Genomic DNA, 55,836 nt, shown 5'->3' with positions numbered 1-55,836 from the left:
GCAGGCACCAAACTGGACAAAGCCGAACAGCTCGGAATTCCGGTCCTGGACGAGGACGGCTTCCGGGAGCTCCTTGCGAACGGCCCGGCCCCCGCTGCCGAAGCCACGCCCATACCAACGCCCACAGAATCAGAAGAGGCAGCCGAATGAGCCATCCGGATCTCAACACCGAACTGCTTGCGGTGGCCCGGCAAGCAGCCGCCGCCGGCGCCGCCGTGCTGGCTTCCCGCAATGGCGAGACGCTTGACGTCAGCAACAAGGGCGACGCCGGCGACTGGGTTACGGCCTTTGATGTCGCCGCGGAGAATGCCGTCCGGGATGCCATCACGGCCGCCCGTCCACAGGACACCATCACGGGGGAGGAGCATGGGACCACCCGGCCCGCTGCCCCCACCGGCTACCGCTGGTCCATCGACCCGCTGGACGGTACCACCAACTTCATCCGGAACATCGTCTACTACGCCACCTCCGTGGCAGTGGCGGATGCCGACGGCGTCTGGCTGGCCGGCGTCGTCAACGCCCCGGCGCTGGGCCGCGTCTACTACGCTGCCCGCGGCCAGGGTGCGTGGCTGGAAGAAGGCGGCCGGGTGACCCAGCTCCAGGGCCCGGCGCCGGACCGCGCCGGGCAGATCCTCGCCACCGGCTTCAGTTACGACCCCGCCATCCGCGCCGAGCAGGCTGCGCTGCTGGGCAGCCTGATGGATGGATTTGCCGACGTCCGGCGGCTGGGCTCTGCAGCGCTGGATCTCTGCATGGTGGCTGACGGGACCCACGACGCCTACGGCGAACGCGGGCTCAACGAACATGACTTCTCCGCCGGTGCGTTGATTGCCGAGGAAGCCGGTTGCTGGGTCCGGCGTCCCCGGCTGGCCAGTCCGCTGGACGGCGGACCCGCCGACGAGGACAGGCTGGCCGCCTGGACCTGCGCCGGGACCTTGGCCCTGTCCGGCAAGTTTCCGCTGTGACGGTGCTGCCCCACTAACATTGTCAGGTGCAATCGCAAATAACCATCCGACCGGCCGTTGAGGCAGACTTCCAGGCCATCGCCACGATCACCGTGGACTCGTACCTGGCAGCAGGGTATTTCGACAGCGCGGACCATCCCTATATGCAGCAGATCCAGGATGTTGCCGCACGTGCGGCGAAGGCCACGATCTGGGTTGCCGAGCGGGACCGGCAGGTGGTGGGTTCCGTGACGCTGGCACTGGCAGGTGAACCGTTCGCCGACATCGCCCTGCCGGATGAGCTGGAGTTCCGGATGCTGGTGGTGGATCCGGCGGTGCAGCGCAGCGGCGCAGGCAAGGCCATGGTGGAAGCCATCATTGAGCATGCGAAATCGCTGGAGGGCATCACGGGCGTGGCCCTCACCACCGGCGGGACCTGGGAGAGCGCCCATGGCCTCTACCGGAAGACAGGCTTCAAACGAGTCCCCGAGCGTGACTGGCTGATTCCGGGCACCGACATAAAGCTGCTGGTTTACCGGCTTGACGTCCAGCCAACCTAAAGTGGTGCCGACTCGTTTTCGGCACTGAAAGGCCCACCATGCGCAAAATATTCGGCACCGGCTCCGTCTGGGAGCAGACCCTCGGCTACTCCCGTGCCGTCCAGGTGGACAACACGCTCTATATTTCCGCCACGGCCGCCAGCGGCGAGGACGGCATTGTGGGCGAGGACTTCTACACGCAGACCCAATACATCCTGCAGAAGCTCGGCGCGGTCCTGGCCGATGCCGGCTTCAGCTTCGAAGACGTGGTCCAGTCCAAGCTGTACCTGACGGACATCAGCAAATGGGAAGAAGCTGGCCGCGCCCACGGCGAAGTCTTCGGCGAGATCCGCCCCACGCTGGCCCTCGTGCACGTCCTGCCGTTCCTTGACCCGAAGATGCTCGTCGAAATCGAGCTCGTGGCCCAGAAGAGCGCCAGCTAGCGCATCCGCCCGCACCCCCGCGCGCGAACGGACACTTGGGGCCCTGGATTCCGGGCCCCGAGTGTCCGTTCGCGCTCAAGGGGTGGGGCCTCAGGCCGGCGGGAGGCTGTAGCGGTGTTCCGGGCGTCCGGTGGTTCCGTAGCGCAGTTGGATGTCGACGGCGCCGTCGTCGGCCAGCGAGGACAGGTACCTTTGCGCCGTGGCCCGGGAAACCCCCACGCGGGTGGCCACTTCCACCGCCGAATACTGTTCGCCGGCAACCAGCGATTCCAACACCGCGGCCTCGGTGGCGGAGCGGGGTTTGGCCGCCGGCGTCACGTCCCCCGGGATCAGCGCCCGTTTGGCCCGCTCCACGGACCCCTGGTCCAGGGCCCCGGGCTGGCCCAGCAGCCTGCGGTACCGGGCATACGAACGTAGCTGCTGCGAGAGCGACTCGGCCGTAAAGGGCTTCAACAGGTACCCGAGGGCGCCGCGGCGGAACGCTTTCCGCAGCGACTCGGCGTCCGATGCGGCACTGAGGATCATGGTGTCCACGTCCAGCTGCTGCAGCAGGTCGAGGCCTGAGGCATCCGGCAGGTAGACATCCAGCAGCACCAGGTCCGGGCGGAGGCTGTGGATCGCCTGCAGCGCCAGGGACGCCGACCCCACCGGCGCCAGCGCCAGGAATCCCGCCACCGAATCCACATACGTTGCGTGCAGCTTGGCCACGTGGAAATCGTCGTCCACAATCAGCACCCTGAAATCCTCAGGCATCATTGTCCTTTCCAGCTGAATCCTGGGTCCCCGCAGGTGTCCCGGCGGTGGTCCCGGCCGTTGTGCGTGGCAGGGAAGCCATAAACACGGCACCGGGTCCGCCCGGTGTCCCCGGCTCCAGCAGGCGGACGTCCCCGCCGCGGCGCCGGGCCAGCTTCCGGGCCAGGGCCAGGCCCAGCCCCTGCCCGCCACTCCGCCCGCCACTCCTTCCACCGGCAGCCGCCGGAGCCGGCACTACTGGGCCAGCCGCCGTCGTAAATCCCTCGGCGAAGACCGCTTCCGCGTCCGTCCCGGCGGCCAGCCCGTCGCCGGAATCGGCGACGACGATGTGCAGCGTCCCGCCGTCGTCGTGCGGTTCATCCAGCACCTCCAGCTCCACCCAGCGGTCCGGGGAGGAGCCGGCGACGGCGGCGTTCACCGCGTTGTCGATCAGGTTGCCCAGTACGGTGGTCACGTCCTGCGGCTCGGTGACCTGGCCGCGGACCAGGGTTTCGGGGCCGATCCGCAGCGTCACGTCGCGCTCGTCGGCCTCCACACCTTTGGCACCCACAAAGGCCTGCAGGTAGGGGTCCTGCAACAGTTCCGCCTGGTCCACCGGGAACTTCAGCGGCCCCGTGGCGGCCAGCCCGGCCAGGTACTCGCGGGCCTGTTGGTGTTGCCCGATGCTCATGAGGCCGGTGATGGTGTGCAGCTGGTTGGCGAATTCGTGGCGCTGGGCGCGCAGGGCCGTGGACATGGTGCCCACGGCGTCGAGTTGCCGGGTGAGCTGCTGGAGTTCGGTGCGGTCCCGGAGCATCACCACCCAGCCCAGGTCCTCGCTTCGATGCAGGGCCTTGCGCGCGCTGGCCACCAGGACACTGCCGCCGGCTACCAGTTCGATGGCGTCCGCCTCCGCAGCGTCCGGCCGGGTCAACGCCCTGAGCTGCTCGGGCACAGGAGCTTTGGCCCACGGCGTCCCGGAAAGGTCCGGCTGCTCCAAAAGGCGCTGCGCGGCTGCGTTGAACACGCTGATCCTGCCGTCGGCCGAAACGCCGATGACGCCGTCGTCCACGCCCTGCAGCACAGCCACCTGGTCGTGGACCAGCGTGCTGATTTCCTCGGGCTCCAGCCCCAGCGTTAGACGCTGGAGCCGGCGCCGCAGCAGGAACGAGGCCAGCACGCCAGCCAACAGCGCACCTGCGGCGGTCAGCCCCACCGGGCCGATGTCGCGCGCAACGCTTTGGCCCACGCTCTCCATGGAGTACCCAACGCTGACCTCGCCCACGACGGTGCCCGTGCCAGTGCCGGGTGCGTAAACAGGAACCTTGGCGCCGGCAGACGGGCCCAGTGTCCCGGTGTTCCTGGTGGTGACCTCCTGGCCGGCGAGGGCCTCGGACGGGTCGGTGCTGACTTTCTCGCCCAGCCGGTCCGGATCCGGGTGCGCCAGGCGCAGGCCGGTTTCGTCGGTGATCACCACAAACAGTGCCCCGGTCCGGGTCCGGATCGCCTCGGCGGCTGCCATCAGCGGGCCGCCGCGGAGCACGGCAGGCGGGGGAGTGCCCGCGCCCGCGCTGATGGCCAGCACGTCAGCCTGCACGGAGGGATCCGCGGCGACGGCGCGGGCCAGCGTCAGGGCCTGGTTTTCCGCCTCGCGGCCCACCCGGTCGTAGGTCAGCCAGGCGTGGACGGCGGCGCTGAGCAGCACCACCAGCAGGACCACGCCCAGCTGAAGGAGGAGGGTCTGCGTGGAGAACCGCAAAGGCGGTGTGCGTGCAGAACGTGGCATGGTCCTCCCTTCCTCGGGCCCGGGTGTGAGCACAATGCGCAAAATGCTCGGAATAAGCAGTATGCCAATCAATTGAGCCAAAGGCACGGCCGTGACGCCCGCCACCCTAATGTCTGTAGCACGCGTCACACTGCGGTGGCGTTGTTCACAAGAAGGAGCCGGCCGTGCTGGTATTACTTGGATTCGCAATGATCGCGGTATTCATGGTGCTGATCATGACGAAGAAGTTGACGCCAGTACTGGCGCTGATCATCGTCCCCACCGTTTTTGGCCTCTTCGCAGGCGCCGGACTGGGCATTGGGGACATGGTCCTGGAGTCAATGAAGTCCATGACGTCCACGGCGGCACTCCTGATGTTCGCCATCATCTACTTCGGCCTGATGATCGACGTCGGGCTGTTCGACCCGCTGGTGAAGTTCATCCTCCGCAAGCTCGGCAATGACCCCGCCAAGGTGGTGCTCGGCACCGCGATCCTGGCGGCCGCAGTCTCCCTGGACGGCGACGGCTCCACGACCTTCATCCTCACCACCGCCGCCATGCTGCCGGTCTACCTGCGCCTGAAGATGAGCCCTGTTGTCCTCACGTGCGTGGCCGGCCTGGCCAACGGCACCATGAACATCCTGCCGTGGGGCGGTCCTACTGCCCGCGCCGCCACCGCGCTCCACCTGGACGTCAACGACGTTTTTGTCCCGATGATCCCGTCCCTCATCGCCGGCCTGGTAGTGGTCTTCGGCTTCGCCTGGCTCCTGGGCCTGCAGGAACGCAACCGCCTCCGCGCCACTGAACCGGAAATCTGGGGAACGCCGGACACGGCAGAGCCGTTCACTGCCGAAAAGTTCGACGGCGGCGCTTCCGACGGCGGCACCGCCGCTGCCTCCGCCGGTACCGGCCGCAGTGGGTCACGTACCCCCGGAACCGGAAGTCCCGCCGTCGGCGGCTACTCTCCGGAAGGTTCGTCAGTGGCTGTCCTGGAACGCACCGAAACGCTGGTGGACGAACAGGACGGCGGGCTGGCCGACACCGCCCTGGACCCCAACCGCTCCACGCTCCGCCCGAAACTGTTCTGGTTCAACCTTGGCCTGACGGTCGCCGTGATGGTGATGCTCGTGGCCGATCTCGTCCCGCTGCCGTTCGTCTTTATGGTCGGGTCGGCCATCGCGCTGGTCGTGAACTTCCCCAACGTCAAGGAACAGGGCGCGCAGCTCGTGGCCCACTCCTCGTCCATCGTGGCCGTGGTGAGCATGGTGATGGCGGCCGCAGTCCTGACTGGTGTCCTGACCGGCACCGGAATGGTGGAGGCCATGTCCGCGTGGCTGGTCCAGATCATCCCGACCGAAATGGGACCGTTCCTGGCCGTCATCACCGGCGTCCTCAGCATCCCCATGACGTTCTTCATGAGCAACGACGCCTTCTACTTCGGCGTCCTGCCCGTGCTCAGCGAGACCGCCGCACACTACGGGATCAGCGCCGCGGAGATGGCGCGTGCCTCCATCACCGGCCAGCCCTTCCACCTGCAGAGCCCGCTGGTTCCGGCCATCCTGCTGCTGGTTTCGCTGGCCAAGGTGGACCTCGGCGACCACCACAAAAAGGTCCTGTGGCGCACCGCAGTGGTTTCCCTCGTCATGTTGGGTGCGGGAATGCTGACGGGAGCCATCGGGATCGGTTAGTCTGTAGCTGCCTGTGGCCGGTCCCCGTGACCGGGACCACGGCACCGAGGTGCCCGTCTGACGCCCGCTGGGGGTCGTCAGACGGGCACTGACGTTTCCCCACTAGACTGGTTCGGAAAACAATCCGAACTTGCAGGGGAGATCCATGGCTGCGATCAACCGTGACGATGTTGCGCACCTCGCGCAGCTCGCTCACATCGAGATGAGTGCTGAAGAGCTGGACAGGATGGCCGGCGAACTCGCCGTCATCGTTGATTCAGTGAAGTCCGTGAGTGAAGCCGCCGGTGATGACGTCCCGGCAACCTCCCACCCGATCCCGCTGACCAACGTGTTCCGCGAGGACGTTGTGGGCCACACTTTCACCGCGGAGCAGGCACTCTCGGGGGCTCCGGATTCCGATGAGAACCGCTTCAAGGTCCCGGCAATCCTGGATGAGGCATAACCATGACTGACACCAACGAACTCATCCGCCTGTCCGCCGCGCAGCTGGCCGGCATGCTGGCCGCGGGCGAGGTCACCTCCGTCGAGGTCACGCAGGCGTACCTGGACCGGATCGCAGCTGTCGACGGCGGCGAACGCGGCGTGAACGCGTTCCTGCACGTCAACACGGAGGAAGCGCTCGCCGTCGCCGCCGAGGTGGACGCCATCCGCGCCGCCGGCGGTGCCGCGGCCGAGGAACTCCACGTACTCGCCGGCGTGCCGATCGCGGTCAAGGACCTCATCGTCACCATCGGCCAGCCCACCACGGCAGGCTCCAAGATCCTCGAGGGCTGGCACAGCCCCTATGACGCCACGGTGGTCAAGCGCCTCCGTGCCGCCAAAATGCCCATCCTGGGCAAGACCAACCTGGACGAATTCGCCATGGGGTCCTCCACCGAGCACTCCGCCTACGGCCCCACCCGCAACCCATGGGACCTGGACCGGATCCCCGGGGGCTCCGGCGGCGGTTCGGCCGCGGCCGTTGCTGCTTTTGAGGCCCCGCTGGCGCTCGGCACGGACACCGGCGGGTCCATCCGCCAGCCCGGCGCCGTCACCGGCACCGTGGGAGTCAAGCCCACCTACGGCGGCGTTTCCCGCTACGGTGCCATCGCGATGGCTTCCTCGCTGGACCAGATCGGCCCGGTTTCCCGCACCGTCCTGGACTCGGCGCTGCTGCACCAGGTCATCGGCGGGCATGATCCCTTTGACTCCACGTCCCTGCCCGACCCCCTGGCAGACCTCGTCGCCGCTGCCCGCGTGGGCAACGTCGAAGGCATGCGGATCGGCATCATCAAGGAACTCCACGGCGAGGGCTACCAGGCCGGCGTCGAGAACCGCTTCAACGAATCCCTGGAACTGCTGAAGCAGGCCGGCGCGGAAATTGTTGAGGTGTCCTGCCCCAACTTCCAGTACGCCCTCGGCGCCTACTACCTGATCATGCCGTCCGAAGCCTCCTCCAACCTGGCAAAGTTCGACGGTGTCCGGTACGGCCTGCGCGTCCTGCCCAAGGACGGGCCCATGACCATCGAACGCGTTATGGGAGCCACGCGCGCCGCCGGCTTCGGCGACGAAGTCAAGCGCCGCATCATCCTGGGTACCTACGCGCTGAGCGCCGGCTACTACGACGCGTACTACGGGTCTGCCCAGAAGGTCCGCACCTTGGTGCAGCGTGACTTCGAGGCCGCGTTCGCGCAGGCCGACGTCCTGATCTCCCCCACGGCGCCCACCACGGCGTTCAAGCTTGGGGAGAAACTGAATGATCCGCTGGCGATGTACCTCAATGACGTCGCCACCATCCCCGCCAACCTGGCAGGCGTGCCCGGGCTGACCCTGCCCGGCGGCCTGGCAGACGAGGACGGCCTTCCCGTCGGCATCCAGCTGCTGGCTCCGGCCCGCGAGGATGCCCGGCTCTACCGGGTAGGCGCGGTCCTGGAATCCCTGCTTGAGGCACAGTGGGGCGGCCCGCTCCTGGATAAGGCCCCTGCGTTGGTCGAGACCCTTGTAGCAGCCAAGGAGGCAAAATAATGAGCACTGACGCAACCCTGAGCTTCGAAGAGGCCATGGAGAAGTACGATCCCGTCCTGGGTTTTGAGGTCCACGTGGAACTCAACACCAAGTCCAAGATGTTCTCCTCCGCGCCCAACGTCTTCGGCGATGAGCCGAACACCAACGTCAACGAGGTGGACCTGGGCATGCCCGGCGTGCTGCCGGTAGTGAACAGGGTCGCGATCGAGTCCTCGATCAAGATCGGCCTTGCCCTGAACTGCAAGATCGCTGAATCCTGCACGTTCGCCCGGAAGCAGTACTTCTATCCGGACACTCCCAAAAACTTCCAGACGTCACAGTACGAGGACCCCATCGCGTACGACGGCTACCTGGACATCGAACTCTCGGACGGGACCATCTTCCGTGTGGAGATCGAGCGCGCCCACATGGAAGAGGACGCCGGCAAGCTGACGCACATGGGCGGGGCCGCCGGCCGCATCCAGGGTGCCGACTTCTCGCTGGTGGACTACAACCGCTCCGGCGTTCCGCTGGTGGAGATTGTCACCAAGCCCATCGAGGGTGCGGGTTCCCGAGCCCCGGAGCTGGCCAAGGCCTACGTGGCCGCGGTCCGGGAGATCGTCAAGAACCTAGGTGTGTCGGACGCGAAGATGGAACGCGGCAACGTACGCTGCGACGCGAACGTTTCGCTGCGCCCGCACGGCCGCGAACGCTTCGGCATCCGCTCCGAAACGAAGAACGTCAACTCGCTGCGCGCCGTCGAACACGCCGTCCGCTACGAGATCCAGCGGCACGCAGCCGTTCTGGATGCCGGCAACCCGATCATCCAGGAAACCCGCCACTGGCACGAGGACACGCGCACCACCACCTCGGGCCGGCCCAAGTCGGACGCCGATGACTACCGCTACTTCCCGGAGCCCGACCTGGTTCCGATCGTCGCCTCCCGCGAATGGGTGGAGGAACTCCGCGCCACGCTGCCCGAGCCGCCGGCGGCCCGCCGCAAGCGGCTGCAGTCGGACTGGGGCTACTCGGACCTGGAATTCCGCGACGTCGTCAACGCCGGCGTTATGGATGAGATCGAGGAAACCATCGCTGCCGGCGCCACAGCCACCGTCGCCCGTAAGTGGTGGATGGGCGAGATCGTTGGCCGCGCCAAGAACGCCGACGTCGATCCCGGCCAGCTGGGCGTCCAGCCCGCCACTATCGTGGAGCTGAACCGGATGGTCGAGGACGGCAAGATCAACAACAAGATGGCCACCGAAGTACTGGACGGCGTGCTCGCCGGTGAAGGCACCCCGGCGGAGATCGTGGAGAAGCGCGGCCTCGCCGTAGTTTCCGACGACGGCCCCCTCCTGGAAGCCATCGATGCAGCCCTCGCCGCGCAGCCTGACGTCGCGGACAAGATTCGCGCCGGCAAACTCCAGGCGATCGGCGCGATCGTCGGCGGCGTTATGAAGGCCACCCGAGGCCAGGCCGACGCCGGCCGCGTCAAGGAGCTGATCCTCTCGAAGCTCGGCGTCGAGGGCTAAGCCACCTGATTTAACCCATCTGGGTCGCAGTAGATGTCGTTATGAGCGCTCATAACGACATCTACTGCGACCCAGTTTGGCGTTTAAGTACTCGCATCCGCGCGAAAAAGTACCCGTGTTCAGCGGGGCTTGCCGGTTCTACACTGAAGATCCAGGGCGCCGGAGCCCTGCCCGTGCTGTGGGAGGAATGGCCATGTCGGTCCAAGAATCTTTGAGAATCCGCAAGGCGCTGCTGGCCGGCGTGGTGGCGTTGGCGCTGACAGGCACAGGAGTCGCCATCGCCTGGTCCGCTACAGACACGCCGTCGCCGTCAGCCTCCGAACCGGGGAAATCGGACAAGGCTAAAGGCCAGGAGAAGCCGGCCAAGGCCCAGCGCCCGCAGCACCTGCACAGTGAAAGTGTGGTGAAGAAGGCGGACGGGACGTTCGAAACCGTGCTGACCCAGCAGGGCACCGTGGAGGCCGTCAGCGAAACCTCGCTCACCGTCAAGAGCGAGGACGGCTTCACCCAGACCTACGCCGTCAACGCAGAGACCAGGATCATCAAGTTCCCTGCCCCGGCCGCGGACGGTTCCCCGGCAACGGGCGACGACGGCAAACGGCTGAAGCGGTCAGAGGTCACCATCGCGGAAATCGCCACGGGTGAGGCCGTCAGGGTCTCCGGCGTGAAGAACGGTGACAACGCCACCGCCCGGCAGATCGTGGAGGGCGCCGGCACCGGTCCGGGCCTGGGCATCGGAAAAGGAATGGGCAAGGGGCACGGCCACGGGCTGGGCAAGGGCCTCGGCCACGCCAAGCGGCTTGCCACCAAGTAAGTAGCGCCAACTGTCGTTCTGAGCCCTGAAAACGACAGTTAGTGCTACTCAGTTGGGTTAGCCCTGCTCCACCAGCCCGGTCATGATCGCCTGCAGCGCCTCGCACACAATCATCACAGAGCGGCGTTTCAGGTTCTCCGGCCGGGCCAGGATGTCGATCCGCCGCCGGGTGCTGATGCCCTCCAGCGGCCGCAGCACAATGCCGGGGTTGAGCACGGGCCGCGCCGTATGCCGCGGCAGCAGGCCCACCACACCCCCCGCCGCCACCAGCGCGGCCACGGTGGAGTAGTCGTTGATCCGGTGGACGATGTTCAGTTCCTTGCTGGAGACGGCCGCGACGGCGGACAGGACGTCGGCGGGGGAGTATCCGGTGTGGCTGGTCACCCAAGGTTCGCCCACGACGTCGGCCGCGGTGAGAGTGCCCTGGCGGGCCAAGCGATGGTCAGCCGGCAACGCAACATCCAGCGGTTCGTGCGCCAGCGGAATCACCGCAACACGCTCCTCCGGCCAGCGCGGGCTGTGGTCCATCCGGTGCGCCAGCACCAGGTCGTACCGCGCCGTCAGCGCCGGGAAGTCCTGCTGCGCCACGTCCTCGTCGGAAAGCTGGATCCGCGGCTGGCCGGGCGCGTCCAGCATGCGCGCGAGCGGCGCGAACAGCGCCTGCCCCGCGCTGTGGAAACCGCTGATGGTCACGGTGCCCACCGGCGAGCCGTGATAGGCGCCGATGGCTGTCCGGGCGTCCGCCATGGCACTGACGACGGCGGCACCGGCGTCGGCGAGCACCTGCCCGGCCTCGGTCAGCACCAGGTTGCGGCCCTCCTTCCGGGTCAGCGGAACCTCAACATTGCGCTGCAGGAGTGCCAGTTGCTGGGACACCGCGGAGGGCGTGACCATCAGCGTCTCCGCCACCGCCTTCACGCTGCCCAGGGCTCCGAGTTCGCGGAGGATTTCCAGCTGATGAATTTCCATCCGCCCAGTCTATGCATTAGAGAACACTTCATCGTCGATTGAGAGAATTCTGCTTGTGCTAATGCTTCGAAATGGCTCTAATGAAGGGAGACCACACCCGCTGGCCGCGGGCGCTGCCAACAGTCAGGAAGCCAATGAAGGCACTCTACAAGTCCGGTGCACACGCCGGGTTCGAGCTGGTTGACCGGCCCGAGCCCGAGGCCGGCCCCAACGACGTCAAGATCCGGGTCATAACCACCGGGATCTGCGGCACCGACCTGCACATCCAGTCCTGGGACGCCTGGGCCCAGAGCATGATCGAGGCACCCCTCATCGCCGGCCATGAGTTCTACGGTGAAGTGGTGGAAATCGGCGACGGCGTCCGCGACGTCAAAGTGGGGGACCGCGTATCCGGCGAAGGCCACGTGGTCTGCGGGATCTGCCGGAACTGCCGCGCAGGCCGCCGCCACATGTGCATCCACACCGTCAGCGTCGGTGTGCAGAGGGACGGCGCCTTCGCCGAGTACGTGGTCATCCCCGAGACCAACGTCTGGGTTCACCATGACCCCTCCATCACACCGGAACTCGGCGCGATTTTCGATCCGTTCGGCAACGCCGTGCACACCGCCCTCAGCTTCCCGCTGGTGGGCGAGGACGTGCTCATCACCGGGGCAGGACCCATCGGCCTGATGGCCATCGCCGTGGCCCGCCACGCCGGGGCGCGCAAGATCGCCATCACCGATGTCTCCCAGCCACGGCTCGAGCTTGCACGCCAGCTCGGCGTGGACCTCACCATCGACGTCTCCACCACGCGCGTCAAGGATGCCCAGCGTGAACTCGGCATGCGCGAGGGCTTCGACATCGGCATGGAAATGTCCGGCCACCCCACCGCGCTGCCTGAGATGATCAACAACATGAACCACGGCGGCCGCATTGCCATGCTCGGCCTGCCCAGCCAGGACATCACCATCGACTGGGGCAAAGTAGTCACGCACATGCTGACGCTGAAGGGCATCTACGGCCGCGAAATGTATGAGACGTGGTACGCCATGAGCGCCATGCTCTCCTCCAACCCCGTGCTGCACGCCGGCATCTCAGCGGTAGTGACGGACAAGCTGCCCGCCGCAGAATGGGAAAAAGGCTTCGCCACCGCCCGCGCCGGCGTCGGCGGAAAAGTTGTCCTCGACTGGACCGAACTCTAAGGAGCACCATGTACACCTCCATCAAGGACCAGCTGCAGGCTGAGCTGGACGACATCCGCACCGCCGGACTCTTCAAAACCGAACGCAGCATCAACTCCCCGCAGTCCAGCCACATCACGGCAGGGCAGATCGGCCAGCCCGGCGCCACCGTCCTGAACTTCTGCGCCAACAACTACCTGGGCCTTGCGGACCACCCGGACATCATCGCCGCGGCAAAACAGGCCATGGACTCGCGGGGCTTCGGCATGGCCAGCGTCCGCTTCATCTGCGGCACCCAGGACCTGCACCTGGAGCTGGAAGCCAGGGTTTCCAGGTTCCTCGGCACGGAGGACACCATCCTGTTCTCCAGCTGCTTTGATGCCAACGGCGGCGTCTTCGAATCCCTCTTCGGCCCTGAGGACGCCATCATCTCCGACGCCCTCAACCACGCCTCCATCATCGACGGCATCCGGCTCTGCAAGGCCCAGCGGTTCCGCTACGCGAACCAGGACATGGCGGAGCTCGAGGCCAGGCTCGTTGAGGCGAAGGATGCCCGGCGCAAGATCATTGTCACCGACGGTGTGTTCTCCATGGACGGCTACCTGGCACCGCTGGAAGCCATCTGCGACCTCGCCGAGATGCACGACGCCCTGGTGATGGTGGACGATTCCCACGCCGTCGGCTTTATGGGTGCCACCGGTGCAGGAACCCCGGAGCACGCAGGCGTGTCCCGGCGCGTGGACATCTACACCGGAACGTTCGGCAAGGCCCTGGGCGGCGCGTCCGGCGGCTACGTGTCCGGCCGCAGCGAAGTGGTGGCCATGCTCCGCCAGAAAGCGCGACCGTACCTGTTCTCCAACTCCCTGGCCCCCGCGATCGTCGCCGCGACCATCAAGGCGCTTGACCTGGTGGAGAACTCCGGTGACCTGCGGACCCGGCTGTTCGAGAATGCCCGGCTGTTCCGCCGCCGGATGACGGAGGAGGGCTTCGAACTCCTGGACGGCGAACACGCGATTGTTCCCGTGATGTTCGGGGATGCCGTGATGGCCGCCAAGGTGGCGGACCAGATGCTCCAGCACGGCGTCTTCGTCACCGCGTTCAGTTTCCCGGTGGTCCCGCGCGGCGCCGCCCGGATCCGCGTGCAGCTTTCAGCGTCGCACTCAGCGGACGACGTCGAAGCATGCGTGGCTGCCTTTGTCGCCAGCCGTGCGGCGGTAGCAGGCTAACCCAGCCGGGTTAACCCAGCCGGGCTAAACCCCTGGCGGGTGCCCGGCGCGGCCGCAGGGCAACTCTGCAAGGATGGAGCCATGGCAGCACACTACGACGTTCTGATTGTGGGCGGCGGCATCGCCGGCCTGTCCCTGGCGTCCGCGCTCGCGGGCAGTTGCGGCGTGGCGCTGGTGGAAGCGGAGCAGGAGTTGGCGTACCACACGTCCTCCCGCTCCGCCCGCCAACTGATCCCGAGTTACGGCCCTGAGGTGGTCCAGGAGCTCACAGTGGGACCCTGGAGCTGATGGCGGCCCGGGACGCGCAACTGCCGGAACCTGTCCTGACGCTGCGGAGTTTTATGCTCATCGGCACCGAGGAATCCGTCCGCGCCGAGGCCAGCGGCCACATGAATGCCATCACGCATGAACGGGCAATGGAGCTGTGCCCTGCGCTGGTCGCCGGGTCCTTCTCCGCCGCAGGCCTGGACACCGGTTCCTTCGGCTGTAACGCCCCGCTGCTGCTGGCCGACCACCGGCATCGGGCTGAGGCCGCCGGCGCCGACATCGTCACTGGGGCCCGCGTACATTCCGCCCAGCGGCTGGGCTTGGGCTGGGAGATCGGCGCCGGGCAGGAAGCTTTCGAAGCCGGGGTGCTGGTCAACGCGGCGGGCGCCTGGGCTGATGAAATCGCGGTGATCAGCGGGGTGGAGAAACTTGGGCTGCAGCCGTACCGGCGCACTGCGGCAGTTGTCGACGTCAAACGTCCCTTGCCCGAGCACAGCCCCATGGTGGCGGCAGCGGACAACTCGTTCTACTTCCGCCGCGAGGGGGAGCACGTGCTGATCTCGCCGTCGGAAACGGTGCCCAGCGGACCGGAGGACGCCCGGCCGCGGCCCGGCGATATCGAGCGGCTGATCGTGAGGCTCAACCAGCTGACCACGTTGGGAATCCGCGGAGTACGGAGCGCGTGGACGGGGCTCCGGACCGAGGCAGCCGACGGCGTCCCGGTAGCCGGTTTCGACGCCGAAGCCCCAGGGTTCTACTGGCTTGCCGGTCAGGGCGGTTACGGTTTCCAGACCTCATCGGCCATGGCGGAGCTCGCCGCCGCGCAAATCCTGGCAGGACAGGGCGCCGGGCACAGCGCCGGGCACAGTTCCGGCGCGGCCCACCATCCGGCATCCCGGACAGCGGAGGCGCTGGCCGCCGCGCGCTGGTCCATCCGGCGCTGAACAATGGAACCTATGAGCACCCTGATCACCAATATCGCCGAGCTGATGACCCAGGACCTGGAACACCGCGTCCTTAGGAATGCCGCCGTGGTGATCGAGGGCGAACGGATCGCCTGGCTCGGTTCCGCCGCGGATGCGCCGGCGGCCGATGACGCCGTGGACGCCGGCGGCCGGGCCGTGCTGCCGGGCTGGGTGGATTCGCACACGCACCTGGTCTTCGCCGGCGACCGCACTGCGGAGTTCGAGGCGCGGATGGCAGGGGAGTCGTATTCGGCCGGCGGCATCGCCGTAACCATGGACGCCACCCGGCGGGCCTCCGATTTCGACCTCACCCGGCTGGCGATGGCGCGCGTGTCCGAGGCCGTATCGCAGGGCACCACCTACGTCGAAACCAAGACCGGGTACGGGCTGGACATTGAGCACGAGGCCCGGAGCGCCCGGATCGCCTCCACCGTCGCAGACGAAGTCACCTACCTGGGCGCCCACCTGGTCCCCGCGGGCACCGATGCGGAGGCCTACACCGACCTCGTCTGCGGGCCCATGCTTGACGCCGTCCGGCCCTACGTCCGGTGGGCGGACGTGTTCTGCGAGGAAGGAGCCTTCAACGTCGAGCAGTCCCGCCGTGTGCTGGAGGCGTGCCGGGCCGCCGGGCTGGGGATCCGCGTCCACGGCAACCAGCTCGGCGAGGGTCCCGGCGTGCAGCTCGCGGTGGAACTCGGGGCAGCCAGCGTGGACCACGTGAACTACCTGTCGGCCCGTGATGTGGCGGCGCTGGCGGAAAGCTGGTCCGCCTGGAATCCGGACACCGGCACGGGGGACCGCGGCACCGTCGCAACCTGCCTCCCCGCGTGCGATCTTTCCACCCGGCAGCCGCTGGCCCCGGGGCGCGAACTGTTGGACGCCGGGGTGCAGGTGGCGCTGGCCTCCAACTGCAACCCGGGTACCTCATACACCAGTTCCATGGCTTTTAACGTGGCGACTGCCGTGCTGCAGATGCGCCTGAGCGTCCATGAAGCGGTGCGTGCCGGAACCTATGGAGGCGCGCTGGCGCTGCACCGGGAGGCAGGGCACGACGCCGACGGCGTACGGGCTGTGGGTTCGCTCGCCGTCGGGCACCGGGCGGACCTGCACATGCTCAACGCCCCCTCCGCCACGCACCTCGCCTACCGCCCGGGCATGCCGCTGACGTACGGTGTGTGGCGGGCCGGTGCGCGGGCACGCTAAGTACAGTCTCACTTAGTGATTGCGCGGTGATCATTTGTGCCTGTTATGATCAGATAACGTCATATATTGGTGACTGTTTGATCGCTGAGAGGCCCCCATGACCCGCACTGACCGCTTGACGGCCATCCTCGATATCCTCGCCAAAACCGGCCAGGTGGAGGTGGAAGAAATCGTGGGCACGCTGGGTGTATCGCCGGCCACGGCACGGCGTGATCTGGACAGCCTGGCCAAGCGACGGCTGCTGACCCGCACCCGGGGCGGAGCCACCACCGGCGCCCTGGCGTACGACCTCCCCGGCCGGTACAACCGTGACGACCACGCCGAAGCCAAGGAACAGATTGCCCAGGCGGCTTCGGCGCTCATTTCACCCGGCGCGGTGATCGGGCTTTGCGGCGGCACCACCAGCACGGCCCTCGCGCAGATCCTGGCAACGCGGGAGGACCTCAACGCTCCCGCCAACCAGCCCACCCTGACGGTGGTTACCAACGCCATCAATATCGCTGCGCAGTTGGCTGTCCGCCCCAACATCAAAGTCATGGTGACCGGCGGCATCCTGAACCCCCGCTCCTACGAACTGGTGGGCCCGTACACCGACATCATCATGCAAAAGGTGGTCATGGACATCGCCTTCATCGGCGTCAATGGCATCGACCCCGAGGTAGGCCCCACCAACACGGGGGAGGGTGAAGCGTCAGTGAATGCCCTGCTGGCCAGCCGGGCCCGGGTTTCCTATGTCCTGGCCGACTCCTCCAAAGTTGGCGTCAGAGCCTTCGCCACCATGGACGGCTACGCGTTCAACCGCCTGATCACCGACTCCGGTATCTCCGCGGAGGACAAGGCAGCGTTCGAAGCCAACGGCACCGAAGTGATCGTGGCTCCGCACTAAGTGACCAGCAACAACCCCTAAAAGATCATCGGCGGCGCATCCAGGACGGTCTCGTCCACCCGGCGGTCCACCCACTGGCTGAACGGAATATCGAGTTCGTACTTGCCCAGGTCGGTGCGCAGAAGGGTCCGCACCGCGGCATTGTCCGGGTTGTTGAGTGATTCGAAATACTCCACCGACCAGTGGAACCAGCGCATGCAGAACAGCCGCATGGTGAGCCCGTGGGTCACCAGCAAGGTGTTGGGGGCGTAGTCCGGCTTAGACCAGTGGCGATACAGCGTCTCCATGAACGACGAGATCCGGTCGTAGACGTCGGAGCCGGATTCGCCTTCCCGGAACCGGTAGAAGAAATGGCCGTAGGCGTTGCGGAGTTCCTTCTGGTCCTCGATATCGCCGGTGATCTGAAAATTGGCCCAGTCCTGCTCACGGAGGCGTGGCTCTTCGATCACCCGTTCCGTGAGGCTGCCAAGGTTGAGTGCCTCCAGGGTCTGGTGCGCCCGCAGGTACGGCGATACATAAACGCAGACCTGGCGGCCGTCCAGCTCGCGGCGGATCCGTTCGCCGGCCGCCGTGGCCTGCGCCAGGCCCAGGGGAGTCAACGGAATCCGGTAGTCCGGGACCCTGTTGTAGATGGACGTATCGACATTGGCCGCGGACTGGCCGTGCCGGATCATGAAGATTTTCCCTGGCGCGCTCATAAGCCCCAAGCATAGGTGCCGCCCCGAGGATGCTCTCTCACTTTTGGTGCGTTTTCGGCGGACGCTCTCTCACTTTGGTCAGCCCCGGCGAGCTGGCCACCCCCGAATCAGCGAAGAACCAGAAACTACAGGCAAGATGGAACCATGTTGGTTCCCTCCCGCCGTCGGCTGCGGATTGAAGTCTGGATTGTGCTGGGTCTGTCCCTGGGGCAGTCCGCCGTCTACTCGGTGGTGCAGCTGCTGGACAAGATGACGCATGCACCGCTGGCCGAAGGCACGTCCACGCTGAACCGGTCACAGAGCCCCCGCGAATACTTCGATCTCACCTACCAGCTGCTGGACATCATTTTCGCCCTCGTGCCCGTGCTGCTGGTCATCTACTTCCTTACGGACCAGCGGCAATCCGGCGCCGGAGTGAGCCCCCAAGGCTGGTCCGCCTTCCGGAAGCTGGGGTTCAACTTCGCCCGGCCGGGCCGTGACCTGCTGCAGGGCTTTGGCCTCGCGGCGCTGATCGGGATCCCGTCGCTGGGCCTCTACGCAGCGGGACGTGCCCTGGGGATCACCACCGCCATCATCCCCAGCGCGCTCGACTCATACTGGTGGACGGTTCCCGTCCTGATCCTGTCCGCGCTGCGGCACGCCATCGTGGAAGAAGTCATTGTGGTGGGCTACCTCCTGGACCGCTTCGGCAAGTTCGGCTGGAGCATGCCCCTGGCCATCTTCACTAGCTCGATGCTCCGCGGCAGCTACCACCTTTATCAGGGCTTCGGGCCGTTCATCGGCAACGCAGTGATGGGTGTGGTCTTCGCCTGGCTCTACACAAAGACCAAACGGGTGATGCCGCTGGTTATCGCACACGCGCTGCTGGACATCGTTGCCTTCGTTGGCTTCAGCCTCTTTGGCAGGGCTGTGGGCCTGGGCTAAGGGGGTTTGTCCGGCTCAGGTCCAGCTTAAAAGGGATTCGGCCGCCATCGGTGGGTGGCATCATTGGCACCCGCTGATGGCGGCCGAAGCTATTGAACGTGCAATCAGATGGTGACTGCTCCGGTAGCGGTTTCGAAGGTTACTGACAGGATGCCCGGGGTTCCATGCGGAGCCACCCAGTCAACGGCCACATCCTCCAGCGGCTTCTCGACGGGCTCGCCCAGCCATTCCGTCACGCGTTCGGCGGAACCGGCTATGGTCAGGCAGCTCATCTTGACGTTGCTCTCATAGGCGTTGGACGGGTGCAAGGCGGGGTCACCCTCCCACTTGAGCATGTACGGGACCTGAGGGTCCGCGATCAGGCCCAGGATGCCGATCTGCTTCCAGACCAGCTCGCGGCCGTCCGGGAACTTGCGGTTGCCGTTGACGGCGGCACGGCCCAGGCGGTCTTCGAACGGAGCGAGGTCGTCCACCTCGACGCACCAGCCCATCCAGCCGCCGCCGGCTTCGGATCGGGCCCGGACAGCCTGCCCGAAGGGAGCCTTGTCCGATGCCGGGTGGTTCAGGACCTCCACGACTTCCAGGTATTTATGGCCCGCGAGGGGAATAATCATGTTCCGGGTTCCAAACCGGGGGTGCACGCCACCCTTCACGGCTTCAACGCCAAGGGCGGACGAGATACGTTCGGTGGTGGCAACGAGGCCATCTTGTTCACAGGCGTAAGAGACGTGATCCATGCGCATGCCATCATCTTGGCACTTTGTGATCCGGCTCTCAGCTAAGGGTAGCCTTACCGGAATCCTGATGCGTCAGGAGTGGACATTTCCGGGCGGCCAAGGGTGCGGCGGAGCCCAACAAAGACGCGGCAGGCCAGCCGCAGTAGGGCTCCCGCGAAGTCACAACCAGTCACACGCTTAGCAATAGACCGGGGCTGTTCGTACACTCGAAGCAGGTCATGAGTGCCAGCGACAGCCCCGGCTTGCTGGCCGGCAACCCTCTTTTGCGGCGGGGTGCCCCGGGTGAGGACCTGGCCTGCCGGTCAATTGACGGTGGGCAAGCGCGTAGAAAAGGTCCTTCCATGACGATTACGATTTCCCGTACCGCAGAACCCGGGAACGGTGTGGTCCGTTACGCCAGTATCGGCGGACTCGAGCTCGAAGCCGGCGGATACCTCCCGGAAGTCACCCTCGGCTATGAAACGTGGGGAACCCTCAACGCGGACGGCTCCAACGCCGTCCTGATTGAGCACGCCCTGACCGGAAGCACACACGTGACGCGCGGCGACAGCGACGAGCCCGGCTGGTGGGAACAGCTGGCCGGGCCGGGTGCGCCGGTGGACACGGACCGGTTCTTTGTGGTCTCCATCAACATCGTGGGCGGCTGCTACGGCTCCACTGGGCCGTCCTCGGATGCCCCGGACGGCAAGCCGTGGGGGTCCCGCTTTCCGTTGGTAACGCTGCGGGACACCACCGCGGCCGAGGCCAGGCTGGCTGACCAGCTGGGAATCCCGAGCTGGTACGCCGTGCTGGGCGGTTCCATGGGCGGCGCGCGGGCCCTGGAATGGGCGGTCACCTATCCGGAACGGGTTCAGCGGTGCGCCGTTATCTCGATCGGTGCCGCCAGCACCGCCGAACAGATCGCATTCGCCCAGGCGCAGACGCTCGCCATCCGCCAGGACAGCAATTTTAACAACGGCGACTACTACGGCGGTCCGCTGCCGGAGGACGGACTGGCCCTGGCACGGCGCATCGCGCACATCACCTACCGCTCCGCCGAGGAATTCCATGGCCGCTTCGGACGGTCGGCCCAGCACCCGGAGTCGCCGTTCCAGGCGGCAGCGCTGGGGGAGCGGGGCCGCTACCAGGTGGAAAGCTACCTGGACCACCAGGGCAAAAAGCTGGTGCGGCGCTTTGATGCCAACAGCTACATCGCCATCACCGACGCCCTGATGAGCCACGACGTCTGCCGCGGGCGGGGCTCGCTGAACGAGGCCTTGGGCCGGGCCACCGCCAGGTTCTTCGTGGCTGCCGTGGACAGCGACCGGCTGTACTTCCCGTCCCAGTCCCGTGAGCTGGCTGACGCCCTCCCGGGCGACGTGGACGTGCACGTTATTGAGGCCCCGATCGGCCACGACGGCTTCCTGACCGAGATCGGCCAGCTCGGCGTCCAGCTCCGAGACACGTTCCTGATCTAAGCGCCAGGGGACACTTGAGCCCCTGCCCTTAAACGCGAGAGGACACTTGAGGCCCTGGAATCAGGGCCTCAAGTGTCCTTTCGCGCTGACTAAGCGATCAGCCGTTCATGATGTCGGAGCGGCGCTTCATGTAGTCCTCCATGGCCAGCTCGCCGTTGCTGTACTGCTGGTCGAGTTCGGCCAGCTTGCGGGCACGGTATCCCTGCGGGCCCGACGGCGGCAGGGGAATGCCGGGGGCGGCAGGCTGCTGCGGTGCTTCCGCGCGCTGCTCCGGCACCGGCTGGCCGTTGGGTTGCGGCTGGCCGTACGGCGGGAACTGCTGATCCGCAGAAGGAATCGGCTGCATGGGCGGCAACGGCTGGCTCGGTGGCAGGGGCTGCGGGCTCATGATCTGCCGGAAGCCGCCACTCATGTAATCCTGCTGCGTGTAGCCGTCACGGGGCTGCTTGTTCTGCGGCCCCGGGTACTGATCGCTGCCCGGGTACTGCCCGCCGCCTGGAAACTGCTCGGGGTAGCGGCCGGAAAAGCTCTGCTCCTGATTCCGTTTGTTCACGGATTTCCGGTACATCCGCATCGCCATCGGTATCACGAACGACAGAATGATGATCCAGAAAAACAAGCTGTTCACGGTGTAGCGCCTCTCATATGTGTCCTTCCAGCTTAACCCCGGAGCCCACACGCGCGGCCGGGATCCCCAGGAAGGCCCCGTACCGGTCCACGGCGTCCTGCACGGCATCTTCCGTGGCCCGGTCCGCGGCAGCGGACAGCCGGATATCCAGCTCACAGCGGCCGGAGAACATGGTGTGCCGCCAGCAGCCGGCCATCCGCCCGTCCAGCAGCACCACATGCATCGGATCCCCGGCGACCGGGAACGCCGGAGCGCTGCCGCCCAGATAGTGCCGCGTTGCTGAATAGCCCATCACGTATTCGTCGTAGCACTGGATCAGGTCGATCCGCGGTCCTGCCGCGGCCGTGGCGTTGCCGGCCTCCGAACCGCCCTCCGCGCCGGCGTCGAAATAATGCTCGACGCCGTCAATCACCAACGTTGCCAGCGTTTCGGGAGCAGCCGCCAGGGTCTGTTGGAGGCCGAGGCGCACGTCGGCCATGGTGAGCCCGGACCAATCGGCGCAGTCCTTGACGGTGGCCGGACCGCGGCTGGTGAAGTAGCGCCGGACGAGCTCGCTGAGCGCTTCGGCCCGGGTGGGAGGCCCGGGCGGGCCGGCAGGTACACGCTCGTCAAAAAGGGCGTAGGTCTGCTTCAGGGACCCGCCCCGGCTGCGCACTGGCGACCCGCTGGTCAGGATTCCGCTGATCTCGGCGTGCATGATCAGGTAGGCCAGCTGGAAGCCGGTGGCCGCGAACCCTTCGTCCTGCAGCCGCGAGGCCAGCTGTTCGCGGGTCAGGTGTGAGCCGCCCCGGACGGCTTCGGCCAGGACCTGTCCGCTCCGGTCAGCGGCGGCGGCATCAATCCCGGTCTGCCGGGACATGCCCGCGTTGCCCTGGTGAAGCCGCGGCGCGGACAAGGCCGTCAGCCAGCGAAGGTCCTCGCGGTGCACAAAATGCCAGGTGGGCCGCAGGATATGGGTGCGCAGGATGCGCCCGTCGGACACCGCCTCCTCCACCTCCGCGGCTGTGGCCACCGAAGTCGAGGTGGCAGCAACCCGGTGAGACGGGGCCCCAACGGCAGGTCCAAGACTGCCGGTCCTTTGCGCCAGGCTCCAGCGGGCGTAAGGAAACTCCTGCGCCTGGACAGCCAGCAAGTGCCGGACGGCGTCCTCCGGGGCGCCCAGGCCGGGCCCGCGCAGCCGTTGGGCGTGAAGCCGCCGCCGCACTACCTCATCCGGATCCATGCCCGTCCGGGGGAGCTGTCCCTGGGTCACGCCGGGCCGCCGGTCACGCCGGGCCGCCGGTCACGCCGGGCCGCCGGTCACGCCGGGCCGCCGCTAGCGCCGGGCGTCGGTGGTGCCCAGCGGCCCCTCGCCGGAACCCAACGGAACGCCCGGGCCGAACACGGGTCCCGGCGTCGGGCGTTTTGCGGTGATTCCGTCGCCGGAGGAGCGGTGGCGCAGCCGCCGCACCACCCACGGGACAAAGTACTCGCGGGCCCACACCAGGTCCTCGGAGCGGGCTGTCCGCCACGTGCGGGTGGGCAGGGGCTTGGGCCGGAGAGGCTCGAGCGTGTGGTCCACGTTGAGCGATTCCAGCACCATGGCGGCGATGGTGTGGTGTCCCAGCGGCGAAAAATGCAGGCGGTCTTCGTCCCACATCTGCGGATCGTTCAGCTGCTTGAGCGACCACATGTCGGCGATGATGGCGTCATGGCGGGCGGCCACTGTGCGGAGGTTCTCGTTGTAGATGGCCACCTTGCTGCGGATCCGTCCCAGGACCGAGGATCCGGTATCCGGACCGTTGAACAGCACCACCGTGGCGCCGCCCGTGGCCAGGATCTGGACCACTGAATCAAGTTTTTCGGCGAGGGCGTCGGGGTCGCCGCCCGGCCTGATGAGATCGTTGCCGCCGGCGGAAAGGGTTATCAGGTCCGGCTTAAGCGCCAGGCACGGAGCGAGCTGTTGGTCCACGATCTGCTGCAGCAGCCGGCCGCGGACGGCCAGGTTGGCATAGGCGAAGTCCGCCTGGCCCCTGCCCAGTTCCTCGGCCACGCGGTCCGCCCAGCCGCGGAAGCCGCCGGGGCTTGTGGGGTCCGGGTCGCCGATGCCCTCGGTGAACGAATCTCCCATCGCCACATAGCGGCTCCAGGGGTGGGCTTCCGTGGCCCTGGGCGGGCTCTGCATGGCTTTTGTGTCATTCACGGTCCTATCCTGCCTCCTTGCTCACAAGCTACGCCACCGTAGGTAGTTACCGCCGGGTAACTGTAAGAATGGAACCATGACTGACGCCCAAGTATTTCCCGCCCCCGTTGTTCTGTGGTCCCGGCCGGAGGACCAGCGCACCGGAAAGCCGCTGCTGGTGCTGCTCCACGGCTACGGCGCCAACGAACAGGACTTGCTTAGCCTGGCGGATATGCTTCCCGAAGACTTTGTAGTTGCTTCGCTCCGGGCGCCCCTGGCTACGGGCCCCGGGTTTATGTGGTTCCCCCTGACGGCCTCCATCGAATACACGCTCGACGCCGTCAAAGCTGGCGCCGGTTACGTGCAGGACTGGATTGACACCGTCAAGGCCGACCACCCGACGGTGACGCTGCTCGGCTTTTCCATGGGAATGGCGATGGCCACCACGCTGCTCCGGCAGCGCCCCGCTGACTTCGCCGCCGTCGTCGGGCTTTCCGGTTTTGTGGTCAACGCGGACGGGGACCCCACGTTCAAGGATGGCGAACTGGACGGTACAGTGCCGCTCTTCTGGGGCCGCGACCAGCAGGACCCCGTGATCACGCCCGACAAGATCGAGTACACCATGGGCTGGGTGCGCGGGCACGTCAAGCTCACCAAGGTCCTATACACGGGCATGTGGCACGGCATCAACCAGCAGGAAATCGGGCACGTCTCCGAGTTCCTGACGCACGAGGTGCTGAACAAATAAACGTACGACGGCGGCCGGCGGCACAGTGCCGCCGGCCGCTTACGCTGTCCTCACCGACTGAGGCTGAGCCAGGCCTGTTAAATCAGGCTTCCGGTGCCACAACCTGCACGGTCTGCCCGTTGACGGTGACGGTGTCGCCGTGGTGCAGCTGGCGTCCGCGGCGGTCCTCGATCTCGCCGTTGACCTTGACGAGTCCATTTTTGATCAGCTCGGCGGCTTCCACGCCGTCCTCCACCAGGCTGGCGAGCTTCAGGAGCTGGCCAAGACGGATCATGCTGTCGCGGATGGGGATCTCTTGAATGTCCTGGTTGCTCATACAAGCAATAATGCCTGACGTAAGGTGAATCCAATGACCCACACCCCACGGATGCCGCGCTTCGCGGGGCTCCCGCTGGCCGTCGGCGCGGGACTGGCCATTCCCGTCCAGGGCCGGATCAACGGGGCCCTCGGCGTCCGGCTCAACGACGGCATCGCCTCGGCCGTGGTGGGTTTCAGCACCGACCTGGTGGTGATGATCCTGATCTCCCTGATCCGGCCGCGCCGGCCTGGCCAGGATCCTGCCAGCCGTCCGGACCCGGGCTTTCCCGCCCGTGTACGTGCTGGCCGGCGGCATCGGTGCCCTATTTGTCTTCGCGCGTCCTTCACCGTGGGCATCCTGGGTGTGGCACTGTTTACCGTGGCCGCGGTGACGGGGCAGACCCTGAGCGGGCTGCTGGTGGACCGGCTGGGCATCGGAGCTGGGAGTGCTGGTGACCGGGCTCGGCATGATCGCCGGACAGCTCCTTGGCTCCCTGGGGCTGGACCTCCTGGTGCCGGCCCCCGGGAGCGTCGTGGCCCCGGCCACCGTCCTGGGCACACTGCTGACGCTGGCCGCCATCATCCTGGCCACACTGCCGTGGCCGCGGGGCGCCTTCCGGAGGCAGCGGCCGGTAGGCTAGGACACGCAGTTCTCTGCAACTTGTTCCTTCGCCCGCCCCGCCCGCACCCAGCGGTGATGCACCCACGTGCAGCGGGGCCAGATACCCGCGGACCGCACCCAGCGGCCCTGTAGAAATTGGAGTCCACCATGGCAGCAAAATCCGTACTCGACCAGGTCATTTCCCTTTCCAAGCGAAGGGGTTTTGTGTTCCAGGCCGGTGAAATCTACGGAGGCTCGCGCTCTGCCTGGGACTACGGACCCCTCGGCGCCGAGCTGAAGGAAAACATCAAGCGCCAGTGGTGGCAGTCCATGGTCCGCGGCCGCGAGGACGTGGTGGGCCTGGATTCCTCCGTCATCCTGCCCCGCCAGGTATGGGAAGCCTCCGGCCACGTTGATGTCTTCTCGGACCCGCTCGTGGAGTGCCTCTCCTGCCACAAGCGCTACCGCGCGGACCACCTCGAGGAAGAGTACGAGGAAAAGAAGGGCCGCCCCGCCGAGAACGGCCTGAAGGACATTGCCTGCGTCAACTGCGGCACGCGCGGCGAATGGACCGACCCCCAGGAGTTCTCCGGCCTGCTCAAGACCTTCCTCGGCCCGGTGGCCAGCGACGAAGGCATGCACTACCTGCGCCCCGAAACGGCCCAGGGCATATTCGTGAACTTCAGCAACGTCCTGACCACCTCCCGCAAGAAGCCGCCCTTCGGCATCGGCCAGATCGGCAAGTCCTTCCGCAACGAGATCACACCGGGCAACTTCATCTTCCGCACCCGTGAGTTCGAGCAGATGGAAATGGAGTTCTTCGTCGAGCCCGGCACGGACGAAGAGTGGCACCAGTACTGGATGAAAGAGCGCATGTCCTGGTACACCGGCCTGGGCATCCGGGAAGAGAACCTGCGCTTCTTCGAGCACCCGCTGGACAAGCTCAGCCACTACTCCAAGGGCACCACGGACATCGAATACCGCTTCGGCTTCCAGGGCTCCGAATGGGGCGAGCTCGAAGGCATCGCCAACCGCACCGACTTCGACCTCTCCACGCACTCCAAGGCCTCCGGCCAGGACCTGAGCTACTTCAACCAGGCCACCAACGAGCGCTACACCCCGTACGTGATCGAGCCGGCCGCAGGCCTGACCCGTTCCTTCATGGCGTTCCTGGTGGACGCGTACACCGAGGACGAGGCACCCAACGCCAAGGGCGGCGTCGACGTCCGTACCGTCCTGCGCCTTGACCCGCGCCTGGCCCCCGTCAAGGCTGCGGTGCTGCCGTTGAGCCGCAACGAGGACCTCTCGCCGAAGGCCAAGGACCTGGGCGCGCAGCTGCGCAAGAACTGGAACATCGACTTCGACGACGCCGGCGCGATCGGCCGCCGCTACCGCCGCCAGGATGAGATCGGCACCCCGTTCTGCATCACCGTGGACTTCGACACCCTCGAGGACCAGGCCGTGACCATCCGTGAACGCGACTCCATGAGCCAGGAACGCGTCTCGCTGGACAAGGTGGAAGGCTACTTGGCCGCCCGCCTGATCGGCGCCTGAGCATGGCGATCGAATACCGCGAATGGCGTGAGGGCGATGACCTGACGCTGCTGGAAATCTGGGGCGGCCCGGAGACCGAGCAGGCCCGGCAGTTCCGCGGTGCCCTGACCGTCTCCTCAGCCGGCACGGACGGCACCCCCTGGCGGCGCTGCATCGTGGCCGAGGACGTCATTGACGGCGTCGGCATTCCGGTGGCGGCGGGCGTGGTTTACGAGGCCTCGCTGCACCCGGAGCGGCTGTGGACCTACATCGAGGTGGCGCGCGATCACCGCCGCGCCGGCATCGGTGCCACGCTCCTGACCATGCTGCGCCGCGAAGCCGAGCAGGCGCCGTCGGGCGTTACCCGGCTGCGCGCGAAAGTGCAGCCGGGCACTCCGGGGGCCGCGTTCGCCGAGGCGTTCGGGCTCGCGCCCATCCAGCGTTCCCGGCTGGTGGTGGTGGAGCCGGGCGCACTCAAGCTGCCCGTGTTCCCTGCGAAGAACGACGGCGGCGGGCTGGCCAACGACGAAAACGCCGGCTCCGACGTCGTGATGGACCTCGCCACCGGCTCGGTTGAGCTGACCGACGTCGTGGGGCGGTATTACACGTCGATCCACGGCTGGGATTCGCCGGGCGTGCTGTCGGTGGGGCAGGTGCAGAAGCTGTTCCTGGATGACCTCACCGGCGCCCACGGTGCGCTGGTGCTGCGCGCCGAGCCGGGATCCGCCTTTGGCGCCGGGGTTTCCCCCAGCAAGAAGGGCCGGATCCGTGCCTTTGCGGTGAGCTATGCGGAGGCAGCCCAGGACCCGACGGCGGATGCTTCGGCCCAGGGCGCAAAGGCCACGGATGTGTTTGTGGGCCACGAACCCGCGCTTGAGGCAGACGACGCCGCAGCCGCCGTCCGTGACCTGCTCTCGCTCCTCGCGTACCAGCACCCGGTCATGCTGGAACTGGACGATTCGATGACCGCGCTGCGCGCCGCCGTCGAGCCCTTGCTGGAATCCGGCAAGGCGCGCCAGGCCGGTGCCGAAACGCTGATCGTCTCGGACTGACCCCACCCGGGGAGGTTACCGGCGTTTAGGCGGCCACGGGATGAAGCCGCTGGTTGCCTCGACGTATTCCCGGTAACCGGGCCGCCCGGACATCGCCTTTTCCGTCAAGGGCTTCCCGGTCTTCCCGGCCAGCGTCCACACCATCAGTGCCGGGGACAGGATGGTCAGGATGCCCGGCCAGGAGTCTGCGGCGATGAGGAACAGCCCCGTCCAGATAGCCGCGTCGCCGAAATAGTTGGGATGCCGGGTATACCGCCACAAACCGGTATCCAACACCGTGCCGCGGCGGGACGGATCCTTCTTGAACCGGGCCAGCTGCCAGTCGCCCACGGTCTCGAACACAAACCCCGTCACCCACAGCAGGACGCCGAGCACGGCCACCCACAATACAGGCCCGGTGGCGAACATCCCCACCTGCAGCGTCAGGGTCACAAAAAACATAACCACGCCCTGCGGCAGGTAGACACGGCGGAGCGCGAACGCGTTCCTGGATCCGGGCGCCGGGTCCAGCAGGGCCTTGTAGCGCGGGTCTTCATGTCCGTCGCGCGCCCGCCAGCCAATATGGCCGCCCAGCCGCAACCCCCAGACCGCCGTCAGCAGAAGCAACAAGGCCCGGCGGGTGTCATCGCCCGATCCGGCCGACAGGAACCAGGACACCACGGCCACCGCAACGAAGCCGGGGCCCCACGCGACGTCCATCACCGAGTGCCGGCCCTGCCGGACGGCCACACCAAACGTCAGCGCCAGGACCGCCAGGACCGCCAGTGCTGTCCAGGGCAGCGACGCCGCGAACTCCGGCCACGGAAAAGGGCTCACAGGGCCACCTCGGCGGCGGACCCGGGCACCAGCTCAGTCAGCTTGCTCGAGGCCTGGTGTGTGAACCCGGTGCGCTCGGCGAAAGCCTTCATCACAAAACCGGTGGCCAACGTGTGCCACAGCCGGCCGCGGCGCACCATAAAATGCCCGGAACCGCGCAGCGAAACATACTGCATGCAGGCTGCTGTCCCGGTGGCTCGGCGCGCAAACGCCAAGGACTGGGACGGGCTGGTCATATGGTCTCCCGTGCCGTGGACAATCAGGACCTTGCGTCCGGCGAGCGGGGTGGCGGGTGTCTCCGGGCCGAGCCACGGGGCCAGCGCCACCACGGCGTCCACCTGCGGATCGTCCGCGGCACTCACTGCGGTGAGGCCGCCCATTGAGTGCCCCACCAGATACACGGGAACCCCAGGGTACTGCGCACTCATTTGCTGGAGGGCCCAGCGGGCATCCTGCAGTGCGGACCTGTCCGGCCCGTTCCAGCCACGCACGCTGTTCCGCAGGGACCACACCGCCAGCCCGTGGTCCTTCCCGGCACGGTGCAGGTGACGGGCGAACGTGACCATGCGCAGCGGGCTCAGGTGGCGGGCCTCCACGGGCTCAAAGCTGTGTGCCTTGCCCCCGTGCAGGACCAGTGCCACGCCCCGCGTTATCCCGGCGGCCGCCAGCACAGTGAGCGCCGCCTCCCGCCTCGCAGCAGGTTCGTTGGTATGGAATTCAGTCCTGCGGTCCGTCACGCGTGGTTCCTCCCGGTTCCTGCCATTTACCAACCTTAAGGCGCCGGACGTAGAGTTCAAGGTATGAGGTTCAACTGCTGATGGGCTCCGGTCACACCCACGTTTCAACAGATCATTCGGAGCCGACGGCCCAGGCGATTGCTGCCCGCCGGAAGGCAAACCGCATCCTGGCCGCGGTGCTGGTGCCGCTGACGCTTCTGACCCTGGCGGGCATGGCCATGCTGTGGCCGTCCGGGTCCAAGGACGGCATCTCCCTTGCCAGCCCCTATTCGGCGGCGCCCGGCGTCACGTTCGATACGGGCAAGATCCAGAGCGTCGTGGAAGAAAGCTGCATGCAGGGCTCCACCGCCCCTGGCCAATCCTCGGACACCAGCGGCCAGCCCGCCCCCGCCGGCTCCGACTGCATGTTTGCCTTTACTGAACCGGACCAGGGCGGCAGCCCCGTCAAAGTGGTGATCAGTCCGGATGTGGCGAAATCACACGGCGTAAAACCGGGTGACCAGATCAGGTACCTGAACCTTTCCAACGCCCAGGGCGCCTCGGCGTCGCAGGGGTCCCCGAGCTACATCTTTGTTGACTTCGTCCGGACCCTGCCCATCGTGATACTGGCGCTCCTCTATGCCCTGGTGGTCATCGCGGTGGCGCGCTGGCGTGGATTCCGGGCACTCCTGGGGCTGGTGGGCGCGTACTTCGTCCTTGCCGGCTTTATGCTGCCCGGCCTGGTGGAGGGAAAACCTCCCCTGCTGCTGGCGCTGGTGGGGTCAACGGTGATCATGATCGGGGTCCTGTATTTTGCCCACGGTTTCTCCGCGCGGACATCCACGGCACTGCTGGGCACCATGTTCGGCCTGGCCATCACGGCGCTGCTGGCAGCTTGGGCCACCGACGCCGCCAACCTGGCCGGGGTGGGCAGCCATGACGCCACCACCCTCATCAATACCTCGGCCAACATCTCCATTTCCGGGGTGATCCTGTGCGGCCTCATCATCTCCGGACTCGGTGTCCTCAACGATGTCACCATCACGCAGTCCTCCGCCGTTTGGGAACTCTACGAGTTGGCTCCCGGCACCAGCGCCCGCAAACTCTTCACCTCGGCCATGCGGATCGGCCGGGACCATATCGCCTCCACGGTGTACACCATCGCGTTCGCCTACGCCGGCGCAGCCTTGCCCATCCTGATCATCGTGATGCTGTACAACCGGCCGCTGGGGGACACCCTGACCAGCGCCGAGCTTTCCGAGGAAGTCATCCGCACCCTCGTCGGCTCCATAGGCCTGGTCCTCGCCATCCCCGTAACCACCCTGATCGCCGTGCTGGTGGTTAAGGCCACCGGCGTCAGGACCGCGGGTCAGCCCGCCATTGGCGTCCCGGACGAAGACCGCCGCCCCGATGGCACCTCGGGCGCTGCTTCCATCAACGCGGACGACGTCGGCGATACCGGTGCGCTCGCAGCGGCCGCCTTTGAGAGGCGGTCACGGCAGTCCACGGAAGATTCCGCCGATCCTGCCACCACCTGGAGGGGGCGCCGGGCAGACCGCGGCTGAACGGCAACTGAACGAAGCCATGGCGACCCAAATGGGCTCGGCGCGCCGATTTGCCCGCCTTTGCGACAATGGACAGGTGACTGTTACCGCAACGCCTCCCGCCCCCAAGCTGGAACTCCCGCCCCTGAAGCTGGGCCCCATCACGGTGGACACCCCCGTGATCCTGGCTCCCATGGCGGGCATCACCAACTCCGCTTTTCGTCGTTTGTGCCGTGAATACGGCGGCGGCCTGTACGTGGCGGAGATGGTCACTTCACGCGCCCTCGTTGAACGCACACCCGAATCCCTGCGCATCATCTCGCACGACGACGACGAAAAAGTCCGCTCCGTCCAGCTGTACGGCGTGGACCCCGTTACCGTGGGCCAGGCAGTGCGCATGCTTGTCGAAGAGGACCGCGCGGACCATATCGACCTGAACTTCGGCTGCCCCGTTCCCAAGGTGACCCGGCGCGGCGGCGGGTCCGCCCTGCCCTGGAAGACCGATCTCTTCACCTCGATTGTCCAGACCGCGGTCAAGGAAGCGTCCAAGGGCAATGTCCCGCTCACCATCAAGATGCGCAAGGGCATCGACGATGACCACCTGACGTACCTCGACGCCGGCCGGATCGCCCGCGATGCCGGGGTCGCCGCCGTCGCTCTCCACGGCCGCACCGCTGCGCAGTTCTACTCCGGCCAGGCCGACTGGACCGCAATCGCCCGCCTGCGCGAGGCGCTCCCGGACATCCCTGTCCTGGGCAACGGCGATATCTGGTCCGCGGAAGATGCTGTCCGGATGGTCCGCGAAACCGGCGTCGACGGCGTGGTGGTGGGCCGTGGCTGCCAGGGCCGCCCGTGGCTGTTCGGCGACCTGATGGCGGCCTTCGAGGGAAGCGATGTCCGCCACCAGCCGGACCTGGGCAAGGTGGCCGAGAGCGTCTACCGGCACGCTGAGCTGATGGTGGAAACCTTCGGTGATGAAGGCAAAGCGCTCCGGGAGATCCGCAAGCACATGGCCTGGTATTTCAAGGGCTATGTGGTGGGCAGTGAACTGCGGACCAAACTGGCCATGGTGACCAGCCTGGAGGTGCTGCGCGACACGCTGGACCAGCTGGACCTGGGCTCGCCGTACCCCGGCGTGGATGCCGAAGGCCCGCGCGGCCGCGCAGGCTCGCCCAAAAAGCCGGCCCTGCCCAAGGACTGGCTGGAATCCCGTGCCCTGAACGCCGCGCAGTCCCAGGACATCTCCGCCGCGGAGCTGGATGTTTCCGGTGGCTGAGACGCGCACCACGGCGCAGGCCCTGCCCGGCTACGAGGCCCACGACTCCGCCCGCTGGGTGGAGGAACCGCCCAAAAACAACTACCGCTCCGACTTTGAGCGGGACCGCGCCCGGGTGCTGCACTCTTCCGCCCTGCGCCGCCTCGGCGCGAAAACGCAGGTAGTTGCCCCGGACACCGACGACTTCGTCCGCACCCGGCTGACCCACAGCCTCGAGGTTGCCCAGGTGGGACGGGAACTGGGCCGCGCCCTGGGCTGCGACCCGGACGTGGTGGACACCGCCTGCCTGAGCCATGACCTGGGGCACCCGCCGTTCGGGCACAACGGCGAGTCCGCCCTGAACGAGGTGGCGCATGCCATCGGCGGCTTCGAAGGCAACGCCCAGACCCTCCGGCTCCTCACCCGGCTGGAGCCCAAGGTCCTGGCCACCGACGGGCGCCCGGCCGGCCTGAACCTCACGAGGGCCAGCCTGGATGCCGCGGCCAAATACCCTTGGTCCGCGCTGAACGCGCCGGTGATCCACGGCCAGCGCACCAGCAAGTTCGGCGCCTATGAGGACGATCTGCCCATCTTCAACTGGATCAGGGAGGGTGCGCCGGAACGCCGCTCGTGCCTGGAGGCGCAGGTTATGGACCTGGCCGACGACATTTCCTATTCCGTGCACGACGTCGAGGACGCGATCGTGGCCGGGCACTTCCAGCTGCGCTGGATGGACAACCCGGACCACCGGGCCCGTGTGGTGGGCTACGCCAAGCAGTGGTACCTCCCGCACAACGACCCCGCCGCGATCGACGCCGCCCTGGCCCGGTTGGAAGCCACCGACGTGTGGGTCCGCGAGGCCGACGGCAGCCGCAAGTCCATGGCCGCCCTGAAGAACATGACTAGCCAGCTGATCGGCCGGTTCTGCCAGAGCGCCCTGGAGGCCACCCGTGCCGTCTACGGCCCGGAAAACCTCACGCGGTACAGCGCCGAGCTGATGGTCCCGGACGAGACGGTCATGGAGATCGCGGTGATGAAGGGCCTGGCCACCACGTTTGTGATGACCACCGAACACCGCCAGCCCATCTACGAGCGCCAGCGCGAGGTGCTGCACGCGCTGGTCACCGCCCTGAACGCCACGGGGGACCGCCACCTGGAGCCGATGTTCGCGGCTGACTGGCGGGACGCGCCCGACGACGGCGCGCGGCTCAGGGTGGTCATCGATCAGGTGGCGTCGCTGACAGACGGCTCGGCGCTGGCAATGTACGAACGGCTTGTGGGGAGCCTTCCCTCGCTGTGGTGACAGACGCCATAGCGACGCGTTCGCTGTCGGACCCCGGGACTAGGATGGCTCTGTGGCTGGCCTGATCAAACGTGAAGACATAGACGAAGTACGCCAGCGCACGGACATCAAGGAAGTGGTTGACGGCTACGTCACGCTCAAGGGTGCCGGGCTGGGAACCTACAAGGGCCTGTGCCCCTTCCACGACGAGCGGTCGCCGTCGTTCACCGTGCGCCCCCAGGTGGGCAGGTACCACTGCTTCGGGTGCGGCGAAGACGGGGACGTCATCGCCTTTGTGCAGAAACAGGACCACACCTCTTTCCACGAGGCAGTGGAAAAGCTGGCGGCCCGCATCGGGTACGAACTGCGCTACGAAGACGGCGGCACCGGCCCCAACCGTGAGGAAGTGGGCAAGCGCCAGCGCCTCCTGGATGCCCACAAAATCGCCGATGAGTACTTCCGCGCCCAGCTGCTGACGCCCGGGGCCGCCGAAGGCCGGAACTTCCTGTTCGGCCGCGGCTTTGACCGCGCCGCCTCGGAGCAGTTCGGCGTGGGCTACGCGCCGCAGGGCTGGGATGCGCTGCTGAAGCACCTGCGCGGCCGTGGCTTCACGGACCAGGAGCTGAAGCTAACGGGCATGTTCTCCGAAGGCAACCGGGGCATCTATGACCGGTTCCGTGGCAGGCTCATCTGGCCCATCCGCGATATCGCCGGCGACACCATCGGCTTCGGCGCCCGCAAACTCTACGAGGACGACCAGGGGCCCAAATACCTCAACACTCCCGAAACCACGCTCTACAAGAAGTCCCAGGTGCTCTACGGGATCGACCTCGCCAAGCGCAGCATCGCCAAAGACCGCCAGCTCGTGGTGGTGGAGGGATACACCGACGTGATGGCCTGCCACCTGGCGGGAATTCCGACGGCGGTGGCCACCTGCGGCACGGCGTTCGGCACCGAGCACATTAAGATCGCCCGCCGCTTGCTATCCGACGACGGCACCGGGGGAGAGGTCATCTTCACCTTTGACGGTGACGCCGCCGGGCAGAAGGCGGCACTGCGTGCCTTCGAGGAAGACCAGCGCTTTACCGCCCAGACCTATGTTGCCGTGGAGCCCACCGGCGCCGACCCCTGCGACCTGCGCCAAAGCAGGGGCGACGCCGCCGTGCAGGACCTGATCGCCACGCGCCGGCCGCTGTTCGAGTTTGCCATCAAGGCCACGCTCAGGCGCCACAACCTGGACACCGTGGAGGGCCGGGTGGCCGCGCTGCGGGAATCGGCTCCGGTGGTGGCGCAGATCCGCGACGCAGCCATCAGGCCCGAGTATGCCCGGGAACTGGCCGGCTGGCTCGGCATCTCGGTTGAAGACGTCAGCCGGGCTGTGGGCGTCGCCATGAAGCGTGCCGCCCCGGGCGGGCCGGCTGCACCGGGAACGCCCGCCGGTGCCCCGGGCCAGATGGCGTCCGCCGCGGCGGGTTCCGCCCAGGCGGGCGGACCCGGCGTGGCTGCCGGGCCGACGTCGGGCGCCGTCCCTTCCTACCAGCGGCCCGACCCCCGGGACCCCGTGGCCTCCATGGAGCGGCAGGCGCTGGAAGTGGCGCTGCAGGAGTCCGCCCTTCTGGGCGGCGGCATCTGGGAGCGCTTCGCGGCCGCACGGTTCGTAACGCCGGCGTTCCAGGCCGTGCACGACGCCATGCGCGCCTCGGGTCCCGGACTTATCGGTGAGCCCCTGCGCTGGGTGGAACAAGTGATGCACGAAGTCCCGGAACCCCTCCGGCCGCTGGTGTCCGAGCTTGCTGTGGTGCCGCTTCCCGCGAGCACCGCTGAAGCCGTCCAGAAGTACTGCAAGGACATTCTGTCCCGGCTGTTCGAGCTCCAGATCACGCGGGTCAAGGCGGACAAGATGGGCCAGCTGCAACGGCTGGATCCGGCAGCGAACCCGGAGGATTTCCAGCGGCTCAACAGGGAACTGATGATGCTCGAAATGGAGCGCCGGGCACTGCGCTCGGACGCCTGAAACGCGCCGATTTCACTCCTGATTTCGCTTCCAGCGGGTGTCTTTGCTAGGCTGGTACCCGCTTCATTCCTCCTTAGCTCAATTGGCAGAGCATTCGACTGTTAATCGAAGGGTTGCTGGTTCAAGTCCAGCAGGAGGAGCGCACAATCCCCGTTCCGGATCTCCGGAACGGGGATTTTTTTATACCCGGGGAGGGTATTTCGTGGTGTACCGCCGCCGATTTCCCATTCCTGGGAAAGCTTTGCTAAGGTCGTACCTGCTTCATTCCTCCTTAGCTCAATTGGCAGAGCATTCGACTGTTAATCGAAGGGTTGCTGGTTCAAGTCCAGCAGGAGGAGCAAACAAACAAAAGATCCCCGGCCTCTATGAGGGCGGGGATCTTTTGCATTCACACAAAGTCCATTTCCACCTGCAGGAAGCGCTCAGCCTCGGCAATGGCCGCGCGGAAGGCGTCCTGCTCGGTGGGGTACTTGCGGGGCTCGCGCGGATGCCATTCATGGGGTGCTGAATACACGCGGACGAAGCCGGAGGCCGGTGGTGCGTAGAAGATCCCGAAGCGCTGCACGGGCCACTCAGGCGAGGTCTCCGGGGCCACCAGGAGGGCGGCGTTGAAGGCGGCGTTGAACCACTGCGCGATGGGCCGCCGCCGGTCGTCCGTGAAGAGTCCGGCGGCATAGAGGGCCGCGGACTGCTGGCCGGTTTGGGCGCACAGCCGGTCCCACCACATGGGCAATATGCCTGAGTCGCAACGTTGCCATGTGGCCGGGGGCGGCGAGTGGAACTGCCAGCGGGGCACGGATTCATTTTATCGTGGGAAAGCTCCCGGGCGGCAGGGGTGGGCCCTCCCCGGTGGACCGGGATTTGGCGCCACGTCCCAACAGCTAGGGACGGTTCCAGGGGCCCGGGTTGACCCGGTACAGCAGGGCAGCACCTGCCAGCGCGCCGAGGATGATGCCGATGGCGCCACTGCCGAACACGCGCCCAAGGAAGTAACCGGCGACGGCGCCCAGCACCGCCCCGAGGAACAGTCCCCGGGGGTTGCGGTGCGGTTTGCGTTTTGTGGGTTTCATCATTGGGTCGACGGGGTTCAGTGGATCGAGGGCACGCTGCGGGGCCTGACGACCAGCCAGAGGCCCGCTATCGCCACCAGTATGCAAGCGGCCTGAACGGCGCCCATGGGGGTGGAGCTGGTGATGCCCAGCCACCCCGCCACCGGTGAAACCAGGCCGGCCATCAGGAAGGTCGCGGCACCCAGGAGGGACGCGGCCGTCCCGGCCTGTGCGCCGTGGCTGCTCAGGGCCAGCACCTGCACGCAGGGGAATGTAAAGCCTGCGCCCATGATGTAGAACCAGAGCGGAACCATCACACCCCAGAGCCCCAGGCCGGCCTGGTCAAAGACCACGATCAGCAGGGCCATAAGGAACATCCAGGCTGTGGAACAAGCAAGGATCCATTGCGGCGGGACAGTACGGATGAGCCTGGAGCTGGTCTGGACGCCGGCCACAATGCCCAGGGAATTGATGCCGAACAGCAGGCCGTATTCCTGCGGCGAGAACCCGAAAATGTCCTGGAACAGGAACGGCGACGCGGACAGGTAGGTGAAGAGGCCAGCGAAGTTCATGCCGCCCACCACCAACAGGCCCACGAAGATCCGGTCCGTAAAAAGAACTTTGTAGCGCTGGCCGGCGGTCATTCCGGTCAGGCCGCGTTTCTCCGGTGGCAGTGTTTCGCGGACCAAAACGAGCGCGGCGATGATCACCAGGGTGCCGTAGCCGGCCAGGAACACGAAGATTCCCGGCCAGGGCATCACCAGGAGCAGCTGCGATCCGATCACCGGGGCCAGGATCGGTGCCAGCCCGTTCACCAGGGCCATGCGCGAGAACATCCGGACCATGGCATAGCCGGAGAACAGGTCCCGCACCATTGCCATCGCCACCACGCCGCCGCCCGCAGCACCCACGCCCATGAGGACGCGGAAGAGGCCCAGCGTGGAGATATCGGTGGACAGGGCTGCTCCCACGGAGGAGGCAATGTGCAGGGCCGTGGCCAGGATCAGCGGGAGCCGCCGGCCGAACTTGTCGCTGAAGGGGCCCACCACCAGCTGGCCGAGGGCAAAGCCGACGGTGGTGCCGGCCAGTGTCAGCTGAACCTGGGCCTCGGTGACCCCGAGGCTCGCTTCCAGTGCCGGGAACGCAGGCAGGTACAGGTCGATCGTGAACGGACCCAACGCGGTGAGGGCGCCGAGGAGGAGGATGTACAACAGTTTCCGGCGGCGGGTCAGCGAATCGCCCGGATTCGAGGGAGTGGTCACGGAGATCAATCCTAGGCCCCGGAAGTTCCATCTTTCCGGGGTTGCAGGCGCGCCGTGCGGCCAACCCGGAAGTTTGCGCTGAACCTGAATGATAGTTTTGGGGGCGGGACCGTGCTGCCGCGGGCTCCCACAGCACACGGATGCCGAACCAACCAGGCAGCAGACTACGCAACAAGTTAGGCGGGAACCGATGAGCGGACGTCACACCGGGCGCACCAGCCAGGGATTGCGGATCACCGCGCTGCCCAGGACGCTGAAACTTCTTTTCCGTCTGGCCCCTCGCCAACTCAACGATGAAATCGCCTTCGCCAAGATCGAGCTGAAGCGCAAGGGCATCCAGGTAGGTGTCGCCGCAGCCTTCTTCGCCGTTGCGCTTATTTTTGTGGCTTTCCTGGTGGTTGGCCTGATCGTGGCCGCCATTATGGGCCTGGCCACCATCATGCCGGCGTGGCTCGCCGCGCTGCTCGTCTGCGCCCTGTTCCTGGTCATCGCCCTCATTGGCGGCCTGATCGGCGTTCGCAAATTCAAGCAGGCCATGCCCCTGGTCCCGGCCGAGACCATCCGCGGCATCAAACACGATCTCGGCATCGCCAAGGAAGGCTCGGACTTCAACGCCGCGCTGCTCGATCCGGCCAGCCCGGAGGCCAAGGCCGCCAAGGCTGCCAAGGACGAGGCTGCCGCAAAGGCCAAGGCCGAGAAGGAAGCCAAGGCCGAGGCGCACAAAAAAGAGTTCCCGCAGGCCTCCGAACCCGAGCTTCACCGCCGCCTGGAGCAGCGCCGGCGCCACCTGGCCCAGATCCGCGACGAACTGGATACCGAGCTCGACATCAAGCCGCAGGCCATGTTCCTGCTGGGCGCTGCCAAGGAAAAACTGGGGGAGGGCAAGGCTGCCGTCGAACATGGCGCTGCCAAGGCCAGCCAAAAGTTCGCTGACTTCTCCGGATCCCCGGACGGCGCCGGCGTCCGCTGGAAGCCACTTGCCGCACTTGCAGCCTCCGCAACTATCTTTGTGGTGCTCCTGCGCCGGCTGCTGCGGAACCCCTAACAACACAACACGTCACACTGGGCTCTGAAGTCACACTGGGCTCTAAGGAAGGGGGACGGATTGAGGTTCATCGGCGCTGGTGCGCGGCCCGGCCGCCCCCAGGTTGACCACGACCGCGTCTTCACCATCCCCAACGCCCTGACAGTGCTGCGCTTTATGGGCGTACCACTTTTTGTCTGGCTCGTGCTGGCCCAGAAGGAATATGGGACCGCCGTTGTGGTCCTGGTGGTCATGGCGGGAACCGACTGGATTGATGGCTACGTGGCCCGCCGCTTCGACCAGGCGTCCAAGCTCGGCCGCGTCATGGATCCGCTGGCTGACCGGCTTGCCCTGATCGCGGTGGCGGTCACCCTGGTGATTGCCGGCGTCGTCCATTGGCTGTACCTGGCCGCACTCCTGGTGCCTGACGCCGTGCTCCTGGTGCTGACGCTCTCCTACTTCCAGGGCCACCCGGACCTGCCAGTGAGCCGTGTGGGCAAAGTCCGCACCGGACTCCTGCTCCTGGGCACACCCCTGCTGGTCCTGTCGCGATTGAACACCCCGTTTGCCGGGCCGCTGTACATTGCAGCCTGGATCGTGCTGGGACTTGGGCTCACCGGCCACTGGATTGCCGCGTACAACTATTTCTGGGCCATTCTGCGGAAGGGCCGTCAGCAGTCCCATCACGACGGCGGCACCGCCTGATGGTATGGGTGGCGGTCCTGCTGGCGGTGCTTGGGGCATTCTGCCTTGCCCTGGGTGCGCAGAAGCAGGGGAGCGCCGTCAAAGCCGACACCGGCGGGCTGGCGCTGAGTTCAAACGGCTTCCTCCGCCTGCTCCGCAATCCGCGGTGGGTGGTGGGACTTCTCCTGCTGTGCCTCGGGATGGGAATGAACGCGGTGGCACTGGTCTCCGCGCCGCTGACGGTGGTGCAGCCGATCGGCGCCATTGCGCTGGTCATTACCACCGTGGTGAACGCCCGCGACCAGGACATCACCATCAACCGGGCCACCATGGTGTCCATCGCGGCCTGCGTGACAGGTTCCGCACTCTTTGTCCTGCTCGCCGTCAACGTGACGCAGGAGAACCACCATGTGAGCCAGGAGGACGAGCTCACCATCGTGCTGCTGCTGGCACTGGCCGTCGGCGTGTTCGGCACCCTGGCGGTCATGTTCCGGCACCGGATGAGCGCGTTTGTCTACATCCTCGGCGCCGGCGTCCTGTTCGGCTTTGTCGCGGTGCTGACGCGCATCATCGGCAAGCACCTGCTGGACCCCAACGGGCTGGCGCTGCTCAATGTCCAGTGGTATTCGGTGGTGGCCATCGCGGCGGCCGGCGGCCTGGGTTCCTGGTTTGTGCAGAGCGCCTACTCGGGCGGCCCGCCGGACCTTGTCATCGCCGGGCTGACGGTCATCGACCCGATCGTGGGCATCGCCATCGGCATCGTGATCCTGGGCGAGCTGCGCCCGGACGTCCACGCCGTGATGGCGATTGCCATGGCTACGGCTGCTTCGCTTGCTATCGTGGGGGTGATCGCCCTTTCCAGGCACCATCCCGAGGTCACCAAGCGCAGGAAAGATGCGCGGAAGGCGGCGGGCAGGGCGTCCCACTAGCTTGTTACCCAACTCGCGCACCTTCATGACCAGCCGATTCCAAGAGGCCCCGCGCTACCGTGCCGGCGGCCAACCGGTGCGGCCAGCGACAGCTGCCCGTGCCGTGACCTTCAGGAGCTCTTCACGTGACAACGCCCTCTGACCAGCCTCCCCTGACCATCCTGATTGCCGCGGATACGTACCCGCCCCACATCAACGGGGCCGCGCAGTTCAGCTACCGTCTGGCCAACGGTATGAGCGGACGCGGCCACAACGTGCATGTGCTGGCTTGCCGTGCGGACGACGGCGCGAGCTTCACCGAGTTCCGCTCCGAGGCCACCGTGCATCGGCTCCGTTCCCACGGGGTCTTCACGCACGAGTACTTCCGCATCTGCTTCCCCTGGGAAATCAAGAAGGAGATCGGCCTCCTTTTCGATCGGATCAAGCCCGATGTGGTGCACATCCAGAGCCACTACATGATCGGCGAGCACGTCCTCTACGAAGCGGCGAAGCGGGGCATCAGGATCGTGGCGACCAACCACTTCATGCCGGAGAACCTGAACCCGTTCCTGCCGTTCCCGCAGTGGTTCAAGGACATCATCGGCAAGATCTCCTGGAAGGACATGGGCAAGGTCATGGGGCAGGCTGACGTCGTCACCACGCCCACACCATTGGCGGCCAAGGCCATGCACCAGCACGCTTTCCTGCACAAGGTGCTCCCACTCTCCAACGGCATTGACTCCGCAGCCTATGAGCTGCAGCCCGGCGAAGTGATCGAACCGCACGCCCATCCAACAGTGGTGTTTGTGGGGCGCCTGGCCGAGGAAAAGCACGTGGACGTGCTCATCAATGCCGTGTCCAAGACCCCCGCGGAGCTCAACGTCCACCTGGAAATTGTGGGCGGCGGCGAAGTCCACGCCGCTCTTGAAGCGCAGGCGGAACGGCTCGGACTGGGGGAGCGGGTGAAATTCCTGGGACTGGCCAGCGATGAGGACCTCCGGGAGGCCTACATCAAGGCGGACCTGTTCTGCATGCCGGGGACCGCGGAGCTTCAGTCACTGGTGACCCTTGAGGCCATGTCTGCCTCCACGCCCGTCCTGTTGGCGGATGCCATGGCACTGCCGCACCTGGTGCGCGACGGCGAGAACGGCTATCTGTTCACACCCAACGACAGCGACGACCTCGCAGCCAAGATCACGCGGATCCTCCAGCTGCCGGCCGAGGAACGGGCGGCAATGGGCCGGGCCAGCCGGCGGATGGTGGAACCGCACAGCATCGAGGGCACGCTGCAGACCTTCGAGGACCTCTACCGGGGTGCAAGCTACGACGACAAAGCCCTCTGACAGCGGTCTCGCAGTGGCCCGCTCAAGCCTGCCCGGACCCCGGCGCCCGGACTGTGTGGTCCTGATGCCCGCCACTGTTTGCTAGAGTGTTTTTGCCCTGCTGAAGCTGAAGTCCTCCGCGGACCACGCCGGCAAGGGCAGGGGGCTATAGCTCAGCTGGTTAGAGCGCGGGACTCATAATCCTAAGGTCCTCGGTTCAAGTCCGAGTAGCCCTACCCAAGCACGACACCGCAGGAACCAAACCATCGTGGAACCGCGGCTGACGAGAGATCGTCGGCCGCGGTTTCTTTCGTTTTCCCGCAATCTGCGGTATGTTACTGACCAGTAACTTACCGAGCCGCTGAGTCCCGGCCTGTCCTGCCATGGCTGGCCTGTCCGCGCTGCTGATCTTTGCGAGGGAACCAAATGTCCAAAGCCTCTGTTGACATCAACAACCTTCCGTACGCCGACGGCGACTTCTTCGCCTTCGAGCAGCTTCTCACCGCCAAGGAGCAGGACCGGCTCGCCGAGATCCGGGGCTTCCTCGCCCGCGAAGTCCGGCCGATTGCCGTGGACTGCTGGAACCGCGGCGAGTTCCCCATGGAGCTCATTCCCAAGCTGGCCGAAATCGACCTGGTGAGCCCTGTGCGGCGCCAGGGCTACTCCAACCTGTTTGCCGGCCTGGTCCATGCCGAGGCCACGCGCGCCGATACCTCCATCGCCACCTTCATGGGCGTGCACGACGGGCTGTTTACCGGCTCCATCGAAGCCCTGGCTTCCCAGGAACAGCAGGACGCCTGGCTCCCGGATATCTATTCGCTGAAGAAGATCGGCGCGTTCGGCCTCACGGAGCCTCTGGGAGGTTCCGACGTAGCCGGCGGCACGCGCACCACAGCACAGCGGAACGGCGACACGTGGATCCTCAATGGCGCCAAGCGCTGGATCGGCAACGCTACTTTCTCGGATTGGGTGGTCGTCTACGCCCGGGACCTCGCCGACAACCAGGTCAAGGGATTCCTTGTGGATACGGCGCTGCCCGGCTTCAGCGCCACCAAGATTGAAAACAAGATCTCCCTTCGGACCGTACAGAACGCGGACATCGTCCTGGAGAACGTGGTGGTTCCGGACTTCTTCAAGCTGGCGGGCGCCAACAGCTTCCGCGACACCAACAAGGTCTTGAAGGTCACGCGGCTGTCCGTCGGCTGGCAGGCAGTCGGACAGCAGCTGGCAGCCTTCGACGTGGCCCGCCGCTACGCCGTGGAACGCCACCAGTTCGGCCGCCCGCTGGCATCATTCCAGCTCGTCCAAAGCCAGCTGGTACAGATCCTCGGGAACGCAGTCAGCTCCATGGGCATGATGGTCCGGCTTTCCCAGCTGGAGGATGCCGGCCAGGCCAAGGACGAACAGTCCGCCCTTGCCAAGGCATTCACCACCGCCCGGATGCGCGAGAGCGTGGCGATCGGCCGTAGCCTCCTGGGCGGCAACGGCATCGTGACCGACTTCGAGATGGCCAAGATATTTGCCGACGCTGAAGCCATCTACTCCTATGAGGGAACCCACGAGATCAACACCCTCGTGACCGGCCGCGCCATCACCGGGATCTCGGCGATCGTCTAGAGCCGTCAGCCGTCAGCCGTCAGCCGTCAGCCGTCAGCCGTCAGCCGTCAGCGCTCGGCGGTCAGCCAGTGTCCAGCCGCAGGGGCAGCAGGATGGACGGGCGGAGGTCGGTGACGAATTCGAGCGGATTGACGTAGGCGTCCCCCCGCCTCACGCCCCAGTGGACGCAGGCAAGAGCGCCGCAGTGCCCGGGTTGCAGCGTTCCGATGATCTCGCCCTTCGCCACCACGGCCCCGGCCGTGAGCGGGCTTCCGACTGGCTCAAAACTGCTGCGGAGGCCGCCCCCGTGATCGATGGTAATCACGGGGCGGTCCACCACTACTCCCACGAAACTGACGGTGCCGGACTCCGGCGAGGTGACCGGGACGCCGGCGTGCGTCGCCTCAAGGTCCACGCCACGGTGCCCGCTCATCCATGGCTTGTCCGGCGGGTCAAAGGCGCGCAGCACCGCGGGCCTGGGGGAGAGCGGCCACTCCCAGGAGGCGCGCGGCGCTGGAGCCGCCGCGGCCGGTAGTAGCAGCACAGCGGCGAGGGCAAGTATTGCTTTCATAAACCCAGCTTTGCGTGCCGGATCCCGCAGCGGGAGTGCGCACTTCGGCCATGTGGAAAACGCCCGTCGAAGGCCTTCGGGTTGTCCTTCGGCTATTGGCTCCTGTTGTACACTTGGTGGAGCAGTTTGCTGTGCCCTCAACGCTTGCGTCGGCACGCCTCATTCAGGAATGCGGGGGAGCAGCAACTGACTACGCGTATCCAGCCCTCCAAATCTGAAGCCCCGGCTTTGTATGAGGAGGATTGTGTCTCTTGCGGTCAGGGCCTCGCGGTCCTGATGAGAGTCGCAATGGATGCCAGGAGCACGGCCCGCCTTGGGCCACGCTAATTAACCGTCAACTATTGGCAGGGTAAGAGGGCCTGAAAGGCTCTCTCATGAATGACCTGCCGGAAGGAGCGCCGGCATGCCCGTCGTAACTATGCGCCAGCTGCTTGACAGCGGCGTCCACTTTGGACACCAGACCCGTCGTTGGAACCCGAAGATGAAGCGATTCATCTTCACGGAGCGCAACGGCATCTACATCATTGACCTTCAGCAGTCGCTGTCCTACATCGACCGCGCCTACGAGTTCGTAAAGGCCACCGTTGCACACGGCGGCACCGTACTCTTCGTCGGCACCAAGAAGCAGGCCCAGGAATCCATCGCTGAGCAGGCTACCCGTGTTGGACAGCCTTACGTGAACCAGCGCTGGCTCGGCGGTATGCTGACCAACTTCCAGACCGTTTCCAAGCGCATCCAGCGCATGAAGGAACTGGAAGAGATCGACTTCGACGACGTCGCCGGTTCCGCGTACACCAAGAAGGAACTGCTGCTCCTTCGCCGTGAACTCACCAAGCTGGAAACCAACCTCGGCGGTATCCGCAACCTGACCAAGGCACCTTCCGTGCTCTGGATCGTGGACACCAAGAAGGAACACCTGGCCGTTGACGAAGCCAAGAAGCTGAACATCCCGGTTGTGGCCATCCTGGACACCAACTGCGATCCTGACGAAGTCGACTTCCCGATCCCGGGCAACGACGACGCCATCCGCTCCGTGAACCTGCTGACCCGCGTTGTCGCCGACGCCGTTGCTGAGGGCCTCATCGCCCGCCACAACCGCGCCACGGGCACCACGGAAGCTCCGGAAGAGCCGCTGGCTGAGTGGGAGCGCGAACTCCTCGAAGGCAGCAAGACTGAAGAAGCACCTGCCGCTGAGGCTGCTCCGGCTGCTGAAGAAGCTGCCGCTCCGGCAGCCGAAGAAGCTGCTCCGGTTGCCGAGGAAGCTCCGGCTGCTGCCGAGGCTCCCGCCGCCGACGCTGACAAGTAACACTAGTAAATCCGGATTCTCCGGCGCTGCCTGCAGCGCCGGAGCACCTGACAGGATGGCGGCTCACCCGGTGAGCCGCTGTCCTGTCGGTCCGTACACCACATACATTTTCTAGACAGAGGGGTTCACATGGCGAACTACACTGCCGCTGATATCAAGGCTCTGCGCGAGCGCACCGGCGCCGGCATGATGGATGTCAAGAAGGCTCTTGACGAAGCCAACGGTGACGCCGAAAAGGCCATCGAGATCATCCGCATCAAGGGCCTCAAGGGCGCTACCAAGCGCGAAGGCCGCTCCACCGCCGAAGGCCTGGTGGCCGCAAAGGTCAGCAACGGCGTCGGCGTGATGATCGAGGTCAACTGCGAGACCGACTTCGTCGCCAAGGCTGACAAGTTCATCCAGCTGGCCGATAAGGTCCTGGCCGTGGCTGTGGAGTCCGGCGCTGCCGACCTCGACACCCTCCTGGCCATCGAAGTTGACGGCAAGCCGCTGTCCGAGGTTGTCGTCGAAGAAGGCGCAATCCTCGGCGAAAAGGTTGTTGTCCGCAAGCTGTCCCGCATTGAGGGCGGCACTGTTGACGCATACCTGCACAAGACGTCCAAGGATCTCCCGGCCCAGGTCGGCGTCCTGTTCGCTGTTGAGGGTGAAGGCGAAGCCGCTGCCACCGCCGCACACGATATTGCAGTGCACATCGCAGCGATGTCCCCGAACTACCTGACCCGCGAAGACGTTCCGTCCGACCTTGTCGAGTCCGAGCGTCGCATTGCCGAAGAGACCGCCAAGGCTGAAGGCAAGCCCGAGGCCGCAATGTCCAAGATTGTGGAAGGCCGCGTTACGGGCTTCTACAAGGGTGAGGTCCTGGTTGACCAGGCTTTCGCCAAGGACGCCAAGAAGTCTGTGGCGCAGGTCCTCGAAGAGGCCGGCGTCAAGGGCACGTCCTTCGCACGCTTCCGCGTCGGCTCCTAGTCGCATCCGCAAAGGGGTGGCCACTTCGGTGGCCGCCCCTTTTGCATGCACCGGCGAAACGTGCGATGAGACCTTTGGCCACCCGGCACGATAACCTTTTTCAGAGTTCACCAACGGGAAGGCACCCATGGAAGCCGTCAATTCTTCAAGCCAGCCAGAGAAAAGCAGGCGCCGCGTCCTCCTGAAGTTGTCGGGCGAGGTCTTCGGCGGCGGCAAGCTGGGCGTTGATCCCGACACTGTGCGCGACGTCGCCAAGCAGATCGCCGCAGCGGTCCCCGAAGTGGAAGTTGCCATCGTCGTCGGCGGCGGCAACTTCTTCCGCGGCGCGGAACTGTCCCAGAGCGGCATGGACCGCTCGCGCGCCGACTACATGGGCATGCTCGGCACCGTCATGAACTGCCTGGCACTGCAGGACTTCCTGGAGCAGGCCGGCGTTGAAACCCGCGTCCAGAGCGCCATCACCATGGGGCAAGTCGCCGAGGCGTACATTCCCCGCAGGGCCATCCGCCACATGGAAAAGGGCCGAGTGGTCATCTTCGGCGCCGGAGCCGGCCTGCCGTACTTCTCCACGGACACAGTGGCCGCCCAGCGCGCCCTGGAGGTCCACGCGGACGTCGTTCTGATGGCCAAGAGCGGCGTGGACGCCGTCTACACCGCGGATCCCAAGAAGGACCCCACTGCCGAGAAGCTGGACACGCTGAGCTACGACGACGCCCTGCGCCGCGACATCAGGGTCATGGACCAGACCGCGATGACCATGTGCAAGGACAACAACCTGTCCATGGTGGTTTTCGGGATGGAAGGCGAAGGGAACGTCACCCGCGCCATCTTGGGCGAAAAGCTCGGTACCCTGGTGACCCCGTAGCTGCAGCTAGGATGATCTGAGCACGGTTCCATGCCCGCAACCGGGCAACAATGGAACCAGGAACCATGAACCAAGATTGTGCAGGGAACCGGTACCCGGACTGCACTGATTTCTGAGGAGAGACAGTGATCGAAGAAACCTTGCTCGAAGCCGAAGAGAAGATGGACAAGGCGGTGGAGGTAGCCAAGGAAGACTTCGCCTCGATCCGCACCGGACGGGCAAATCCGGGCCTTTACAACAAGGTCCTGGTGGACTACTACGGTTCGCCCACCCCGCTGCAGCAGCTTGCCTCCTTCGCCATTCCGGACGCGCGCACCATCCTCATCACGCCGTTCGATAAAACCGCACTGCGCGACATCGAGCGGGCCCTGAGTGATTCCGAGGTGGGCGCCAACCCCTCCAACGACGGCAACGTCATCAGGATCACCATCCCGGACCTGACCCAGGAACGCCGCAAGGAATACGTCAAGATCGTCAAGACCAAGGGCGAGGACGCGAAGATCTCCATCCGCAACATCCGGCGCAAGGCCAAGGAAACGCTGGACAAGCTCGTCAAAGACGGCGAAGCCGGCGAGGACGAAGGCAGCCGCGCCGAAAAGGAACTGGATGGCCTGACCAAATCGCACGTGGACGGCATCGACGAGCTGCTCAAGCGCAAGGAAGCAGAGCTGCTCGAAGTCTGATGAGCCAGGCAGAGCAGGCGCCCACCCAAAGGGCGCGCACCAGGGGGAAACAGTTGCGGAGCAATCCGACGCCCAAGGCCGGCCGGAATCTTCCGGCAGCCATTGTGGTGGGCCTGGCCATGCTGATCGGCGTGCTGGGCGGCCTGGTTTTCCTCCCGCTCGGATTCGTGGCTGTCACCACAGGGTTCGCGGTCTTCGGAGTCTGGGAGATCTTCCGTGCCCTGGAGGCGAACGGGACCAGGATGCCCATCGTCCCGGTCATGGTGGGTACAGTCGCCATGCCGTTCGCCGCCTATCTCGGCGGTCTTGAGAGCCTGCTTTTCGCCATGCTCCTGAGCTGCGTGGCAGTCCTCCTCTGGCGTTCAGTGGAGAACCCTGCCGGATCAGCGAACAGCATCTTTGCCGGCGTGTTCACGCTGGGCTGGGTCCCGTTCTTCATCAGTTTCGCCACGTTGCCGCTGCACGCCGTCGGCGTCGCCACCCCGGTGGGTCTCTGGCCTGGCGGAACCGTGCCGCCCGGGGCCTGGCAGGTGGCCGTGATGCTGCTGCTGGTCGTCTCGAACGACACGTTCGGCTACCTCGTGGGCGCATCGCTGGGCAAACACCCCATGGCCCCGAAGATCAGCCCCAAGAAATCATGGGAAGGCTTCGCCGGCTCCATTGCCGGGGCCGTGCTGATCGGCATCCTTGCCAGCATTCTCCTGCTGGGCAAACCCTGGTGGGTCGGTGTGGTCCTCGCCGTGGGCGTCGTTGCAGCATCCACCGCAGGAGACCTGGCCGAGTCGATGGTCAAACGTGAACTCGGGATCAAGGACATGAGCAGCATCCTGCCCGGACATGGGGGCGTCATGGACCGCCTGGACTCCATCGTCTTCGCCTGTCCCGTGGCCTTTGTGCTGTTCGCACTGGTTGCGGGCGTCTGACGCGACCCTCTCGGACTATCTTCGCCGGACCGCCGGCAGCGCCAATAGACTGGTGCGTAACCTGACCCAGCTGAAGCAACAAAGGAACAACAGTGGCATTGGACTTTCAACGGAAAATCCCCGCGTCGTTTGAGCGCGTGCGGGGCAACGAATTCGGGTACAACGCCAAACAGGTGGACCAGTTCCTCCAGCGGGCCAGGGTGGCACTCGAGACGCCGAAGGCCGCCATCCACGCCGTCACCAGCGCCGATGTCCGGAGCGTCTCCTTTGACCCGGTCAAGGGAGGCTACGCTGCCGCCGTCGTCGACGCAGCGCTGGACCGGCTCGAAGACGCCTTCGCCCGCCGCGAACGGGACGAACTGATCGCCGCCAAGGGCGAGGATGCCTGGCTGCGGGAGATCGGCAGCCTCTCCGGGATCCTCCGGGGCCGCCTCCACCGGCCTGACGGCGAGCGCTTCCGGCGCCCGTCAAAAAAGAAGGCCCGCAGTTACAACACCCTGGACGTGGACAATCTTTGCTACGACCTGATCGGCTACCTCGAAGAGGACAAGCCGCTCAGCGTGGACAATGTCCGCAGGGTGGTCTTCCGTCCCGCCGTGGGCAAGGACGGTTACGAAGAGACCCAGGTTGATGCCTTCCTGGACCGCGCGGTTGAACTCATGGCGGCCATCGACTGACTGCCCGTTAGCTGATCACGGGACTCACCGTTCGGTCACCAACGGCCGTTCGGGAGTGTGCAGCCGGGTCATGACGCGGCTCATGGTCCGCGGAATCCGGTGTTTTGTGCCCCGGGAGACAATCACCGTCACGGCGAAGGCGGCGGGAACCGTCCACGCCGCCGGCTGGGCCAGCCAGAAGGGCGTGCCGGCAGCGCCCAGGACCGTTCCCCACACCATGGCGCCGCCGCAGAGGACGCCGCCGGTCACCATTCCGGCAATGGCGCCGGCATCGGTGAGTCCCCGCCACCAGATGCCCAGCAGAAGCACCGGGCACACAGTGGAGGCGGTAAACGCGAACACCAGGCCCACGCTGCCCGCCAGAGCCAGGGAATCAGTCATCACGGCAAATCCCAGCGGAACCACAGCGGAGACGACGGCGGCGACCCGGAATCCACGCACGCTGCCGCCCAGGACGTCCTGGCTGATCACGCCCGCCAGCGAGACCACCAGGCCCGAGGTGGTGGACAGGAACGCGGCGAAGGCCCCGGCCACCACCAACGCTGAGAGCAGGTCGCCCGCGGTTCCACCGATCAGCTGCCCCGGCAGGAGGAGAACCACCGCGTCGGCCTGCCCTGACCGGGCAAGTTCGGGCGCGAACATCCGCCCCACCAGCCCGTAGGCGGTGGGAAACAGGTAAAAAACGGAGAGCAGCCCGAGCACGATCAGCGTGGTCCGCCGTGCCGAGTGTCCGTCCGGATTCGTGTAGAAGCGGACCAGGACATGGGGGAGTCCCAGCGTGCCGAACAGCAGCGCCACCAGCAGCGAGATGTTCTGGTACGGCCCGGCGGGGGCCAGCCCGGTGGGATTCACGACGGCGGGGGCCACGGCGGCGCTCCCGTCACCGGCGAGCGTGAACACGATGAAGAGGACGGGCACGGCAAGGGCGGTGAGCTTCAGCCAGAACTGGAACGCCTGCACAAACGTAATGGAGCGCATGCCTCCGGCCACAACTGTCAGGCACACCACAACCACCACGGCCACGGAGCCTACCCAGGCCGGCAGCCCGGTGGTGATCCGGATGGTCAAGGCCGCGCCGTGGAGCTGAGGCACTATGTACAGCCAGCCCACCACAACCACCACCACGCTGGTCACACGGCGGACCGCGCGCGAATCCAGCCTCGCCTCGGTGAAGTCCGGGATCGTGTACGCGCCGGAGCGGCGCAGCGGTGCGGCCACAAACAGCAGCAGCATCAGGTAGCCGGCGGTGTAGCCCACGGGAAACCACAGCGCGTCGGTACCGGACAGCAGGATCAGTCCGGCCACGCCCAGGAAACTCGCCGCCGAGAGGTACTCCCCGCCGATGGCCGAGGCGTTCCACCATGGCTTGACGGTCCGGGAAGCCACGTAGAAATCGCCCGTGGTCCGGGAAATCCGCAGGCCGTAAAACCCGATAGCGGCCGTTGCCAGCGAAACCAACACGAGAGCGATCACACCCACTGCGGGATTCATGAGGTGGTCACTCGTCCCCGGCCAGGTCCCGGTAGCGGGCCTCGTTCCGTGCGGCGGTCCGGATATACAGCCAGGCGCTGAGGCCGATGACGGGATAAATGCCTGCACCGAGCAGGATCCAGTCGAACGGGATCCCCGCGATCCGGGTCTCGGCGAGGCCCGGTAGGGCTGCCAGCAGCAACGGGAACGCGCACAGGACCAGCATAAAGCCGATGGCCACCACCACGGCCAGCCGCAGCTGGGAACGGATCAGGGAGCGGACGAAGACCTGCCCCACCTCGGATTCCTCCGCCGCCTCGCGGGACTCCCGGGCCGGCCGGGGTGCCGAGCGCGGAGCGGTGACGCGGACCCGGGTCATGCCTGCGGCCGGATGCGGGTGGCTTCCAGTTTTTCCCTGACCGTGGGAAGGTGGCGGCGGCTGATGGGCAGGCCGGCACCGGCCACCGAGACGCTGGGTTTGTCCGCCGTCAGCTTCATGGACTGCACATGCTTCAGCGCCACGAGGTAGGACCGGTGCGTCCGGATAAACCCGGCCTCGGCCCACTGCTGCTCCAGGTCTGCCAGCGGAACCCGGATGAGATAGCTGGCATCCGCGGTGTGCAGCCGGGCGTAGTCGCCCTGCGCCTGGACGTACGTGACGTCGTCGCGCCTGATCATCCTGGTGGTGCCGCCCTGGTCAACGGTGATCATCTCGGGGGCGGGGCCGCCGCCGTCGCGCAGTAGCTCGCTGATCCGTCCCACCGTCCGGGACAGCCGCTCGGCCCGGACGGGCTTAAGGAGGTAGTCCACGGCGGCAAGCTCGAACGCCTCCAGGGCGCAGTCCTCGTCCGCGGTGACAAACACCACCACCGGCGGCTTGCTGCTGCGCGCGATGGCGCGGGCAACATCAAGGCCGGACACGGCGGGCATGTGAATATCCAGGAAGACGGCGTCAACCGTTGCGGTGTTCAGGGCCCGCAACGCTTCTGTGCCCGAAATGGCCCGGTGGATGACCCCGATCCGGTCATCCTTGCCCAGGAGATAGGCCAGCTCCTCCACGGCGGGTAACTCGTCGTCGGCGACGAGGACATTAATCATGGTCCTACATTAGCCGCCTTGGAAACCAGGCGTTCAGGCGTCGTGGCCGGGCTGGGACTTGGGCACGCGCATGGTGATCAGCGTTCCCTCGCCCGGGGCTGTCTCGATCACCAGGCCGTGCTGGTCCCCGTAAACCTGTCGGAGCCGGGCGTCCACGTTGCGCAGCCCCACGTGGTCGCCGTCGTGGTGCCCTGCCAGCATCGACTGGAGCTCGGCAGGGTCCATCCCCACGCCGTCGTCCTCTATGGTCACTTCCGCATAGGCGCCCGAATCATTGGCCGTGATGGTGATGTGGCCCGCCCCTTCCTTGGCCTCCAGGCCGTGCCTGACGGCGTTCTCCACCAGCGGCTGCAGGCTCAGGAACGGGATGACGGTGCTCAGGACTTCAGGCGCGATCCGCAGGCTGACCTGGACGCGGTCACCGAAACGGGCGCGCTCCAGCAGCAGGTACCGGTCGATGCAGCGCAGTTCCTCCGCCAGCGTGGTGAAGTCACCGTGGCGCCGGAACGAGTACCTCGTAAAATCAGCGAACTCCACCACCAGCTCGCGCGCCCGCTCCGGATCCGTGTTGATGAACGACGCGATCGCGTTCAGCGAGTTGTAGATGAAGTGCGGACTGATCTGGGCACGCAGCGCCCGCACTTCGGCTTCCATCAGCAGCGTCCGGGACGCGTCCAGCTCGGCGAGCTCCACCTGGACGGCCACCCAGTCAGCCACCTCGCTGGTGGCACGGACCAGGCCTGCGCCCGCCGACGGGGCAAACGCCGCCACGACGCCCACCACCCGTGACCCGGCCCGGACCGGAGCGATGACGGCGGCGAGGTTTCCGGAGGCATGGCCCGTCCCCAGGTCCCGCGCCTGGAGCACCGCCGTCCGCCCGCCGATCAGGACGTCCGCAGCCAGTTCCATCAACCGGGGCTTCAGTTCCTCGGCGGCACCGTCCCAGGCCAGCACGCCGGCCGTATCGGTGATGGCCAGCGCATCACAGCCCAGCAAGTTCCTGAGCTGCCGGCTCGCCTTGGCGGCGCCCGCCGGATTGAGGCCCGTACGCAGATGCTGCCCGGCACTCGATGCAGCGTGGAGGGTGTTGTACGTGGCGCGTTCGGCGTCGGTGCCAAGCTCACGGAAGGATCGGAGCAGCTTGATGCCAACACCGACGACGACGGCGATCGCCAAGATGATCACCGCAACGGCGGCTGCAGTCAGGAGGGGGGAGTCCGGCATGGTGCCCAGCGTAGCGGCGGGTGCCGTTAGTCGCAGCATCGTAGCCGTTGAGCGACCGTTCCGGCCATGGCTCTGGAATGTACACCCGCCATACCGCAGAGTGATTGCAGTCACATTGTCCGCATCCTGCCCGCAGGCTGGCCCGTGTGAACCAAGCAAGTCTCAATGAGGAGGAACGATGGGTAACGATGCCCACACTCCGGACGCAGCGGCGTCCGTGGACTTCGAACAGGTCCAGTCGACAGAGCGGTTCCAGGAACTGCGCAAACGTCACCGCAGCTTTGTGTTCCCCATGGCCGTGGCATTCCTGCTGTGGTACTTCGCGTATGTCCTGCTGGCTGACTACGCCGTCGAGTTTATGTCCACCAAAGTGTGGGGCAACATCAACGTCGGCCTGATCCTGGGCCTGCTCCAGTTCGTCTCCACGTTCGCCATCACCGGCTGGTACGTCAGCTACTCCAACCGGAAGCTGGACCCCATCGCGGCCGAGATCCGCAACGAAATCGAAGGCCATGAGTTTGATAAGGACGGCAACGCCGTGAGTGGAGTGACCAAATGATCGGAATTGCCACGGCCGTAGACGTTGCGGACCTTAAGGAAACGACGCTGCTCAACATGGGCATCTTCGGCCTGTTTGTCGCTGTCACCATGGTGATTGTGTTGCGCGCCAGCCGGAACAACAAAACAGCGGCCGACTACTACGCTGCGGGGCGGTCGTTCACCGGTTCCCAGAACGGAACGGCCATTGCCGGCGACTACCTGTCCGCTGCCTCGTTCCTGGGCATCACCGGCGCCATTGCCATCAACGGCTACGACGGCTTTATGTACTCCATCGGCTTCCTGGTGGCTTGGCTGGTTGCCCTGCTGCTGGTGGCGGAACTCCTGCGCAACACCGGTAAGTTCACCATGGCGGATGTCCTTTCCTTCCGGCTCAAGCAGCGCCCGGTCCGCATCGCGGCCGCCATCTCCACGCTGGTCGTCTGCTTCTTCTACCTCCTGGCCCAGATGGCCGGAGCAGGTAGCCTGGTTTCCCTGCTGCTGGGCATCAGCGACTGGGGCGGACAGGCCTTGGTAATCATCGTCGTCGGCGCCCTGATGATCATGTACGTCCTGATCGGCGGGATGAAGGGCACCACCTGGGTCCAGATCATTAAGGCGGTCCTGCTGATCGCCGGCGCTGCCGTGATGACCCTCTGGGTCCTCGCCATCTACGGCTTCAACCTTTCCAGCCTCCTCGGTGCGGCTGTTGAAACCGCCGGCAACCCGGCTGTCCTGAACCCGGGCCTGCAGTACGGCAAGTCTGACACCTCCAAGCTCGACTTCATGTCCCTGGGCCTGGCATTGGTTCTGGGCACGGCCGCCCTGCCGCACGTGCTCATGCGCTTCTACACCGTCCCCACGGCCAAGGAAGCCCGCAAGTCCGTGGTGTGGTCCATCTGGCTGATCGGTCTCTTCTACCTGTTCACCCTGGTGCTCGGTTACGGTGCCGCAGCCCTCGTGGGTGCCGACACCATCAAGTCCGCACCGGGCGGGGTCAACTCGGCTGCACCGCTGCTTGCCTTCTTCCTGGGCGGGCCGCTGCTGCTGGGCTTCATCTCCGCGGTCGCCTTCGCCACCATCCTCGCCGTGGTGGCCGGGCTGACCATCACCGCCGCAGCGTCGTTTGCCCACGACATCTACGCCAGCGTCATCTCCAAGGGAAAGGCCGACGCCGACACCGAGGTTAAGGTGGCGCGGCGCACCGTGGTGGTCATCGGCGTGATGGCCATCCTGGGCGGTATCTTCGCCAACGGCCAGAACGTGGCCTTCCTCGTGGCGCTCGCCTTCGCAGTCGCGGCGTCGGCGAACCTCCCGACCATCATCTACTCGCTGTTCTGGCGCCGGTTCACCACCCAGGGTGCGGTCTGGAGCATGTACGGCGGCCTGGGCTCGGCCATTGTCCTGATTGCCTTCTCGCCGGTGGTTTCCGGCCTGAAGACCTCCATGATCCCGGGGGCCAACTTCGCCTTCTTCCCCTTGAGCAACCCCGGCATTGTGTCCATCCCGCTGGCGTTCCTGCTCGGCTGGCTGGGTACGGTGCTGGACAAGAAGCGCGAGGACGCGGCCAAGCAGGCCGAGATGGAAGTACGCTCCCTGACCGGTGTGGGTGCGGAGAAAGCCGTGGACCACTGATTGATGACTGAGTACCGAACAAGCCGACAGTCCGGAGCAAACTGGGACTTCGGAACCGGCTGACAGTCAGAGAGCCCCTGTGCCGCAAAGGCACAGGGGCTCTCTGACGTTCCAGCTGCAGGCGAGCCGCAGGCGACGCTCAGCTGGGGGCGACGTTCAAAAAGGCGGTGGCGTCAGCGCAAAAAGGCGGTGGCGTCAGCGCTGATGGTGGCCCGCCGGCATGGCCGGACCGCCGTGCTGACCATGCGGCACCGCAAACTGGCCCGCTGTGGAAGCGGCGAGTCCCGGCGTCGCGATTCCGGCCACCAGCACGGCACCGGCGAAAGCGGTGAGCAGCAGGATTCCCGGGCGGGCAGCGGCGGGCGCCATGCCGTCGTCGTCCATTCCCCGGAGCCGGCGCCCCTTCAGCCAGGCGCCCGACGCGACAATCATGAGCGTCAGCAGGAGCGCCGCGAGGTGG

56 protein-coding genes, 3 tRNA genes, 2 pseudogenes and 1 riboswitch (2 of these 62 only partly in view) are annotated in these 55,836 nt (G+C 66.1%); of the genes and pseudogenes, 41 read left to right on the top strand and 20 right to left on the bottom strand.

The annotated features are described in order from the left end of the window. The 4 genes in view from ligA to ACX80M_RS05180 are tightly spaced (at most 38 nt apart) and all read left to right on the top strand, a layout consistent with a single transcriptional unit that may run on beyond the window. A protein-coding gene (gene ligA, locus ACX80M_RS05195) for an NAD-dependent DNA ligase LigA (RefSeq protein WP_459309156.1) crosses the window boundary here: on the top strand, nt 1-150 show its final stretch. It extends 2,181 nt beyond the left edge of the window; 150 of the gene's 2,331 nt are visible here — the last part of the coding sequence; its start codon lies off the left edge, out of view; the stop codon is at nt 148-150. Beyond that, complete coding sequence (locus ACX80M_RS05190) at nt 147-965, top strand: inositol monophosphatase family protein (protein ID WP_252607851.1); 819 nt, start codon at nt 147-149, stop codon at nt 963-965. Before ligA ends, ACX80M_RS05190 begins: the two co-directional genes overlap by 4 nt. Nucleotides 966-991: 26 nt before the next feature. Then, a complete protein-coding gene (locus ACX80M_RS05185; RefSeq protein WP_252599956.1) occupies nt 992-1,504 on the top strand; it encodes a GNAT family N-acetyltransferase in 513 nt (170 codons plus the stop codon). A gap of 38 nt (nt 1,505-1,542) precedes the next feature. Then, entirely contained in the window at nt 1,543-1,926 is a 384-nt protein-coding gene (locus tag ACX80M_RS05180; protein ID WP_252599957.1) for a RidA family protein, read from the top strand. Nucleotides 1,927-2,016: 90 nt separating this feature from the next. Here the strand turns inward: ACX80M_RS05180 and ACX80M_RS05175 are convergent, their stop codons facing one another. Next, the gene (locus tag ACX80M_RS05175; RefSeq protein ID WP_141139938.1) at nt 2,017-2,679 is read right to left on the bottom strand and encodes a response regulator; all 663 of its coding nucleotides are present in this window, start codon (nt 2,677-2,679) and stop codon (nt 2,017-2,019) included. Continuing rightward, complete coding sequence (locus ACX80M_RS05170) at nt 2,672-4,444, bottom strand: sensor histidine kinase (RefSeq protein ID WP_252599958.1); 1,773 nt, start codon at nt 4,442-4,444, stop codon at nt 2,672-2,674. Before ACX80M_RS05170 ends, ACX80M_RS05175 begins: the two co-directional genes overlap by 8 nt. Nucleotides 4,445-4,608: 164 nt before the next feature. On the opposite strand from ACX80M_RS05170, the gene ACX80M_RS05165 reads away from it, so the two are divergent. The 5 genes from ACX80M_RS05165 (at nt 4,609) to ACX80M_RS05145 (ending at nt 10,437) form a co-directional block, all read left to right on the top strand. Beyond that, nucleotides 4,609-6,111, top strand: a complete 1,503-nt coding sequence (locus ACX80M_RS05165) for a CitMHS family transporter (protein ID WP_252599959.1) — start codon at nt 4,609-4,611, stop codon at nt 6,109-6,111. A 145-nt stretch (nt 6,112-6,256) separates the two neighbouring features. Beyond that, nucleotides 6,257-6,553, top strand: a complete 297-nt coding sequence (gene gatC, locus ACX80M_RS05160) for an Asp-tRNA(Asn)/Glu-tRNA(Gln) amidotransferase subunit GatC (protein WP_056348187.1) — start codon at nt 6,257-6,259, stop codon at nt 6,551-6,553. 2 nt (nt 6,554-6,555) lie between these two features. After that, nucleotides 6,556-8,115, top strand: a complete 1,560-nt coding sequence (gene gatA, locus ACX80M_RS05155; RefSeq protein ID WP_252599960.1) for an Asp-tRNA(Asn)/Glu-tRNA(Gln) amidotransferase subunit GatA — start codon at nt 6,556-6,558, stop codon at nt 8,113-8,115. Further along, nucleotides 8,115-9,623, top strand: a complete 1,509-nt coding sequence (gene gatB, locus ACX80M_RS05150) for an Asp-tRNA(Asn)/Glu-tRNA(Gln) amidotransferase subunit GatB (protein WP_252599961.1) — start codon at nt 8,115-8,117, stop codon at nt 9,621-9,623. Before gatA ends, gatB begins: the two co-directional genes overlap by 1 nt. 193 nt (nt 9,624-9,816) lie before the next feature. Beyond that, nucleotides 9,817-10,437: a hypothetical protein gene (locus ACX80M_RS05145; RefSeq protein ID WP_252599962.1), complete on the top strand. Its 621-nt coding sequence runs from the start codon at nt 9,817-9,819 to the stop codon at nt 10,435-10,437. A 57-nt stretch (nt 10,438-10,494) separates the two neighbouring features. Here the strand turns inward: ACX80M_RS05145 and ACX80M_RS05140 are convergent, their stop codons facing one another. Beyond that, entirely contained in the window at nt 10,495-11,406 is a 912-nt protein-coding gene (locus tag ACX80M_RS05140) for a LysR family transcriptional regulator (protein WP_058929561.1), read from the bottom strand. Between the two features lie 134 nt (nt 11,407-11,540). Here ACX80M_RS05140 and tdh point away from each other — a divergent pair, with 134 nt between their 5' ends. The 5 genes and pseudogenes from tdh (at nt 11,541) to ACX80M_RS05115 (ending at nt 17,113) form a co-directional block, all read left to right on the top strand. After that, nucleotides 11,541-12,587, top strand: a complete 1,047-nt coding sequence (tdh, locus tag ACX80M_RS05135; protein WP_252599964.1) for an L-threonine 3-dehydrogenase — start codon at nt 11,541-11,543, stop codon at nt 12,585-12,587. Nucleotides 12,588-12,595: 8 nt separating this feature from the next. After that, nucleotides 12,596-13,792, top strand: coding sequence for a glycine C-acetyltransferase (locus ACX80M_RS05130; RefSeq protein WP_252613691.1), 1,197 nt, complete (start codon nt 12,596-12,598; stop codon nt 13,790-13,792). An 81-nt stretch (nt 13,793-13,873) separates the two neighbouring features. Further along, nucleotides 13,874-15,003: pseudogene (locus tag ACX80M_RS05125) on the top strand (NAD(P)/FAD-dependent oxidoreductase). Nucleotides 15,004-15,015: 12 nt separating this feature from the next. After that, the gene (gene hutI, locus ACX80M_RS05120) at nt 15,016-16,227 is read left to right on the top strand and encodes an imidazolonepropionase (protein WP_459309149.1); all 1,212 of its coding nucleotides are present in this window, start codon (nt 15,016-15,018) and stop codon (nt 16,225-16,227) included. Between the two features lie 97 nt (nt 16,228-16,324). Then, nucleotides 16,325-17,113, top strand: a complete 789-nt coding sequence (locus ACX80M_RS05115; protein WP_252599968.1) for a DeoR/GlpR family DNA-binding transcription regulator — start codon at nt 16,325-16,327, stop codon at nt 17,111-17,113. Nucleotides 17,114-17,130: 17 nt separating this feature from the next. Here the strand turns inward: ACX80M_RS05115 and ACX80M_RS05110 are convergent, their stop codons facing one another. After that, nucleotides 17,131-17,787: a histidine phosphatase family protein gene (locus tag ACX80M_RS05110; RefSeq protein ID WP_459309147.1), complete on the bottom strand. Its 657-nt coding sequence runs from the start codon at nt 17,785-17,787 to the stop codon at nt 17,131-17,133. Nucleotides 17,788-17,955: 168 nt separating this feature from the next. On the opposite strand from ACX80M_RS05110, the gene ACX80M_RS05105 reads away from it, so the two are divergent. Next, a complete protein-coding gene (locus tag ACX80M_RS05105) occupies nt 17,956-18,735 on the top strand; it encodes a CPBP family intramembrane glutamic endopeptidase (protein WP_252599970.1) in 780 nt (259 codons plus the stop codon). A gap of 104 nt (nt 18,736-18,839) precedes the next feature. On the opposite strand, the gene ACX80M_RS05100 is transcribed toward ACX80M_RS05105, so the two are convergent. Next, on the bottom strand, nt 18,840-19,478 hold the full coding sequence (locus ACX80M_RS05100) for a VOC family protein (RefSeq protein WP_056348211.1): 639 nt from the start codon (nt 19,476-19,478) through the stop codon (nt 18,840-18,842). 208 nt (nt 19,479-19,686) lie between these two features. Beyond that, nucleotides 19,687-19,801, top strand: a riboswitch (SAM riboswitch). 12 nt (nt 19,802-19,813) lie between these two features. Between ACX80M_RS05100 and metX the strand changes: the two genes are divergently transcribed. Then, nucleotides 19,814-20,929, top strand: a complete 1,116-nt coding sequence (metX, locus tag ACX80M_RS05095) for a homoserine O-acetyltransferase MetX (RefSeq protein WP_252599971.1) — start codon at nt 19,814-19,816, stop codon at nt 20,927-20,929. Between the two features lie 97 nt (nt 20,930-21,026). Here the strand turns inward: metX and ACX80M_RS05090 are convergent, their stop codons facing one another. The 3 genes from ACX80M_RS05090 to ACX80M_RS05080 all read right to left on the bottom strand — a co-directional run bounded on the left by ACX80M_RS05090 (nt 21,027) and on the right by ACX80M_RS05080 (nt 23,721). Further along, the gene (locus ACX80M_RS05090; RefSeq protein WP_252599972.1) at nt 21,027-21,557 is read right to left on the bottom strand and encodes a hypothetical protein; all 531 of its coding nucleotides are present in this window, start codon (nt 21,555-21,557) and stop codon (nt 21,027-21,029) included. Between the two features lie 13 nt (nt 21,558-21,570). Next, nucleotides 21,571-22,809: a winged helix DNA-binding domain-containing protein gene (locus ACX80M_RS05085; protein WP_459309143.1), complete on the bottom strand. Its 1,239-nt coding sequence runs from the start codon at nt 22,807-22,809 to the stop codon at nt 21,571-21,573. Between the two features lie 63 nt (nt 22,810-22,872). Beyond that, the gene (locus ACX80M_RS05080; protein WP_252600047.1) at nt 22,873-23,721 is read right to left on the bottom strand and encodes an SGNH/GDSL hydrolase family protein; all 849 of its coding nucleotides are present in this window, start codon (nt 23,719-23,721) and stop codon (nt 22,873-22,875) included. Between the two features lie 94 nt (nt 23,722-23,815). Here ACX80M_RS05080 and ACX80M_RS05075 point away from each other — a divergent pair, with 94 nt between their 5' ends. Continuing rightward, entirely contained in the window at nt 23,816-24,466 is a 651-nt protein-coding gene (locus tag ACX80M_RS05075) for an alpha/beta hydrolase (RefSeq protein WP_459309141.1), read from the top strand. A gap of 82 nt (nt 24,467-24,548) precedes the next feature. On the opposite strand, the gene ACX80M_RS05070 is transcribed toward ACX80M_RS05075, so the two are convergent. Beyond that, a complete protein-coding gene (locus ACX80M_RS05070) occupies nt 24,549-24,782 on the bottom strand; it encodes an RNA-binding S4 domain-containing protein (protein ID WP_252607860.1) in 234 nt (77 codons plus the stop codon). 33 nt (nt 24,783-24,815) lie between these two features. On the opposite strand from ACX80M_RS05070, the pseudogene ACX80M_RS05065 reads away from it, so the two are divergent. The 4 genes and pseudogenes from ACX80M_RS05065 to ACX80M_RS05050 form a co-directional block, all read left to right on the top strand. Further along, nucleotides 24,816-25,139 (top strand): annotated as a pseudogene (locus ACX80M_RS05065) (DMT family transporter); the annotation flags it as partial. A 76-nt stretch (nt 25,140-25,215) separates the two neighbouring features. Further along, nucleotides 25,216-25,404: a hypothetical protein gene (locus tag ACX80M_RS05060; protein ID WP_459309226.1), complete on the top strand. Its 189-nt coding sequence runs from the start codon at nt 25,216-25,218 to the stop codon at nt 25,402-25,404. A gap of 128 nt (nt 25,405-25,532) precedes the next feature. Beyond that, nucleotides 25,533-26,918 carry a glycine--tRNA ligase gene (locus ACX80M_RS05055; RefSeq protein ID WP_252599974.1) on the top strand — a complete coding sequence of 462 codons (1,386 nt, stop codon included), beginning with the start codon at nt 25,533-25,535 and terminating at the stop codon, nt 26,916-26,918. Between the two features lie 2 nt (nt 26,919-26,920). Further along, on the top strand, nt 26,921-27,949 hold the full coding sequence (locus tag ACX80M_RS05050) for a GNAT family N-acetyltransferase (RefSeq protein ID WP_252613687.1): 1,029 nt from the start codon (nt 26,921-26,923) through the stop codon (nt 27,947-27,949). A gap of 15 nt (nt 27,950-27,964) precedes the next feature. Here the strand turns inward: ACX80M_RS05050 and ACX80M_RS05045 are convergent, their stop codons facing one another. Together ACX80M_RS05045 and ACX80M_RS05040 are read right to left on the bottom strand one after the other, a co-directional pair. Next, nucleotides 27,965-28,765: a DUF1295 domain-containing protein gene (locus tag ACX80M_RS05045; protein WP_459309138.1), complete on the bottom strand. Its 801-nt coding sequence runs from the start codon at nt 28,763-28,765 to the stop codon at nt 27,965-27,967. Then, the gene (locus ACX80M_RS05040; protein WP_252613685.1) at nt 28,762-29,502 is read right to left on the bottom strand and encodes an alpha/beta hydrolase; all 741 of its coding nucleotides are present in this window, start codon (nt 29,500-29,502) and stop codon (nt 28,762-28,764) included. Before ACX80M_RS05040 ends, ACX80M_RS05045 begins: the two co-directional genes overlap by 4 nt. 80 nt (nt 29,503-29,582) lie before the next feature. On the opposite strand from ACX80M_RS05040, the gene ACX80M_RS05035 reads away from it, so the two are divergent. From ACX80M_RS05035 to ACX80M_RS05010, 6 genes are all read left to right on the top strand, one after another. After that, the gene (locus ACX80M_RS05035; RefSeq protein WP_252613684.1) at nt 29,583-31,046 is read left to right on the top strand and encodes a YibE/F family protein; all 1,464 of its coding nucleotides are present in this window, start codon (nt 29,583-29,585) and stop codon (nt 31,044-31,046) included. Nucleotides 31,047-31,122: 76 nt separating this feature from the next. Next, on the top strand, nt 31,123-32,301 hold the full coding sequence (gene dusB, locus ACX80M_RS05030) for a tRNA dihydrouridine synthase DusB (RefSeq protein WP_252599979.1): 1,179 nt from the start codon (nt 31,123-31,125) through the stop codon (nt 32,299-32,301). After that, the gene (locus ACX80M_RS05025; RefSeq protein WP_252599980.1) at nt 32,285-33,583 is read left to right on the top strand and encodes a deoxyguanosinetriphosphate triphosphohydrolase; all 1,299 of its coding nucleotides are present in this window, start codon (nt 32,285-32,287) and stop codon (nt 33,581-33,583) included. Before dusB ends, ACX80M_RS05025 begins: the two co-directional genes overlap by 17 nt. Nucleotides 33,584-33,635: 52 nt before the next feature. After that, on the top strand, nt 33,636-35,576 hold the full coding sequence (gene dnaG / locus ACX80M_RS05020) for a DNA primase (RefSeq protein ID WP_252613683.1): 1,941 nt from the start codon (nt 33,636-33,638) through the stop codon (nt 35,574-35,576). A gap of 67 nt (nt 35,577-35,643) precedes the next feature. Further along, nucleotides 35,644-35,716 (top strand) — tRNA-Asn (locus ACX80M_RS05015). A gap of 125 nt (nt 35,717-35,841) precedes the next feature. Further along, nucleotides 35,842-35,914 (top strand) — tRNA-Asn (locus ACX80M_RS05010). Between the two features lie 50 nt (nt 35,915-35,964). On the opposite strand, the gene ACX80M_RS05005 is transcribed toward ACX80M_RS05010, so the two are convergent. The 3 genes from ACX80M_RS05005 to ACX80M_RS04995 all read right to left on the bottom strand — a co-directional run bounded on the left by ACX80M_RS05005 (nt 35,965) and on the right by ACX80M_RS04995 (nt 37,887). Next, a complete protein-coding gene (locus ACX80M_RS05005; RefSeq protein ID WP_252607866.1) occupies nt 35,965-36,372 on the bottom strand; it encodes a hypothetical protein in 408 nt (135 codons plus the stop codon). Nucleotides 36,373-36,457: 85 nt separating this feature from the next. Beyond that, nucleotides 36,458-36,649: a hypothetical protein gene (locus ACX80M_RS05000; protein WP_252599983.1), complete on the bottom strand. Its 192-nt coding sequence runs from the start codon at nt 36,647-36,649 to the stop codon at nt 36,458-36,460. Between the two features lie 14 nt (nt 36,650-36,663). Beyond that, entirely contained in the window at nt 36,664-37,887 is a 1,224-nt protein-coding gene (locus ACX80M_RS04995; protein ID WP_252599984.1) for a multidrug effflux MFS transporter, read from the bottom strand. A 190-nt stretch (nt 37,888-38,077) separates the two neighbouring features. Here ACX80M_RS04995 and ACX80M_RS04990 point away from each other — a divergent pair, with 190 nt between their 5' ends. The 6 genes from ACX80M_RS04990 (at nt 38,078) to ACX80M_RS04965 (ending at nt 43,442) form a co-directional block, all read left to right on the top strand. Then, nucleotides 38,078-38,932, top strand: coding sequence for a phage holin family protein (locus tag ACX80M_RS04990; protein ID WP_252599985.1), 855 nt, complete (start codon nt 38,078-38,080; stop codon nt 38,930-38,932). A 60-nt stretch (nt 38,933-38,992) separates the two neighbouring features. Beyond that, nucleotides 38,993-39,616 carry a CDP-alcohol phosphatidyltransferase family protein gene (locus tag ACX80M_RS04985; protein ID WP_459309133.1) on the top strand — a complete coding sequence of 208 codons (624 nt, stop codon included), beginning with the start codon at nt 38,993-38,995 and terminating at the stop codon, nt 39,614-39,616. Next, a complete protein-coding gene (locus ACX80M_RS04980) occupies nt 39,616-40,524 on the top strand; it encodes a DMT family transporter (RefSeq protein WP_252599987.1) in 909 nt (302 codons plus the stop codon). The genes ACX80M_RS04985 and ACX80M_RS04980 overlap by 1 nt, the downstream gene beginning before the upstream one ends. Before the next feature lie 125 nt (nt 40,525-40,649). After that, nucleotides 40,650-41,846, top strand: coding sequence for a glycosyltransferase (locus tag ACX80M_RS04975; RefSeq protein ID WP_459309131.1), 1,197 nt, complete (start codon nt 40,650-40,652; stop codon nt 41,844-41,846). Between the two features lie 141 nt (nt 41,847-41,987). Continuing rightward, a tRNA-Ile gene (locus tag ACX80M_RS04970) sits at nt 41,988-42,061 on the top strand. A gap of 190 nt (nt 42,062-42,251) precedes the next feature. Continuing rightward, complete coding sequence (locus ACX80M_RS04965) at nt 42,252-43,442, top strand: acyl-CoA dehydrogenase family protein (RefSeq protein ID WP_252607870.1); 1,191 nt, start codon at nt 42,252-42,254, stop codon at nt 43,440-43,442. Nucleotides 43,443-43,503: 61 nt separating this feature from the next. Here the strand turns inward: ACX80M_RS04965 and ACX80M_RS04960 are convergent, their stop codons facing one another. Further along, the gene (locus ACX80M_RS04960; protein WP_459309128.1) at nt 43,504-43,992 is read right to left on the bottom strand and encodes a murein hydrolase activator EnvC family protein; all 489 of its coding nucleotides are present in this window, start codon (nt 43,990-43,992) and stop codon (nt 43,504-43,506) included. A 403-nt stretch (nt 43,993-44,395) separates the two neighbouring features. Between ACX80M_RS04960 and rpsB the strand changes: the two genes are divergently transcribed. The 6 genes from rpsB (at nt 44,396) to ACX80M_RS04930 (ending at nt 49,412) form a co-directional block, all read left to right on the top strand. Then, nucleotides 44,396-45,298 carry a 30S ribosomal protein S2 gene (rpsB, locus tag ACX80M_RS04955; protein WP_056348267.1) on the top strand — a complete coding sequence of 301 codons (903 nt, stop codon included), beginning with the start codon at nt 44,396-44,398 and terminating at the stop codon, nt 45,296-45,298. A gap of 129 nt (nt 45,299-45,427) precedes the next feature. Next, complete coding sequence (gene tsf, locus ACX80M_RS04950) at nt 45,428-46,264, top strand: translation elongation factor Ts (protein ID WP_141139971.1); 837 nt, start codon at nt 45,428-45,430, stop codon at nt 46,262-46,264. A gap of 127 nt (nt 46,265-46,391) precedes the next feature. Continuing rightward, nucleotides 46,392-47,129: a UMP kinase gene (gene pyrH / locus ACX80M_RS04945; protein ID WP_056348271.1), complete on the top strand. Its 738-nt coding sequence runs from the start codon at nt 46,392-46,394 to the stop codon at nt 47,127-47,129. A gap of 125 nt (nt 47,130-47,254) precedes the next feature. Further along, nucleotides 47,255-47,812, top strand: a complete 558-nt coding sequence (gene frr / locus ACX80M_RS04940) for a ribosome recycling factor (protein ID WP_056348274.1) — start codon at nt 47,255-47,257, stop codon at nt 47,810-47,812. Then, complete coding sequence (locus ACX80M_RS04935; protein ID WP_252613680.1) at nt 47,812-48,735, top strand: phosphatidate cytidylyltransferase; 924 nt, start codon at nt 47,812-47,814, stop codon at nt 48,733-48,735. The genes frr and ACX80M_RS04935 overlap by 1 nt, the downstream gene beginning before the upstream one ends. Nucleotides 48,736-48,827: 92 nt before the next feature. Continuing rightward, entirely contained in the window at nt 48,828-49,412 is a 585-nt protein-coding gene (locus ACX80M_RS04930; RefSeq protein WP_252599994.1) for a DivIVA domain-containing protein, read from the top strand. A 24-nt stretch (nt 49,413-49,436) separates the two neighbouring features. On the opposite strand, the gene ACX80M_RS04925 is transcribed toward ACX80M_RS04930, so the two are convergent. From ACX80M_RS04925 to ACX80M_RS04910, 4 genes are read right to left on the bottom strand one after another with little or no spacing between them, the layout of a single operon-like run. Beyond that, nucleotides 49,437-50,903, bottom strand: coding sequence for a sodium/solute symporter (locus ACX80M_RS04925; protein ID WP_252599995.1), 1,467 nt, complete (start codon nt 50,901-50,903; stop codon nt 49,437-49,439). Between the two features lie 7 nt (nt 50,904-50,910). After that, nucleotides 50,911-51,261, bottom strand: a complete 351-nt coding sequence (locus tag ACX80M_RS04920) for a DUF485 domain-containing protein (protein ID WP_252599996.1) — start codon at nt 51,259-51,261, stop codon at nt 50,911-50,913. Further along, nucleotides 51,258-51,980, bottom strand: coding sequence for a LytR/AlgR family response regulator transcription factor (locus tag ACX80M_RS04915; RefSeq protein ID WP_058929530.1), 723 nt, complete (start codon nt 51,978-51,980; stop codon nt 51,258-51,260). The genes ACX80M_RS04920 and ACX80M_RS04915 overlap by 4 nt, the downstream gene beginning before the upstream one ends. A gap of 33 nt (nt 51,981-52,013) precedes the next feature. Beyond that, nucleotides 52,014-53,204, bottom strand: a complete 1,191-nt coding sequence (locus tag ACX80M_RS04910; RefSeq protein WP_252613679.1) for a sensor histidine kinase — start codon at nt 53,202-53,204, stop codon at nt 52,014-52,016. 178 nt (nt 53,205-53,382) lie between these two features. Here ACX80M_RS04910 and ACX80M_RS04905 point away from each other — a divergent pair, with 178 nt between their 5' ends. After that, the gene (locus tag ACX80M_RS04905) at nt 53,383-53,763 is read left to right on the top strand and encodes a DUF485 domain-containing protein (protein WP_252599998.1); all 381 of its coding nucleotides are present in this window, start codon (nt 53,383-53,385) and stop codon (nt 53,761-53,763) included. Then, complete coding sequence (locus tag ACX80M_RS04900) at nt 53,760-55,376, top strand: solute symporter family protein (RefSeq protein WP_252599999.1); 1,617 nt, start codon at nt 53,760-53,762, stop codon at nt 55,374-55,376. The genes ACX80M_RS04905 and ACX80M_RS04900 overlap by 4 nt, the downstream gene beginning before the upstream one ends. 195 nt (nt 55,377-55,571) lie before the next feature. Here the strand turns inward: ACX80M_RS04900 and ACX80M_RS04895 are convergent, their stop codons facing one another. Then, a protein-coding gene (locus tag ACX80M_RS04895) for a hypothetical protein (RefSeq protein WP_252607874.1) crosses the window boundary here: on the bottom strand, nt 55,572-55,836 show its final stretch. 323 nt of this gene lie beyond the right edge of the window; the window shows 265 of its 588 coding nt (coding positions 324-588); the start codon falls outside the window, past its right edge — the gene reads right to left on this strand; its stop codon occupies nt 55,572-55,574.

It is taken from the genome of Pseudarthrobacter sp. MDT1-22 (genome assembly GCF_054511035.1).
Note: the sequence above shows the minus strand (reverse complement) of the source record. Positions and strands in the feature narration are given on the sequence as shown.

Coding starts and splice junctions, on each gene's coding strand:
- ACX80M_RS05190 (WP_252607851.1), top strand. CDS start 147: ATGAGCCATCCGGATCTCAACACCGAACTGCTTGCGGTGGCCCGGCAA.
- ACX80M_RS05180 (WP_252599957.1), top strand. CDS start 1,543: ATGCGCAAAATATTCGGCACCGGCTCCGTCTGGGAGCAGACCCTCGGC.
- ACX80M_RS05175 (WP_141139938.1), bottom strand. CDS start 2,679: ATGCCTGAGGATTTCAGGGTGCTGATTGTGGACGACGATTTCCACGTG.
- ACX80M_RS05170 (WP_252599958.1), bottom strand. CDS start 4,444: ATGCCACGTTCTGCACGCACACCGCCTTTGCGGTTCTCCACGCAGACC.
- gatC (WP_056348187.1), top strand. CDS start 6,257: ATGGCTGCGATCAACCGTGACGATGTTGCGCACCTCGCGCAGCTCGCT.
- gatA (WP_252599960.1), top strand. CDS start 6,556: ATGACTGACACCAACGAACTCATCCGCCTGTCCGCCGCGCAGCTGGCC.
- gatB (WP_252599961.1), top strand. CDS start 8,115: ATGAGCACTGACGCAACCCTGAGCTTCGAAGAGGCCATGGAGAAGTAC.
- ACX80M_RS05145 (WP_252599962.1), top strand. CDS start 9,817: ATGTCGGTCCAAGAATCTTTGAGAATCCGCAAGGCGCTGCTGGCCGGC.
- ACX80M_RS05140 (WP_058929561.1), bottom strand. CDS start 11,406: ATGGAAATTCATCAGCTGGAAATCCTCCGCGAACTCGGAGCCCTGGGC.
- tdh (WP_252599964.1), top strand. CDS start 11,541: ATGAAGGCACTCTACAAGTCCGGTGCACACGCCGGGTTCGAGCTGGTT.
- ACX80M_RS05130 (WP_252613691.1), top strand. CDS start 12,596: ATGTACACCTCCATCAAGGACCAGCTGCAGGCTGAGCTGGACGACATC.
- hutI (WP_459309149.1), top strand. CDS start 15,016: ATGAGCACCCTGATCACCAATATCGCCGAGCTGATGACCCAGGACCTG.
- ACX80M_RS05115 (WP_252599968.1), top strand. CDS start 16,325: ATGACCCGCACTGACCGCTTGACGGCCATCCTCGATATCCTCGCCAAA.
- ACX80M_RS05110 (WP_459309147.1), bottom strand. CDS start 17,787: ATGATCCGGCACGGCCAGTCCGCGGCCAATGTCGATACGTCCATCTAC.
- ACX80M_RS05105 (WP_252599970.1), top strand. CDS start 17,956: ATGTTGGTTCCCTCCCGCCGTCGGCTGCGGATTGAAGTCTGGATTGTG.
- ACX80M_RS05100 (WP_056348211.1), bottom strand. CDS start 19,478: ATGCGCATGGATCACGTCTCTTACGCCTGTGAACAAGATGGCCTCGTT.
- metX (WP_252599971.1), top strand. CDS start 19,814: ATGACGATTACGATTTCCCGTACCGCAGAACCCGGGAACGGTGTGGTC.
- ACX80M_RS05080 (WP_252600047.1), bottom strand. CDS start 23,721: ATGCAGAGCCCGCCCAGGGCCACGGAAGCCCACCCCTGGAGCCGCTAT.
- ACX80M_RS05075 (WP_459309141.1), top strand. CDS start 23,816: ATGACTGACGCCCAAGTATTTCCCGCCCCCGTTGTTCTGTGGTCCCGG.
- ACX80M_RS05070 (WP_252607860.1), bottom strand. CDS start 24,782: ATGAGCAACCAGGACATTCAAGAGATCCCCATCCGCGACAGCATGATC.
- ACX80M_RS05055 (WP_252599974.1), top strand. CDS start 25,533: ATGGCAGCAAAATCCGTACTCGACCAGGTCATTTCCCTTTCCAAGCGA.
- ACX80M_RS05050 (WP_252613687.1), top strand. CDS start 26,921: ATGGCGATCGAATACCGCGAATGGCGTGAGGGCGATGACCTGACGCTG.
- ACX80M_RS05035 (WP_252613684.1), top strand. CDS start 29,583: ATGGGCTCCGGTCACACCCACGTTTCAACAGATCATTCGGAGCCGACG.
- ACX80M_RS05025 (WP_252599980.1), top strand. CDS start 32,285: ATGTTTCCGGTGGCTGAGACGCGCACCACGGCGCAGGCCCTGCCCGGC.
- ACX80M_RS05000 (WP_252599983.1), bottom strand. CDS start 36,649: ATGATGAAACCCACAAAACGCAAACCGCACCGCAACCCCCGGGGACTG.
- ACX80M_RS04990 (WP_252599985.1), top strand. CDS start 38,078: ATGAGCGGACGTCACACCGGGCGCACCAGCCAGGGATTGCGGATCACC.
- ACX80M_RS04980 (WP_252599987.1), top strand. CDS start 39,616: ATGGTATGGGTGGCGGTCCTGCTGGCGGTGCTTGGGGCATTCTGCCTT.
- ACX80M_RS04965 (WP_252607870.1), top strand. CDS start 42,252: ATGTCCAAAGCCTCTGTTGACATCAACAACCTTCCGTACGCCGACGGC.
- ACX80M_RS04960 (WP_459309128.1), bottom strand. CDS start 43,992: ATGAAAGCAATACTTGCCCTCGCCGCTGTGCTGCTACTACCGGCCGCG.
- rpsB (WP_056348267.1), top strand. CDS start 44,396: ATGCCCGTCGTAACTATGCGCCAGCTGCTTGACAGCGGCGTCCACTTT.
- tsf (WP_141139971.1), top strand. CDS start 45,428: ATGGCGAACTACACTGCCGCTGATATCAAGGCTCTGCGCGAGCGCACC.
- pyrH (WP_056348271.1), top strand. CDS start 46,392: ATGGAAGCCGTCAATTCTTCAAGCCAGCCAGAGAAAAGCAGGCGCCGC.
- ACX80M_RS04935 (WP_252613680.1), top strand. CDS start 47,812: ATGAGCCAGGCAGAGCAGGCGCCCACCCAAAGGGCGCGCACCAGGGGG.
- ACX80M_RS04925 (WP_252599995.1), bottom strand. CDS start 50,903: ATGAATCCCGCAGTGGGTGTGATCGCTCTCGTGTTGGTTTCGCTGGCA.
- ACX80M_RS04920 (WP_252599996.1), bottom strand. CDS start 51,261: ATGACCCGGGTCCGCGTCACCGCTCCGCGCTCGGCACCCCGGCCGGCC.
- ACX80M_RS04915 (WP_058929530.1), bottom strand. CDS start 51,980: ATGATTAATGTCCTCGTCGCCGACGACGAGTTACCCGCCGTGGAGGAG.
- ACX80M_RS04910 (WP_252613679.1), bottom strand. CDS start 53,204: ATGCCGGACTCCCCCCTCCTGACTGCAGCCGCCGTTGCGGTGATCATC.
- ACX80M_RS04905 (WP_252599998.1), top strand. CDS start 53,383: ATGGGTAACGATGCCCACACTCCGGACGCAGCGGCGTCCGTGGACTTC.
- ACX80M_RS04900 (WP_252599999.1), top strand. CDS start 53,760: ATGATCGGAATTGCCACGGCCGTAGACGTTGCGGACCTTAAGGAAACG.